58 protein-coding genes (2 of these 58 cut by a window edge) are annotated in these 55,866 nt (G+C 64.9%); 7 read left to right on the forward strand and 51 right to left on the reverse strand.

Going from position 1 to position 55,866, the window contains the following annotated elements; translation table 11 throughout:
• The 9 genes from alr to glmS all read right to left on the reverse strand — a co-directional run.
• Positions 1 to 178, reverse strand: partial view of an alanine racemase gene (alr, locus tag ArtHe_RS10270; RefSeq protein WP_248316711.1) — the start only. 1,028 nt of this gene lie to the left of the window's left edge; the window shows 178 of its 1,206 coding nt (coding positions 1–178); its start codon is at positions 176 to 178; the stop codon falls past the left edge of the window.
• 34 nt (positions 179 to 212) lie between these two features.
• The gene (locus ArtHe_RS10275; protein WP_248316712.1) at positions 213 to 770 is read right to left on the reverse strand and encodes a GNAT family N-acetyltransferase; all 558 of its coding nucleotides are present in this window, start codon (positions 768 to 770) and stop codon (positions 213 to 215) included.
• A gap of 39 nt (positions 771 to 809) precedes the next feature.
• Positions 810 to 1,856: an L-glyceraldehyde 3-phosphate reductase gene (gene mgrA, locus ArtHe_RS10280; RefSeq protein ID WP_248316713.1), complete on the reverse strand. Its 1,047-nt coding sequence runs from the start codon at positions 1,854 to 1,856 to the stop codon at positions 810 to 812.
• Between the two features lie 73 nt (positions 1,857 to 1,929).
• Positions 1,930 to 3,675, reverse strand: a complete 1,746-nt coding sequence (treZ, locus tag ArtHe_RS10285) for a malto-oligosyltrehalose trehalohydrolase (protein ID WP_282568678.1) — start codon at positions 3,673 to 3,675, stop codon at positions 1,930 to 1,932.
• On the reverse strand, positions 3,672 to 6,005 hold the full coding sequence (gene treY / locus ArtHe_RS10290) for a malto-oligosyltrehalose synthase (protein ID WP_248316714.1): 2,334 nt from the start codon (positions 6,003 to 6,005) through the stop codon (positions 3,672 to 3,674). Before treY ends, treZ begins: the two co-directional genes overlap by 4 nt.
• A complete protein-coding gene (gene glgX / locus ArtHe_RS10295) occupies positions 6,002 to 8,188 on the reverse strand; it encodes a glycogen debranching protein GlgX (RefSeq protein WP_248316715.1) in 2,187 nt (728 codons plus the stop codon). Before glgX ends, treY begins: the two co-directional genes overlap by 4 nt.
• A gap of 93 nt (positions 8,189 to 8,281) precedes the next feature.
• Positions 8,282 to 9,790 carry an NAD(P)H-hydrate dehydratase gene (locus ArtHe_RS10300; protein WP_248316716.1) on the reverse strand — a complete coding sequence of 503 codons (1,509 nt, stop codon included), beginning with the start codon at positions 9,788 to 9,790 and terminating at the stop codon, positions 8,282 to 8,284.
• 10 nt (positions 9,791 to 9,800) lie between these two features.
• On the reverse strand, positions 9,801 to 10,151 hold the full coding sequence (locus ArtHe_RS10305) for a holo-ACP synthase (protein WP_066295843.1): 351 nt from the start codon (positions 10,149 to 10,151) through the stop codon (positions 9,801 to 9,803).
• Positions 10,152 to 10,183: 32 nt separating this feature from the next.
• On the reverse strand, positions 10,184 to 12,061 hold the full coding sequence (glmS, locus tag ArtHe_RS10310) for a glutamine--fructose-6-phosphate transaminase (isomerizing) (RefSeq protein ID WP_248316717.1): 1,878 nt from the start codon (positions 12,059 to 12,061) through the stop codon (positions 10,184 to 10,186).
• 113 nt (positions 12,062 to 12,174) lie between these two features.
• Here glmS and coaA point away from each other — a divergent pair, with 113 nt between their 5' ends.
• Together coaA and mscL are read left to right on the forward strand one after the other, a co-directional pair.
• Positions 12,175 to 13,155 carry a type I pantothenate kinase gene (gene coaA / locus ArtHe_RS10315; RefSeq protein WP_248316718.1) on the forward strand — a complete coding sequence of 327 codons (981 nt, stop codon included), beginning with the start codon at positions 12,175 to 12,177 and terminating at the stop codon, positions 13,153 to 13,155.
• Between the two features lie 77 nt (positions 13,156 to 13,232).
• Positions 13,233 to 13,658 carry a large conductance mechanosensitive channel protein MscL gene (gene mscL, locus ArtHe_RS10320; RefSeq protein WP_248316719.1) on the forward strand — a complete coding sequence of 142 codons (426 nt, stop codon included), beginning with the start codon at positions 13,233 to 13,235 and terminating at the stop codon, positions 13,656 to 13,658.
• Between the two features lie 90 nt (positions 13,659 to 13,748).
• On the opposite strand, the gene glmM is transcribed toward mscL, so the two are convergent.
• From glmM to ArtHe_RS10390, 14 genes are all read right to left on the reverse strand, one after another.
• Entirely contained in the window at positions 13,749 to 15,119 is a 1,371-nt protein-coding gene (gene glmM / locus ArtHe_RS10325; RefSeq protein WP_066295857.1) for a phosphoglucosamine mutase, read from the reverse strand.
• Positions 15,120 to 15,516: 397 nt separating this feature from the next.
• Complete coding sequence (gene rpsI / locus ArtHe_RS10330) at positions 15,517 to 16,014, reverse strand: 30S ribosomal protein S9 (protein ID WP_066295858.1); 498 nt, start codon at positions 16,012 to 16,014, stop codon at positions 15,517 to 15,519.
• A gap of 39 nt (positions 16,015 to 16,053) precedes the next feature.
• Positions 16,054 to 16,497, reverse strand: coding sequence for a 50S ribosomal protein L13 (gene rplM / locus ArtHe_RS10335; RefSeq protein WP_066295859.1), 444 nt, complete (start codon positions 16,495 to 16,497; stop codon positions 16,054 to 16,056).
• 273 nt (positions 16,498 to 16,770) lie between these two features.
• Positions 16,771 to 17,700 (reverse strand): tRNA pseudouridine synthase A, encoded by a 930-nt coding sequence (locus ArtHe_RS10340; RefSeq protein ID WP_248316720.1) that lies wholly within the window; start codon positions 17,698 to 17,700, stop codon positions 16,771 to 16,773.
• Between the two features lie 38 nt (positions 17,701 to 17,738).
• Entirely contained in the window at positions 17,739 to 18,305 is a 567-nt protein-coding gene (rplQ, locus tag ArtHe_RS10345) for a 50S ribosomal protein L17 (protein ID WP_248316721.1), read from the reverse strand.
• Between the two features lie 61 nt (positions 18,306 to 18,366).
• Positions 18,367 to 19,377 (reverse strand): DNA-directed RNA polymerase subunit alpha, encoded by a 1,011-nt coding sequence (locus ArtHe_RS10350; protein ID WP_066295871.1) that lies wholly within the window; start codon positions 19,375 to 19,377, stop codon positions 18,367 to 18,369.
• Positions 19,378 to 19,567: 190 nt separating this feature from the next.
• The gene (rpsK, locus tag ArtHe_RS10355; protein ID WP_066295874.1) at positions 19,568 to 19,969 is read right to left on the reverse strand and encodes a 30S ribosomal protein S11; all 402 of its coding nucleotides are present in this window, start codon (positions 19,967 to 19,969) and stop codon (positions 19,568 to 19,570) included.
• A 67-nt stretch (positions 19,970 to 20,036) separates the two neighbouring features.
• Positions 20,037 to 20,414: a 30S ribosomal protein S13 gene (rpsM, locus tag ArtHe_RS10360; protein WP_066295877.1), complete on the reverse strand. Its 378-nt coding sequence runs from the start codon at positions 20,412 to 20,414 to the stop codon at positions 20,037 to 20,039.
• Positions 20,415 to 20,601: 187 nt separating this feature from the next.
• On the reverse strand, positions 20,602 to 20,715 hold the full coding sequence (gene rpmJ, locus ArtHe_RS10365; protein WP_012397712.1) for a 50S ribosomal protein L36: 114 nt from the start codon (positions 20,713 to 20,715) through the stop codon (positions 20,602 to 20,604).
• A 66-nt stretch (positions 20,716 to 20,781) separates the two neighbouring features.
• The gene (gene infA, locus ArtHe_RS10370) at positions 20,782 to 21,003 is read right to left on the reverse strand and encodes a translation initiation factor IF-1 (RefSeq protein ID WP_055239372.1); all 222 of its coding nucleotides are present in this window, start codon (positions 21,001 to 21,003) and stop codon (positions 20,782 to 20,784) included.
• A gap of 158 nt (positions 21,004 to 21,161) precedes the next feature.
• On the reverse strand, positions 21,162 to 21,959 hold the full coding sequence (locus ArtHe_RS10375; RefSeq protein ID WP_248316722.1) for a glycerophosphodiester phosphodiesterase family protein: 798 nt from the start codon (positions 21,957 to 21,959) through the stop codon (positions 21,162 to 21,164).
• Positions 21,956 to 23,326, reverse strand: a complete 1,371-nt coding sequence (locus ArtHe_RS10380; protein WP_248316723.1) for an ABC transporter substrate-binding protein — start codon at positions 23,324 to 23,326, stop codon at positions 21,956 to 21,958. Before ArtHe_RS10380 ends, ArtHe_RS10375 begins: the two co-directional genes overlap by 4 nt.
• A gap of 77 nt (positions 23,327 to 23,403) precedes the next feature.
• The gene (locus ArtHe_RS10385) at positions 23,404 to 24,222 is read right to left on the reverse strand and encodes a carbohydrate ABC transporter permease (RefSeq protein ID WP_248316724.1); all 819 of its coding nucleotides are present in this window, start codon (positions 24,220 to 24,222) and stop codon (positions 23,404 to 23,406) included.
• Complete coding sequence (locus ArtHe_RS10390; protein WP_248316725.1) at positions 24,219 to 25,214, reverse strand: sugar ABC transporter permease; 996 nt, start codon at positions 25,212 to 25,214, stop codon at positions 24,219 to 24,221. Before ArtHe_RS10390 ends, ArtHe_RS10385 begins: the two co-directional genes overlap by 4 nt.
• A gap of 295 nt (positions 25,215 to 25,509) precedes the next feature.
• Between ArtHe_RS10390 and ArtHe_RS10395 the strand changes: the two genes are divergently transcribed.
• Both ArtHe_RS10395 and ArtHe_RS10400 read left to right on the forward strand, forming a co-directional pair.
• Positions 25,510 to 25,929, forward strand: a complete 420-nt coding sequence (locus tag ArtHe_RS10395; RefSeq protein ID WP_248316726.1) for a DUF2243 domain-containing protein — start codon at positions 25,510 to 25,512, stop codon at positions 25,927 to 25,929.
• Positions 25,929 to 26,765, forward strand: coding sequence for a cytochrome c oxidase assembly protein (locus ArtHe_RS10400; protein ID WP_248316727.1), 837 nt, complete (start codon positions 25,929 to 25,931; stop codon positions 26,763 to 26,765). Before ArtHe_RS10395 ends, ArtHe_RS10400 begins: the two co-directional genes overlap by 1 nt.
• Here ArtHe_RS10400 and map read toward each other — a convergent pair.
• The 25 genes from map to ArtHe_RS10520 all read right to left on the reverse strand — a co-directional run bounded on the left by map (position 26,743) and on the right by ArtHe_RS10520 (position 45,398).
• A complete protein-coding gene (gene map, locus ArtHe_RS10405) occupies positions 26,743 to 27,564 on the reverse strand; it encodes a type I methionyl aminopeptidase (protein WP_282568679.1) in 822 nt (273 codons plus the stop codon). The genes ArtHe_RS10400 and map overlap by 23 nt on opposite strands.
• Before the next feature lie 18 nt (positions 27,565 to 27,582).
• Entirely contained in the window at positions 27,583 to 28,155 is a 573-nt protein-coding gene (locus ArtHe_RS10410) for an adenylate kinase (protein WP_066295889.1), read from the reverse strand.
• Positions 28,152 to 29,465 carry a preprotein translocase subunit SecY gene (gene secY, locus ArtHe_RS10415; protein ID WP_066295891.1) on the reverse strand — a complete coding sequence of 438 codons (1,314 nt, stop codon included), beginning with the start codon at positions 29,463 to 29,465 and terminating at the stop codon, positions 28,152 to 28,154. Before secY ends, ArtHe_RS10410 begins: the two co-directional genes overlap by 4 nt.
• Before the next feature lie 269 nt (positions 29,466 to 29,734).
• Positions 29,735 to 30,193 (reverse strand): 50S ribosomal protein L15, encoded by a 459-nt coding sequence (gene rplO / locus ArtHe_RS10420; protein WP_066295893.1) that lies wholly within the window; start codon positions 30,191 to 30,193, stop codon positions 29,735 to 29,737.
• A 1-nt stretch (position 30,194) separates the two neighbouring features.
• Positions 30,195 to 30,407 (reverse strand): 50S ribosomal protein L30, encoded by a 213-nt coding sequence (gene rpmD / locus ArtHe_RS10425; RefSeq protein ID WP_248316728.1) that lies wholly within the window; start codon positions 30,405 to 30,407, stop codon positions 30,195 to 30,197.
• Positions 30,407 to 31,081 carry a 30S ribosomal protein S5 gene (gene rpsE / locus ArtHe_RS10430; protein ID WP_191746925.1) on the reverse strand — a complete coding sequence of 225 codons (675 nt, stop codon included), beginning with the start codon at positions 31,079 to 31,081 and terminating at the stop codon, positions 30,407 to 30,409. The genes rpmD and rpsE overlap by 1 nt, the downstream gene beginning before the upstream one ends.
• 29 nt (positions 31,082 to 31,110) lie before the next feature.
• Positions 31,111 to 31,494, reverse strand: a complete 384-nt coding sequence (gene rplR / locus ArtHe_RS10435; protein WP_248316729.1) for a 50S ribosomal protein L18 — start codon at positions 31,492 to 31,494, stop codon at positions 31,111 to 31,113.
• A gap of 2 nt (positions 31,495 to 31,496) precedes the next feature.
• A complete protein-coding gene (gene rplF, locus ArtHe_RS10440; RefSeq protein ID WP_248316730.1) occupies positions 31,497 to 32,033 on the reverse strand; it encodes a 50S ribosomal protein L6 in 537 nt (178 codons plus the stop codon).
• An 18-nt stretch (positions 32,034 to 32,051) separates the two neighbouring features.
• A complete protein-coding gene (gene rpsH / locus ArtHe_RS10445; RefSeq protein WP_066295906.1) occupies positions 32,052 to 32,450 on the reverse strand; it encodes a 30S ribosomal protein S8 in 399 nt (132 codons plus the stop codon).
• Between the two features lie 83 nt (positions 32,451 to 32,533).
• Positions 32,534 to 33,103: a 50S ribosomal protein L5 gene (gene rplE / locus ArtHe_RS10450; RefSeq protein ID WP_055239358.1), complete on the reverse strand. Its 570-nt coding sequence runs from the start codon at positions 33,101 to 33,103 to the stop codon at positions 32,534 to 32,536.
• Positions 33,103 to 33,462 (reverse strand): 50S ribosomal protein L24, encoded by a 360-nt coding sequence (rplX, locus tag ArtHe_RS10455; RefSeq protein WP_066295915.1) that lies wholly within the window; start codon positions 33,460 to 33,462, stop codon positions 33,103 to 33,105. The genes rplE and rplX overlap by 1 nt, the downstream gene beginning before the upstream one ends.
• 3 nt (positions 33,463 to 33,465) lie before the next feature.
• Positions 33,466 to 33,834, reverse strand: a complete 369-nt coding sequence (rplN, locus tag ArtHe_RS10460; RefSeq protein WP_055239356.1) for a 50S ribosomal protein L14 — start codon at positions 33,832 to 33,834, stop codon at positions 33,466 to 33,468.
• Between the two features lie 373 nt (positions 33,835 to 34,207).
• Complete coding sequence (rpsQ, locus tag ArtHe_RS10465; RefSeq protein WP_191746921.1) at positions 34,208 to 34,513, reverse strand: 30S ribosomal protein S17; 306 nt, start codon at positions 34,511 to 34,513, stop codon at positions 34,208 to 34,210.
• Positions 34,510 to 34,836 (reverse strand): 50S ribosomal protein L29, encoded by a 327-nt coding sequence (gene rpmC, locus ArtHe_RS17870; RefSeq protein WP_282568680.1) that lies wholly within the window; start codon positions 34,834 to 34,836, stop codon positions 34,510 to 34,512. Before rpmC ends, rpsQ begins: the two co-directional genes overlap by 4 nt.
• A 2-nt stretch (positions 34,837 to 34,838) precedes the next feature.
• Entirely contained in the window at positions 34,839 to 35,255 is a 417-nt protein-coding gene (rplP, locus tag ArtHe_RS10475) for a 50S ribosomal protein L16 (protein WP_055239353.1), read from the reverse strand.
• The gene (gene rpsC / locus ArtHe_RS10480; RefSeq protein WP_248316731.1) at positions 35,256 to 36,095 is read right to left on the reverse strand and encodes a 30S ribosomal protein S3; all 840 of its coding nucleotides are present in this window, start codon (positions 36,093 to 36,095) and stop codon (positions 35,256 to 35,258) included.
• Positions 36,096 to 36,461 (reverse strand): 50S ribosomal protein L22, encoded by a 366-nt coding sequence (rplV, locus tag ArtHe_RS10485; protein ID WP_066295929.1) that lies wholly within the window; start codon positions 36,459 to 36,461, stop codon positions 36,096 to 36,098.
• A gap of 38 nt (positions 36,462 to 36,499) precedes the next feature.
• On the reverse strand, positions 36,500 to 36,781 hold the full coding sequence (gene rpsS / locus ArtHe_RS10490) for a 30S ribosomal protein S19 (protein WP_066295933.1): 282 nt from the start codon (positions 36,779 to 36,781) through the stop codon (positions 36,500 to 36,502).
• A 12-nt stretch (positions 36,782 to 36,793) separates the two neighbouring features.
• Positions 36,794 to 37,633 carry a 50S ribosomal protein L2 gene (gene rplB / locus ArtHe_RS10495; RefSeq protein ID WP_066295936.1) on the reverse strand — a complete coding sequence of 280 codons (840 nt, stop codon included), beginning with the start codon at positions 37,631 to 37,633 and terminating at the stop codon, positions 36,794 to 36,796.
• Positions 37,634 to 37,663: 30 nt separating this feature from the next.
• Complete coding sequence (gene rplW, locus ArtHe_RS10500) at positions 37,664 to 37,969, reverse strand: 50S ribosomal protein L23 (protein WP_066295939.1); 306 nt, start codon at positions 37,967 to 37,969, stop codon at positions 37,664 to 37,666.
• A complete protein-coding gene (gene rplD, locus ArtHe_RS10505) occupies positions 37,966 to 38,580 on the reverse strand; it encodes a 50S ribosomal protein L4 (RefSeq protein WP_248316732.1) in 615 nt (204 codons plus the stop codon). Before rplD ends, rplW begins: the two co-directional genes overlap by 4 nt.
• 4 nt (positions 38,581 to 38,584) lie before the next feature.
• Positions 38,585 to 39,241 (reverse strand): 50S ribosomal protein L3, encoded by a 657-nt coding sequence (gene rplC / locus ArtHe_RS10510; protein WP_066295948.1) that lies wholly within the window; start codon positions 39,239 to 39,241, stop codon positions 38,585 to 38,587.
• A 16-nt stretch (positions 39,242 to 39,257) separates the two neighbouring features.
• The gene (rpsJ, locus tag ArtHe_RS10515) at positions 39,258 to 39,566 is read right to left on the reverse strand and encodes a 30S ribosomal protein S10 (protein WP_003803825.1); all 309 of its coding nucleotides are present in this window, start codon (positions 39,564 to 39,566) and stop codon (positions 39,258 to 39,260) included.
• A 553-nt stretch (positions 39,567 to 40,119) separates the two neighbouring features.
• Positions 40,120 to 40,251: a hypothetical protein gene (locus ArtHe_RS17875; protein ID WP_255220882.1), complete on the reverse strand. Its 132-nt coding sequence runs from the start codon at positions 40,249 to 40,251 to the stop codon at positions 40,120 to 40,122.
• 32 nt (positions 40,252 to 40,283) lie between these two features.
• Complete coding sequence (locus ArtHe_RS10520; protein WP_248316733.1) at positions 40,284 to 45,398, reverse strand: hypothetical protein; 5,115 nt, start codon at positions 45,396 to 45,398, stop codon at positions 40,284 to 40,286.
• Between the two features lie 242 nt (positions 45,399 to 45,640).
• Here ArtHe_RS10520 and aroA point away from each other — a divergent pair, with 242 nt between their 5' ends.
• The 3 genes from aroA to ArtHe_RS10535 are packed head-to-tail and all read left to right on the forward strand — an operon-like array spanning position 45,641 to position 52,051.
• Positions 45,641 to 48,673 (forward strand): 3-phosphoshikimate 1-carboxyvinyltransferase, encoded by a 3,033-nt coding sequence (gene aroA / locus ArtHe_RS10525; protein ID WP_282568681.1) that lies wholly within the window; start codon positions 45,641 to 45,643, stop codon positions 48,671 to 48,673.
• Positions 48,670 to 49,860, forward strand: a complete 1,191-nt coding sequence (locus ArtHe_RS10530; RefSeq protein ID WP_248316735.1) for an acyl-CoA dehydrogenase family protein — start codon at positions 48,670 to 48,672, stop codon at positions 49,858 to 49,860. The genes aroA and ArtHe_RS10530 overlap by 4 nt, the downstream gene beginning before the upstream one ends.
• Before the next feature lie 4 nt (positions 49,861 to 49,864).
• Positions 49,865 to 52,051, forward strand: coding sequence for an FAD-dependent oxidoreductase (locus ArtHe_RS10535; protein ID WP_248316736.1), 2,187 nt, complete (start codon positions 49,865 to 49,867; stop codon positions 52,049 to 52,051).
• Between the two features lie 53 nt (positions 52,052 to 52,104).
• Here ArtHe_RS10535 and tuf read toward each other — a convergent pair whose 3' ends face one another.
• From tuf to rpsG, 3 genes are all read right to left on the reverse strand, one after another.
• Positions 52,105 to 53,295: an elongation factor Tu gene (gene tuf / locus ArtHe_RS10540; RefSeq protein ID WP_066295960.1), complete on the reverse strand. Its 1,191-nt coding sequence runs from the start codon at positions 53,293 to 53,295 to the stop codon at positions 52,105 to 52,107.
• Positions 53,296 to 53,522: 227 nt separating this feature from the next.
• Positions 53,523 to 55,637 (reverse strand): elongation factor G, encoded by a 2,115-nt coding sequence (fusA, locus tag ArtHe_RS10545; protein ID WP_066295961.1) that lies wholly within the window; start codon positions 55,635 to 55,637, stop codon positions 53,523 to 53,525.
• A 115-nt stretch (positions 55,638 to 55,752) separates the two neighbouring features.
• Positions 55,753 to 55,866, reverse strand: partial view of a 30S ribosomal protein S7 gene (gene rpsG, locus ArtHe_RS10550; RefSeq protein WP_055239342.1) — the 3' portion only. It continues 357 nt past the right edge of the window; the window shows 114 of its 471 coding nt (coding positions 358–471); its start codon lies beyond the right edge, outside the window; its stop codon occupies positions 55,753 to 55,755.

Genomic DNA, 55,866 nt, shown 5'->3' on the forward strand with positions numbered 1-55,866 from the left:
CTTCCAGAACCGTTCGCGCCACTTCAAGGGCGCCGTGCCCGTAGGCATCGGCCTTGACGACTGCCATCATGCGGGCAGGTTTGACGACTTCAGCGAGATGGCGGACGTTGTGGCGGATGGCAGCGAGGTCGACGACGGCTCTACGCTCCGCCGGGGGAACAGCTTCGAGGTAATTCACGGGTCCATTCTTCCATTGTCGGCACCGGCGCGGGTCATCGCCCGCCCTGCGGAAGGTCCTTGTACATAATATGGAGTCCGGTCAGCCCGGCGGCAGGGTGCCGGAAGGCTCGCGGAGCGGTGGCCAGTATCCGGAATCCCAGCGACGTCCACAGTGCAACGGCACGGGTGTTTGTCTCCACCACGGCATTAAACTGCATGGCAAGATACCCCTCGGCTGCGGCCTCCGCCAGGATGTGTGCAGCCAGGGTCCGTGCGATGCCCTGCCCGGACGCCGCAGGGTCCGTCATGAAGGAGGCGTTGGCGACGTGGCTGCCACCGCCTCCCCGGTTCGGATGCAGCTGGGCGGTGCCGCGGACCTTCCCCTCAACTTCGGCGACGAAGACGCGGGCCGGAGCCGGTTCCAGCCACAACCGGCGGCCGGCACCGGCGTCCAGGTCCCGGTCCCAGCAATAGGTCTCTCCTGCCCGGACGATGGGTTCCATCAGTGCCCAGATCTGCGGCCAGTCCTTGCCCGTGGCTTCCCTGATGGCAATCGGCCTGCGGGGAGGCACGGGTTCGGACGGATGGTCAGCGGACGCAGCCGGCGGCATTCGAGGTCCTTTCGGGGTCATCGGTCATTCCCTTGGGAACTATGCGTCCAGTGCGGCGGCCCACAGGTTGATGTCCGCATCTTTGGCAAACGTGTCGATGTCCGCCAGCTCCCGGCTGGAGAAGTCCAGGTTTTGCACGGCGGCCAGGCTGTCTTCGAGCTGTCCCACGCTTGAAGCTCCGACAAGGGCGGAAGTCACGGCGCTGCCGCCGGCCTGCGGACGCAGCACCCAGGCGATGGCCATCTGGGCAAGGGTCTGGTTCCGTGCTTCGGCGATCCGGTTCAATCCACGCACCCGTTCCAGGTTTTCCTCGGAGAGCTGTGCCGGGTCCAGGGATTTGCCGGCCGCGGCCCGCGATCCCTCAGGGACGCCGCCCAGGTACTTGCTGGTCAGCAGGCCCTGTGCCAGCGGCGAGAAGGCTATCGCGCCGGCTCCGGCTTCCTCCAGCGCCTGGAACAGGTTCGGCTCCCCCTGTTCCACCCAGCGGTTGAGCATGGAGTAGGAAGGCTGGTGGATCAGCAGCGGAGTGCCCAGCTCAGCCAGGATGCGGGCAGCTTCCAGGGTCTTCTCCGGCGAGTAGGACGAGATGCCCGCGTACAGTGCACGGCCGGAACGGACAGCGGTGTCCAGGGCACCCATGGTCTCCTCCAGCGGGGTGTCGGGATCGGGGCGGTGGCTGTAGAAGATGTCGACGTAGTCCAGGCCCATCCGTTCCAGCGACTGATCCAGGCTGGAGAGCAGGTATTTGCGTGAACCCCAGTTGCCGTACGGGCCGGGCCACATGTCGTAACCGGCTTTGGTGGAGATCACCAGCTCGTCCCGGAATGGGCGGAAATCGTCGCGGAGATGGCGGCCGAAGTTCGTTTCCGCCGAACCGGCCGGGGGCCCGTAGTTATTGGCCAGGTCGAAATGGGTCACGCCCAGGTCGAAGGCGCGGCGGAGGATGGCGCGCTGCGCTCCGAAGTCCCGGTCATCGCCAAAGTTATGCCAAAGGCCCAGGGAAACCGCTGGCAGCAGCAGGCCGCTGTGGCCAACGCGGCGGTAGGGCATGGAATCGTAGCGGCCGTCGGCCGGAGTGTAGGTCATGGGACCCATCCTGCCACCGCTTCACGCCGGAATCGAGGACGCCGGACGGCACCGTGAGGCAGCCGTCTCCGCATCACGTGCCGGAAATGATCACCGCCCCATAGGCCGGCAGCTGAATGGCACCGTCGGAGAAAACCGACGGGCCGGTTTCCAGGAGCACCTGCGCCGGCTCCCGGACGGGCAGCGGCACCTCCCGCGGCGAGTCCGCGAAGCTCACGGCGACGACCACGTTGCCGCGGAGGACAGTGAGCCAGCGCGACACCTCATCAAAATTCACGAAGATCTTCCGGAAGTCTGGCTCACTGAGTTCAGGAACCGTCCGCCTCAGCCGGAGGAGATCCTTGTAAAGCTGGTGAAGCCGCGCATGCCCGCCGGCTTCGGCTTCCTCCCACGCGAGCTTGGAGTTCTGGAACGTCTGCGGGTCCTGCGGATCCGGAACCTGCGAAGGGTCCCAGCCCATCCGCGAGAATTCCCTCAGCCGGCCCTCCGCGGTTGCCCTGCCGAGATCCTCCTCCGGGTGGGAGGTGAAGAACTGCCAGGGCGTGGAAGCGCCGAACTCCTCGCCCATAAAAATCATGGGGGTGGCCGAGGACGCCAGATTCAGGACGGCTGCGAGCGCAAGCTGCTCGTAACCCAGGGTTTCCGTCAGCCGGTCCCCCGCTGCCCTGTTCCCCACCTGATCGTGGTTCTGGACTGCGACGACGAGCTGGCGGGCCGTGACAACGTCCTTGTCCAGGGGCCGGCCATGGCTGCGGAGTCTGAAGGACGAGTACGACCCGTCGTGGAAAAAGCCGTCCTGAAGGACCTTGGCCAAAGCGCCCAGGGTGTCGAAGTCTGCGTAGTAGCCGCCGGCTTCGCCGGTGAGGTTGCTGTGCGCCGCATGATGGAAGTCGTCGGACCACTGTCCGTCGAGGCCATAGCCGTTCAGCCGCTGCGGCGTGATGAGCCGCGGATTGTTCAGATCCGATTCCGCAACGAGGAACAGGGCACCGCCCAGATCCGCGGCCAGGTCCTTAACGTGGCCGGACATTTCTTCGAGGATGTGCAGTGCCCGTTCATCCCGGAGCGCGTGGACGGCGTCCAGCCGGAGACCGTCCACGTGGTAATCCCGAAACCACATTTCGACGTTGTCAAGGATGTACTGGCGCACGGGGTCTGACAACGGCCCGTCCAGGTTCACCGAATCGCCCCATGCATTGCCGCTGGCCTGCTGCAGGTACGGTCCGAACCTGGGGAGGTAATTGCCGCTGGGTCCCAGATGGTTGTAGACGACGTCCTGGATCACGCCCAGCCCGCGCTCGTGGGCTGCATCCACGAAGCGCTGATAGGCTCGGGGGCCGCCGTACCCTTCGTGGACCGCGTACCAGAGCACCCCGTCGTAGCCCCAGTTGTGCGTGCCGTTGAACGCGTTCACCGGCATCAGCTCGACGTACTGCACACCCAGGTCCGCCAGATAGTCCATTTTTCCGGCGGCCGCATCCAGTGTCCCCTCGGGAGTGAAGGTGCCAACGTGCAGCTCGTAGATGGCGCCGCCGTTCAGCCCGGGCGAGGTCCAGCCGGCGTCGTGCCAATCGTAGGCTCCGGGATCGAAGGTGCGGGAGAGTCCGTGGACGCCGGCCGGCTGCCGGCGGGAACGCGGGTCGGGAACCGGGACGGTGGCGTCGTCGATCAGGTAGCCGTAATCAATATCGCCGTCCAGCGCCGCATGCTGGACGTGCCACCACCCGCCCTGCCCGCGGCTCATCTGGAGTTCGCGGCCATCGGCCAGCAGCCTCATGGTGTCCGCGTTGGGTGCCCATACATCGAAATCGGTGCTCACAGTTCCTCCTCCAGTGCCAGAAGCGCCACCGGGTAGGTACCGAAGACGGTTCCGGCATCCGTCTCTCCCCCGCGGTATGTTGCTCCGGTGAGCCCGTCCCGGTAGGTGCCGGCGGGCAGCTGAACCGTTGTCCCGTCCCACCCTCCGGCCGCCTCCAGCCCCAGCGGCAGCCGGGTAACCAGGGTCAGGGCCCCGCCCCGGTCGAACCCGAACACGTGCTTCGCGGCGGGTCCCGCGACGCCCAGCGCCGAGTAGCCGGAAAACAGCTCCGGACGGCCCCGGCGCAGCCGCAGTGCCTCCCGGGTCAGATGGAGCTTGACGGCACCGGTCTCATCGACGGGCGGCACCGGGCCGTTTCCGCCTGGGCGGCCTAGGCCGGCTGCCAGGCGGGACCGCAGGGCGAAGTCGACCGGCCGGCGGTTATCCGGGTCAACGAGCGAGTGGTCCCACAGCTCGGTGCCCTGGTAGACGTCCGGCACACCGGGCATGGTCAGCTGGACCAGCTTGGCGCCGAGGGCGTTGGAGCGGCCCGCGGGCGTGATCCGTTCAGCGAAGGATGCCACCACCGAATGCGCCTCCGGGTGGTCGTAGGCGGCGTCCACCAGGGCATGGAGCTGCTTTTCGAAAGCTTCGTCCGGTGAGGTCCAGCTGGTGCCCTGGCCGGCTTCGCGGGCCGCCTTTTCGGCGTAGGCATGAGCCCGTTCCCTCTCCAGCGGCCAGGCCCCCACGAGGGCTTGCCACAGGAGGTCCGCCAGCGCCCGGTCGCCCAGGGGGACCAGCGCTTCGAGCCCGGTGACGGTCTCGGCCCACTCCTGGGGCAGTTCAGACAGGACGCTGATCCGCGCGCGGGTGTCTTCGCTTCTTTTGGTGTCGTGGGTGCTAAGCGCCGTCATCGAGGCTGGGAGCTCCTGCTGCCGCCGGAGCATCCGCAGGTGTAGGTCGTAGGGCTCAAGCGCGAAGATCGACGGATCCGCACCAACCTCGTTAAGCGAGGTCAGGCGGGTGTAGCGGTAGAAGGCTGTGTCTTCGACGCCCTTGGCCATTACCATTCCGGAAGTCTGCTGGAAACGGAGAGCCAGCTCGCCCAGGCCTGCCTCGCCCTGTGTCCCCGCGTCGCCGCCGGCCAGCAGCGGAAGCAGCTTATCCAGCGCTGCGTCCAGATCCGGGCGGCGGATCCGGGCGGCACGGCCGGCCTCTTCCAGATTCGCCACCCCGTCGGGCAGATAGCTGCGGTAGACCGGGAAGCAGGCCAGCAGTTCGGCAAAGGCATCGGCCGCCGTCGCACGGTCCACCCCTGCCTCCGCCGGGACCAGCCGCGCGAGCCGCAGCACCTCCGAGTGCAGCAGCCCGTCCGCGACCGCCCGTTTGGTGTCATGGATCAGGTGGCGGTACGGTTCAGCGTCCGCAGCTGCGCTGAGCGCCGGGGCCGCCGCGGGATCGACGAAGAGCCGGTCCACGTCAGCGAGCGCGTCGTAGCCTGTGGTCCCGGCGGCTGCCCAGTCAGCGGGGAGCGCCTCGTCGTGTTCCAGGATTTTCTCCACCAGCACATACGCACCATTGGTCAGCTGCTCCAGGGACCGCAGGTAGCCAGCCGGATCGGCCAGCCCGTCCGGGTGGTCGATCCGCAGTCCGTCAGCCAGCCCCTCCCGGAACCACCGTCGGATTTCGCCATGGGTTTCCTCAAACACCCATGGCACTTCCACCCGTACCCCGGCCAGCGTGGTGATGCCGAAGAAGCGGCGGTAATTCAGCTCGTCGTCTGCCCGGCGCCAGCTGATGAGTTCATAGTGCTGCCGCGCGTGCACGTCCTGCGGGGTGTCCCCGGGGCCGAAGGTGCCCTCTGCAAGGGGAAAAGCGTGGTCGTAGTAGCGCAGCTCCCCGCCAACAATGCGCAGCTTGGAGAGTTCGTCGTCGCCCTCCCCCAGCATCGGAAGCTTCAGCTTCCCACCGCCGGCTGCCCAGTCAATGTCAAAGGCCTCGGCATAGTGCGACGCCGGGCCCTCGCTGAGCACGGACCACCACCACCGGTTGGCGCGGGGAGTCGCCACGCCCATATGGTTCGGCACGATGTCCACCAGGACGCCCATCCCCGCGGCGTGGGCGGCGTCAGCCAGCGCCTTGAAACCGCTGGCTCCTCCCCTTGCTGGATCGATGGCAGAGGGGTCGGTTACGTCATAGCCGTGGGCCGAGCCCTCCTCCGCCGTCAGCAGGGGCGAAAGATAGATCCAATCCGTCCCCAGGTCACTGAGATACGGAACCAGCCCGGCGGCGTCGTACAGGGTGAACCCTGCATGGATCTGCAGCCGGTAGGTCGACCGCGGTGTCCTCATGCAATGGCCTCCCGCGACTTGGCTTCCGCGAGGGCCGCCAGCGACGCCGCTACGGAATGGTCATGGACTTCCTCTTCCTGCGTGCGCTGCCGCAGCACCACCATGGACTTTGCCGCCACCGAGATCTTGCCGTCGGGCGTGACCGGGTCGGAGTCCGCATACTCTCCCGCGGTGTCGATGATCTGTTCCCACAGATCGCCGTATTCCCTGGGCGGCACCGTGACGGTGACGGCGTCGTCGTCTGCGTTGAAGTACAGCAGGAAGTTCAGGTCGGTGATCCGCTGACCGCGGCGGTCATTGCCGCGGATACCCTGTCCGTTCAGGAACACCCCCAGTGAACGGCCCAGCTGGGTGTCCCAGTCATCGGGCTGCATGGGGCTGCCGTCCTCGTTCAGCCAGACAATGTCAGGCAGCTCGTCGTTCTCGCCCCTGGCTACCGGACGCCCGTCAAAGAACCTGCGGCGGCGGAAGGTGGGGTGCTCGGCGCGGAGCCTGCTCAGCGCGGAGGCAAATTCCAGCAGCGGGGTGTCCATCTGCTCCCAGTCAACCCAACTGATTTCCGAGTCCTGGGCGTAGGTGTTGTTGTTGCCGTTCTGGGTCCGCCCCAGCTCGTCGCCGTGGGCAAGCATGGGGACGCCTTGGGAGAGCAGCAGGGTGGCGAGGAAGTTGCGCTGCTGGCGGGCCCGCAGGGAAAGCACCTGCGGATCATCCGTGGGCCCCTCAACGCCGCAGTTCCAGGAGCGGTTGTGCGATTCGCCGTCGTTATTGTCTTCGCCGTTGGCCTCATTGTGCTTCTCGTTGTAGGAGACCAGGTCCTGCAGGGTGAAGCCGTCGTGGGCGGTGACGAAGTTGATGGAGGCCACCGGGCGGCGGCCGGAGGTCTCGTAGAGGTCCGCCGAGCCGGTGATCCGGGAGGCGAATTCGCCCAGTGTGGAGGGCTCTCCGCGCCAGAAGTCGCGCACCGTGTCCCGGTATTTCCCGTTCCATTCCGTCCACTGCGGCGGGAAGTTCCCCACCTGGTAGCCGCCGGGTCCGATGTCCCAGGGCTCGGCAATGAGTTTGACCTGCGACACCACCGGATCCTGCTGCACAAGTTCGAAGAAACTCGACAGGCGGTCGACGTCGTAGAATTCGCGGGCAAGTGCCGAGGCCAGGTCGAAGCGGAAGCCATCCACGTGCATCTCCGTGACCCAGTAACGGAGGGAGTCCATGATCAGCTGCAGGGAGTGCGGGTTCCGGACGTTCAGCGAGTTACCGGTGCCGGTGTAGTCCATGTAGTACCGCTTGTCGTCCTCCATGAGCCGGTAGTACGCCGCGTTGTCGATTCCGCGGAAGGACAGGGTGGGTCCAAGGTGGTTACCTTCAGCGGTGTGGTTGTAGACCACGTCCAGGATCACTTCGATGCCGGCCAGGTGCAGGGCTTTGACCATCGCCTTGAACTCCTGGACCTGCTGGCCGTCTTCGCCGTTCGCGCCGTAGGTGTTCTGCGGGGCGAAGAAGCCGATGGTGTTGTAGCCCCAGTAGTTAGAGAGGCCCTTGTCCTGCAGGGTCGAGTCGTTGACGAACTGGTGCACCGGCATCAGTTCCAGCGCGGTGACACCCAGTTTCTTCAGGTGCGCGATGACTGCCGGGTGGGCGATGCCGGCGTAGGTCCCGCGCTGCTCCTCCGGGATCTCGGGGTGGAGTTGGGTCAGCCCCTTGACGTGTGCCTCGTAAATCACGGACTGGTGGTATTCGGTGCGGGGACGGCGGTCACCGTCCCAATCGAAGAAGGGGTTGATCACCACGCCCTTCATCATGTGGGCCGCGGAGTCCTCGTCATTGCGCGAGTCCTCGTCTCCGAAGTTGTAGCCGAACAGGGACTGGTCCCAGTCGACCTGTCCGGAGACCGCCTTCGCATATGGGTCCAGCAGCAGCTTGTTCGGGTTGCAGCGGTTGCCCTGCCCCGGGTCGTTGGGGCCGTCTACCCGGTAGCCATACTTCTGGCCAGGGACCGCATGCGGCAGATAGCAGTGCCAGACGTACCCGTCTACCTCCGTCAGCGGGATGCGCGTTTCGGACCCGTCGTCATCGAACAGACAGAGCGTTACCGATTCCGCTGCCTCGCTGTAAAGGGCGAAGTTGGTGCCGTTGCCGTCATACGTGGCACCCAGCGGGTATGCATCTCCGGGCCAGACTTCCATTCAGATCTCCTGACTGCTGTGTGGGCGGCAGATAAATGCTATGCCTGCTTACTTTCTACAGTATGTCAGCCGCGTCTGCGCGGCAGCGGAAGCTCACGCCGCCAGCAGCGCGGCCAGGACCTGCCGGACGTTCGATGGGAGTCCGGAGACCTCGACCGGGCCGTCCTGCGCCGCCAGGGTGCCGGCCCGGCCGTGGATGCTCGCCGCCGCTGCGGCGAGCCGGGCATAGTGGCCGGGGCTGCCGGATCCCCGGCGGTCGGTGGCGAGCAGTGCTCCGAGAATGCCGGAAAGTGTGTCGCCGCTGCCGGCGGCGGCGAGCCACGGGGTTGCTTCCGCCTGGCTGTAGACCGGCCCGCCGGGAGCGGCCACGAGGGTCGCCCACCCTTTGAGCAGCACGGTGGCGCCGGTGAGGTCCGCGGCCTGGCGGACATGGGCCAAGGGGTCCGCCTCCACGGCCTCCCGGTCACCACGTACGCCCAGGCGGTCGAGCAGGGCGGTGAGCTCGCCGGCATGCGGCGTCAGGACTATCTGTGGTCCCAGGCCAGGTTCGACGGCGGAAAGGGCATCGGCGTCGATCACGGCCGGGAGCCCTGAAGCCATGGCTTCCACCGCCCTGCGGCGCTGCCCCTCATCCTCGCCCGCGCCGGGTCCCGCCACCCAGGCCTGGACGTGGGTCTGGGTCACGGAATCGTCAGAGCAGACCGCTTCGGGATGGGTCAGGTTGATCAGCCTCCGCACCGGCTCCGGTCCCAGGAAACGGACCATGCCCACCCCGGTGGCCAATGCCGCACCGGTGGCCAGGACAGCGGCACCCGGATAGGCCGTTGATCCGGCTGCTATTCCGAGCACGCCGCGGCTGTATTTGTGGTCTCCGGGTTCCGGGAGGGTGAGGAGATCCCTGATGTCCGCTGCCTCCAGCCGCTGGACCTCGGCGGTTCCCAGCTGCGGTGCAAGCCCGATGTCCACGCTTTCGATCTGCCCCGCGGCGCTGGCGCCGGGACCGGCCATCAGCCCGGTCTTCGGAGCTCCGAAGGTGACGGTCAGGTCGGCCCGAAGGTACGCCCCGCCCGCAGCACCGGTGTCGGCATTGATCCCGCTCGGAAGGTCGCAGGCAATGATGGCGGGAGCCTGGCCCCGGCGCAGGCGTGCCGGCTCCAGCACGGCCAGTTCGGCGGCCGGTGCCCGCAGCCCGCCTTTGCCGCCGGTCCCAAGAATCCCGTCGAGCACCAGGTCTGCGGTCATACAGAGCGCCAGGACAGCTCTGCTATTTTCACCGGTCAGGGACAGGACCCGCCCACCGCGGGCGCGGAAGGCAGCCAGCGCGGCCGGGTGGACTTCCGCTGCGGTGAGAACAGCGGTGGAGCTGCCCCCGCGGGACAGGAGGCGGGACGCAGCGTACAGCGCGTCCCCGCCGTTGTTGCCGGCACCAGCCAGGACCACGGTCTGCGAGCCGTAGATCCGGCCGCGCCTGCGGGACAGGAGCGCGGCGGCGGCCTGGTACAGCCCGTAGGCCGCTTTTTGCATCAGCTCTGCCCCGGCACCGGAGTCGAGGAGCGGTTGTTCTGCTGCCCGGACCGCGGTTCCGGAGTACGCACTGATCATGCGTACCAGACTAGCCCTCCGCCACCACCATGGCAGTGGCAACGCCGCCGTCGTGGCTGAGCGAAAGGTGCCAGGTGCGGACGCCCTTGGCTTCGGCAGCTGCCAGGACGGTCCCTTCGACCAGGATCCGCGGCGCGCCCGAGGAATCGAGCTCCACCTGGCAGTGCTGCCAGTTCATGCCGGCGGGGGCCCCAAGGGCCTTGGCCACCGCTTCCTTCGCGGCAAACCGTGCCGCCAGGGACCGCAGGTTCAATTCCCGTTCCGCCGGCACGAAGAGCCGCGCCCGGAGTCCGGGAGTGCGCTCAAGCTGGCGCCCGAAACGCTCTACGTCTACGACGTCCACGCCAATACCGACAATCATTGGTTCCCCCTCGGCAGGTTTTTTCCGGTCCGCTACTCGACTGTGACGGACTTGGCCAGGTTACGCGGCTGGTCGACGTCGAAGCCTTTGGCGGTGGCCAGGGCGCAGGCGAAGATCTGCAGCGGGACCGTGGTCAGCAGCGGGGCGAGCAGGGTAGGCGTCTCCGGAACGTAGAAGACGTGCTCGGCGTAGGCCTTGACGGCGTCGTCGCCCTCTTCAGCGATGACGATGGTCTTCGCGCCGCGGGCCCGGATTTCCTGGATATTGGAAACCACCTTGGCGTGCAGCGAATCCCGGCCGCGGGGCGAGGGCACAACCACGAACACCGGCTGCCCTTCTTCGATCAGCGCGATCGGTCCGTGCTTGAGTTCGCCGGCAGCAAAACCCTCGGCATGGATGTAGGCCAGTTCCTTCAGCTTCAGGGCGCCTTCCATGGCGACGGGGAAGCCCACATGGCGGCCCAGGAAGAGGACCGAAGAGGTGCCCGCCATCAGCTGTCCGAGTTCCTTGATGGAACCGGCGCTGTCCAGGACCTGCTGGATCTTGGCGGGAACCTTGGCCAGGTCAGCCAGGATGTCCTTGATTTCGCCCTGGAACTTGTTGCCGCGGACCTGCGCCAGGTAGAGGCCAAGCAGGTAGGTGGCAGTGATCTGGGCCAGGAAGGCCTTGGTGGATGCGACGGCGATTTCCGGCCCGGCGTGGGTGTACAGCACGGCATCGGCTTCACGCGGAATGGTGGAACCGTTGGTGTTGCAGATGGCCAGGATCTTGGCGCCCTGTTCCTTGGCGTACCGCACGGCCATCAGCGTGTCCATGGTCTCGCCGGACTGCGAGATCGCCACGATCAGGGTGTTGGAATCGACAATCGGATCCCGGTAGCGGAACTCATGGCTGAGCTCGACCTCCACGGGAATCCGGCACCAGTGCTCAATGGCGTACTTGGCCACCTGCCCGGCGTAGGCGGAGGTGCCGCAGGCCAGGACCATGATCTTGTTGATTGATTTCAGCGACTCGGGGCTGACCCGCAGTTCGTCCAGGGTGAGGCGCCCATCGGCGTCGAAGCGGCCCAGCAGGGTGTCCGCGACGGCCTGGGGCTGGTCGTTGATTTCCTTCTCCATGAAGGATCCGTAGCCGCCCTTTTCTGCGGCGGCAGCATCCCAGTTGACCTCAAACTCGGTGCCCTCGGCCGGACCTCCGTGGAAGTCGGTGATTTCGACGGATTCCGGCGTGATCGTGACGATCTGGTCCTGGCCCAGTTCCACGGCGCGGCGGGTGAAGTCGATGAAGCCGGAGACGTCCGAACCGAGGAAGTTCTCGCCCTCACCGAGTCCGACGACGAGCGGCGAGTTGCGGCGGGCGGCAACCACCGTGTCCGGGGAGTCGGCGTGCACGGCCAGCAGTGTGAAGGCACCTTCGAGGCGCTGGCAGGCGAGCTGCATACTGCGTGCCAGGTCCTGCCCGCCGGTGGAGGCGTAGATGCGGCCGAGCAGTGCTGCGGCAACTTCAGTATCGGTCTCCGACCGGAACTCGACGCCGGCGGCGAGGAGCTCTTCCTTCAGCTCGGCGAAGTTCTCGATGATGCCGTTGTGGATCACGGCGAGGCGGTCCCCGTCCGCCAGGTGCGGGTGGGCATTTCCGTCGGTCGGCCCGCCGTGCGTGGCCCAGCGGGTGTGGCCGATGCCTGTGGTGGCTTCCGGAAGCGGATCCGCTTCCAGCTCAGCAACCAGGTTCGCCAGCTTGCCCGACTTCTTGCGGGACTCCATGCCGGTCCCGGTCAGCACGGCAACGCCGGCGGAGTCGTAGCCGCGGTATTCCAGCCGGCGGAGACCCTCCATGACGACGTCGAGGGCGCTGTGCCCGATAGCTGCGGCAGAGCCCGGGCGGCCGGTATAACCTACGATTCCACACATGCTCCCAAGACTACCGGCAGCTGCAGGTGACGGTCTAAACGCCGGGCCCTTCCCGCCGCCGGGCACCGGAGGCTTGTTTGGATTGACCGCCGCGGCAGTGCACAATTCCTAGAGTGACCGAACCAACTCCGAAGTCCTCGCCGGGAAACGGCCATGAGACCAACGTCACTCCCTTCGTTGAACTGGACCGGCAGACCTGGTCACGCCTGTCCCACGAAATAGAGTCTCCGCTGAACCAGGATGACATTACGCGTCTGCGCGGGCTCGGCGACCAGCTGAACCTGGATGAGGTGCGGGAGGTCTACCTGCCGCTCTCCCGGCTCCTGAATCTTTACGTGGCAGCGGCAGGCAAACTGCACAATGCCACCACCACTTTCCTGGGTGAACAAACCACCCGGACACCCTTTGTCATCGGGGTCGCCGGTTCGGTGGCGGTGGGTAAATCCACCACGGCACGCGTGCTCCGGGAGATGCTGCGGCGCTGGCCGGACACCCCGAACGTCGAACTTATTACCACCGACGGTTTCCTGTACCCGAATGCGGAGCTCAAACGGCGCGGCCTCATGGAACGCAAGGGCTTCCCCGAAAGCTACGACCGCCGGCGGCTGCTGCGCTTCGTCAGCGCGGTAAAAAGCGGTGCCGAAGAGGTCCGTGCCCCGCGCTATTCACACCTCACCTATGACATTGTTCCGGATTCCGAGATTGTGGTCCGCCGCCCGGACGTCCTGATCGTCGAAGGGCTCAACGTCCTGGCTCCCGCCCGGACCCGCCCCGACGGACGTTCCGGCCTGGCCCTCAGCGATTTCTTTGACTTCTCCATCTATGTTGATGCGCGGACCGCGTACATCGAGGAGTGGTACGTCCAACGCTTCCAGTCACTGCGCAGCGGAGCTTTTGCCAACCCGGCGTCCTACTTCCACCGCTACGCCGGTCTTACCGACCAAAAAGCACGGGAAACGGCACTGGACATCTGGAAGCGCATCAACGAGCCCAACCTCGTGACAAACGTGCTGCCGACCCGCGGCCGCGCCCAGCTGGTGCTCACCAAGGACGCAGACCACTCCGTCCGCCGGATGCTGCTGCGCAAGACGTAGAGCTGTTCCTGCCGGACCGGTCCGGCTGCCGCCGATGCCACCGCGGCCGGGTGGGGCGAACCCGGTAGTCTGGGCCAATGCTTAATGGGTTCAAAAACTTCATCATGAAAGGCAACGTCCTGGACCTGGCCGTTGCCGTCATCATCGGAACCGCTTTTACCGCGGTCGTTAATGCGATGGTCTCTGCGGTGCTGATGCCGTTCATCTCAGCCCTGGCCGGATCACCGAACTTCGACAGTTTCGCCGTCCTGGAGCTGAACGGAAACATGGTGCAGTTCGGCGTGCTGCTGACCGCCGTCGTTAACTTCCTGCTGGTTGCTGCGACCGTGTACTTCGTGGTTGTGCTGCCGATGAACAAAATGATCGAACGGCGCAACCGCCGCCTTGGCATTGAACCAACAGCTGCCGTGGACCCGCAGATCGTGCTGCTGACCGAAATCCGGGACGCCCTGAAAACGCCTGCGGATGAGCCCAACCAGTTCCCGGGCAGCCCCCGCGCCTGATTCCGGCTGCTGCCGCGACTGATTCCGAGCTGCTCGGCCGGTCCGCTGTGCGAAGCGGGCCGGAACGCGTCAGGCCTCCGGCGTCGGGCCTCAGACGCCGGCGCCTTCAGAGGCCGCCAGTGAGAGGTTGGCTTCAACAGTTGCCGCCAGCTTTTCGGCCACGGTCCGTGCGGTTTCCATATCCGCCGCTTCGACCATGACCCGCACCAGCGGTTCGGTCCCCGACGGGCGCAGCAGGATGCGGCCCGTCTCGCCGAGCTTCTCCTGGGCGTCGATTACCGCCCGCCGCACGGCTTCATTGGTGGAAGCGGCGGACTTGTCAACGTTCTTGACGTTGATCAGCACCTGGGGCAGTTTTTCCATGATGCTGGCGAGCTGCTGGAGGCTGCGGCCGGTCTTGGCCACCTGGGCGGCCAGCTGGAGGCCCGTCAGGACGCCGTCACCGGTGGTTGCGTACTTGGAGAAAATCACGTGGCCGGACTGTTCTCCGCCGAGGCTGTAACCGCCTTCCCGCATGGCTTCCAGTACGTACCTGTCTCCTACTCCGGTTTCCCGGATACTGATTCCGGCTTCCCGCAGCGCAAGCTTCAAGCCGAGGTTGCTCATGACCGTGGCCACAAGGGCGTCGTCCTTCAGTTCCCCGGATGCCTTCATGGCGACGGCCATGATGGCCATGATCTGGTCGCCGTCGACGACGTTGCCTTCGGCGTCCACTGCCAGGCAGCGGTCGGCGTCGCCGTCGTGCGCGATACCGAGGTCCGCACCGTGCTGCAGGACGGCTTCCTGCAGCGGCCCGAGGTGGGTTGAGCCGTAACCGTCATTGATGTTGATGCCGTCCGGATCAGCGCCGATGACAACTACTTCGGCACCGGCGTCGGCGAAGACCTGCGGCGAGCATCCGCTCGCGGCTCCATGCGCGCAGTCCAGGACGACTTTCAGGCCGTCCAGGCGGTGCGGAAGGGTCTGCAGAAGGTGAACAATATAGCGGTCCTCAGCGTCGGCAAAGCGCTGGATCCGGCCCACGGCAGCACCGGTGGGCCGGGGGTTCGGCTCATCCATCTCTGCTTCGATCGCATCTTCCAGCGCATCGTCCAGCTTCTGTCCCCCGCGTGCCAGGAACTTGATGCCGTTATCCGGTGCGGCGTTGTGCGAGGCGGAAATCATCACGCCGAAGTCGGCGTCCAGGTCCGCCACCAGATAGGCCGCTGCGGGAGTCGGGAGGACGCCGGCATCGAAAACGTCAATGCCGGAGCTCGCCAGCCCAGCCTCAACCGCAGCGGAAATGAACTCACCGCTGATCCGCGGATCCCGTGCCACGACAGCTACCGGACGCTTGCCTGCGGGAACCTGCCGGTGCCCCAGGACGACGGCGGCAGCCTGTGCCAGCCCCAGTGCCACTTCGGCGGTGATCAGGCCATTGGCCAGCCCCCGGACGCCGTCGGTACCAAACAGTCGTGTCATGTTCAAAGAATCCTTAACAGCATGTAGTAACCAAGCATGCAGTTGCCCAGCGGGGCTCCCGCTTGCAGCCCCCGCGCCTATTCTGCCATCCCGGTAAGGCCAGCGCCCAAACGCTGCCCTGACCACGGAGCCCGATTGACCGGATCGTTCCGTGCAGGTCCTCAGCCATTCCGTCTGCCCCCTACGCGGCTGACCAGTGATTTAAGCAAAAAACCCCCGGCCGAAGCCGGGGGCATTTTGCAGGGGGATGAGCGTTTGGTAACACCCAACCCCTACGCGTCGAATTAGCGCTTGAGCTCCGGAGCGCTGAATCAGCGCTTGTGGAGCCAAGCGCCAAAAAGCGCCGCGGGCCCCTCCTTGCTGACGCGCCAGCGGCAGCAAGGAGGGCAGGCGCTTTTTAGCGCTTGGAGTACTGAGGTGCCTTGCGGGCCTTCTTGAGACCAGCCTTCTTACGCTCGATGACGCGGGCGTCACGGGTCAGGAAGCCGGCCTTCTTCAGCGCAGGGCGGTTGTTTTCGCGGTCGATCTCGTTCAGCGAGCGAGCGACACCCAGACGCAGTGCGCCTGCCTGGCCGGATGCGCCGCCGCCGTGGATACGGGCGATAACGTCGTAAGCACCGTCGAGGTCAAGAAGCTTGAACGGCTCGTTGACTTCCTGCTGGTGCAGCTTGTTCGGGAAGTAGTCGGCCAGTTCGCGGCCATTGACGATCCACTTGCCGGTGCCCGGGACAACCCGGACGCGTGCAATGGCTTCCTTGCGGCGGCCAACAGCGGAGCCGGCAACGGTCAGGGCCGGACGCTCCTTGACCTCCGCCTGGGCTGCGTCGGTGCTTTCCGAGGTGTAGCTGGTGAGCTCCTCGGTGTTGTCATTCAGCTCTTCAGTGTTCTGAGCCACGATTCTCCTTGAATTAATTTCTTAGTTGGCGGGCCAGAACTACTGGGCGACCTGGGTGATTTCGAAGGTCTTGGGCTGCTGGGCGGCGTGCGGGTGCTCAGCACCGGCGTATACCTTCAGCTTGCCCATCTGCTGTGCAGCGAGGGAGTTCTTGGGCAGCATGCCGCGGATGGCCTTCTCAACTGCGCGCACCGGGTTCTTTTCCAGCAGTTCGGCATAGTTGACGGAGGACAGACCGCCCGGGTAACCCGAGTGGCGGTAGGCACGCTTCTGTTCGAGCTTGGCGCCGGTCAGGGCAACCTTCTCAGCGTTGATGATGATGACGAAATCGCCCATGTCCATGTGGGGGGCAAAGGTCGGCTTGTGCTTTCCGCGCAGCAGTGTTGCGGTCTGGCTGGCAAGACGGCCTAGGACAACGTCGGTGGCGTCAATGACGTGCCACTGGCGGTTGATGTCGCCGGGCTTCGGGGTGTACGTACGCACGTTTTTGCCTTCGTTTCTTCTTCTTAGGTGGCGCGCCGCGTATGGATGCCATACGCCGCGCAGCTTCTCTATGCGTTACCGGACGGTCAGGTGAGGACTGATGTAACCAGTGGTCCTGAGTTCTCGGCTATCTCCCCGGGGCCAGGTGGCTCTGCAACTGAGCCGCTCCCGTGGGCATAGACCTATCGAGGTAGGACACGCACAACGACTATAAACAATAGCTTGCTTGCCGGGCCAGGTCAAAGTCCGGCGCACGCGACTGTCCTGACTATTCTATGCCCTCCTGGCCCGTGTCATTTCCGCCCGTGCCAGCAGCTGCTCCGCATCGGGGTACCGGACTTCTTCCAGGACCAGCGGATGCGGCGCGGCCAGGATGGATTTGGAGTCCCGGATGCGGGCAAACATCCGTTCCGCCAGCCACTGCGGCCGCCGCTCCCCCGCGCCAACCAGCAGTGCCCCGCCAATCAGGGAGCGAACCATGTTGTGGCAGAAGGCGTCAGCCTGCAGGTGCGCAGTCAGGACCCCGTCGGGACCGCGGACAAAGCTGAATTCCTGCAGCTCCCGGATGGTGGTGGCTCCCACCCGGGGTTTACAGAAGGACAGGAAATCCTGGATTCCCAGCACACCTGCGGCGGCCTCATTCATGGCCCGTTCGTCGACCGGAACCTTGTACCAGAGGCTGATGCTGCGCAGCAGCGGATCCCAGGTCTCGTCCCGGTCCGCGATGCGGTAGCTGTACCGGCGCCACAGGGCCGAGAACCTGGCGTCGAAGCCCTCAGGCGCCAAAGAGACGGCCCGGACCTCGATTGCGCCAGCCAGCGACTCCGCCGCCCGGCGGGAGGTTCCGGCTTCCTTCAGCGGCAGGGTCAGTTCCCGGTTGATGACGCCGCGCAGCCTGCGCTGCAGCGCCGTGGACGGATCCAGGTCCTTGCCCCGGGACAGCGCCTGCCATTCCGCTGCTGTGAGGTCGAAGTGGACCACCTGGCCACGCGCATGGACGCCGGCATCCGTCCGCCCGGCCACAGTTACCCGGACAGGCCGGCGGATCAGTACGGCCAGGGCGGCTTCAAGCGTCCCCTGGACAGTGCGGAACCCAGGCTGGGTGGCCCAGCCGGAGAACGGCGCGCCGTCGTAGGCCAGGTCCAGCCGGATACGAAGAGACCCGCCGTCCTGGTTCAGAACGGCGGGTCTCTCGATACTCATACCCTCAATATTAAGGGCACGGTGAATCAATCAGAGAATTACTTCTTCTCTTCGGTTGCCTCAGCAGCTTCATCTGCGGAATCAGCCGAGTCGGCGGACTCTGCAGAGTCAGCGGAATCAGCCGAGTCGGCGGATTCGCCGGACTCAGCCGAGTCAGCGGAATCGGCAGACTCAGCAGCAACCGGAGCCGGTGCGGCAGCCGCAGCAGCGGTGGAAGCCTCGGCAACCACGGACTGCTTGGCGGACAGCGGTTCCAGCACCAGTTCGATGACTGCCATGGGAGCGTTGTCGCCCTTGCGGTTGCCGATCTTGGTGATGCGGGTGTAGCCGCCGTCGCGCTGGGCAACGGCCGGTGCGATCTCGGTGAAGAGCTCGTGAACGAGGCCCTTGTCAGAGATCAGGGCCAGGACGCGGCGGCGGGAAGACAGGTCTCCGCGCTTTGCGAACGTGATCAGGCGTTCTGCGTAGGGACGCAGGCGCTTGGCCTTGGTCACCGTGGTGGTGATCTGCTTGTGCTCGAACAGCTGGGCGGCCAGGTTCGCCAGCATCAGGCGCTGGTGTGCCGGGCTGCCTCCGAGGCGCTTACCCTTGGTGGGTGTAGGCATTACTTTTTCTCCTCAAACGGTGCCGCACTGTGCTCAGGCACGGCGGCAAGATTTTGCGTAGTTAGAGCTCGTCGTCCGAGAATTCGGACTCGTCCTCTTCAATGGCTGCGGCGCGGGCTGCAAGGTCGAACCCGGGAGGGGAATCCTTCAGGGACAGACCCAGTTCAACCAGCTTCGCCTTCACCTCATCGATGGACTTCGCACCGAAGTTACGGATGTCCATCAGGTCAGCCTCGGAGCGGGCTACGAGTTCACCCACGCTGTGGATGCCTTCGCGCTTGAGGCAGTTGTAGGAGCGCACGGTCAGCTCAAGGTCCTCGATCGGCAGGGCCATGTCGGCTGCCAGTGCGGCATCCGTGGGGCTCGGGCCGATTTCGATGCCTTCAGCTGCGGTGTTCAGTTCACGGGCCAGGCCGAAGAGCTCAACCAGGGTGGTGCCGGCAGAGGCGACGGCGTCGCGCGGTGCAATGGCATCCTTGGTTTCGACGTCGACGATCAGGCGGTCGAAGTCGGTGCGCTGCTCGACACGGGTGGCCTCCACGCGGAAGGTCACCTTCAGGACCGGCGAGTAGATGGAGTCAACCGGAATACGGCCGATCTCCTGGTCGCCGGACTTGTTCTGGCTTGCGGAAACGTAGCCACGTCCACGCTCGATGGTCAGTTCGAGTTCGAACTTGCCCTTCGAGTTCAGGGTGGCGATGTGCAGATCCGGGTTGTGGAACTCCACGCCGGCCGGCGGAGCAATGTCCGCAGCGGTGACGACGCCGGGGCCCTGCTTGCGCAGGTAAGCCACGACGGGCTCGTCGTGCTCGGAGGACACCGAGAGGTTCTTGACGTTCAGGATGATCTCAGTGACATCCTCCTTAACGCCCGGAACGGTGGTGAACTCGTGCAGCACTCCGTCGATCCGGATGCTGGTTACGGCAGCACCGGGGATGGAGGAAAGCAGCGTACGGCGAAGCGAGTTGCCGAGGGTGTAGCCAAAGCCGGGTTCCAGCGGTTCGATGATGAACCGGGACCGGTTGTCGGCTACGACTTCTTCTGTGAGGGTGGGGCGCTGTGCAATGAGCACTTGCATTTCCTTTCAGCGAGCGTCCGCTATATGACGCAGCACAAATGGTGGAAACGACGACGACGGGGACACCCCGCGCGCGTCTTGGACGGCTAGCAGCCTCGCACCCGGGCCGGACCGCCCTTCGGGCCTGCCTGCACTAAGCAGAACAGACCCGACGGGCGGTGCCGGCACCGGCAACGAATGCGAATTAGACGCGGCGGCGCTTCGGGGGACGGCAGCCGTTGTGTGCGCTCGGAGTGACATCCTGGATGGTGCCAACTTCCAGGCCGGTGGCCTGCAGCGAACGGATGGCGGTCTCGCGTCCCGAACCCGGGCCCTTCACGAAGACGTCGACCTTGCGGACGCCGTGTTCCTGGGCGCGCTTGGCAGCAGCTTCGGCAGCCATCTGCGCAGCGAACGGGGTGGACTTGCGGGAGCCCTTGAAGCCAACCTCACCGGCGGAAGCCCATGAGATCACAGCACCGGAAGGGTCCGTGATGGACACGATGGTGTTGTTGAAAGTGCTCTTGATATGCGCCTGGCCGAGCGCAATATTCTTCTTATCCTTGCGACGCGGTTTGCGTACCGCTCCACGAGTCTTGGGGGGCATTACTTCTCCTACAAAGAGTTTGGAATAGGTGACCTGACGGTGCAGGTCATGGCCTGGACCGCGTTATTTAGCGGCCGGCCTTCTTCTTACCGGCAACTGTGCGCTTCGGGCCCTTGCGGGTACGAGCGTTGGTCTTGGTGCGCTGGCCGTGGACAGGCATGCCGCGGCGGTGGCGGATGCCCTGGTAGCTGCCGATCTCAACCTTGCGGCGGATATCTGCTGCTACCTCGCGGCGGAGGTCACCCTCAACCTTGAAGTTGCCCTCGATGTAGTCACGCAGCTGAACGAGCTCAGCATCGGTGAGGTCCTTGACGCGAGTGTCCGGGCTGATGCCGGTCTCTGCCAAGGTCAGCTCTGCACGGGTCTTGCCCACGCCGTAGATGTAGGTAAGCGCAATGACAACCCGCTTTTCGCGGGGAATGTCTACGCCGGCGAGACGTGCCATATTGGCGGTTCTCCTTTTGTATTACCGGAGGTCTGAGGCAGTACGTCCCCGTTTCCAGGTCCCCGGCCTCCGTGCCGGGGGTATGCGTCACGCGTATCAGACGCTGTACTGCCATATTCAATTACTACTACGCGTGGGCTTAGCGTGCCCGAAGGCCCCCTGCGGGTCCTTGGACGATAACCGCTAATTAGCCCTGGCGCTGCTTGTGGCGCGGGTTCTCGCAGATCACCATGACTCGGCCGTTACGGCGAATCACCTTGCACTTATCGCAGATCTGCTTGACGCTCGGCTGGACCTTCATGGTTTTCCTTTGCGTGGTTGCAGGGATGAACTCCGGGTCTCCTTCGGAAACACCGGAGCCTTGTTGTTACTTGTAGCGGTAGACGATACGGCCCCGGGTGAGGTCGTACGGGCTAAGTTCCACCACAACGCGGTCTCCGGGGAGGATGCGAATGTAGTGTTGACGCATCTTTCCCGAGATGTGTGCGAGCACAATGTGGCCGTTGGCCAGCTCAACGCGGAACATCGCATTGGGCAGGGCTTCGTTGACCGAGCCCTCAATCTCTATGACGCCGTCTTTCTTGGCCATATCCTCCGCTAACGTCTGTGCCGCCCTTGTTTGCACGGGCAGCGGTTTTGGTTTTTGGCGGTCCCGCTGTGCCCCGCCCGCCCGGAAAATACCGGATGGAAAAGGGCACGAATGTAGAGACAACCAACAGATAACTCTACGGTACGATGCCCGATAAGTTAAATCCCCGCAGCACTCCCGGCCCGGGCGGACTGCCGCATCCAGCCCTGGAGTTCAGCGGGACGGTCCGTGATAATCCCGTCCACGCCGGCCGCGGCTGCTGCTGCCCAATGGGACGGTTCGTTCAGCGTCCACGTGTAGACCCGCTGCCCGTTGGCATGCAGGGTTTCCACCAGGTCCGGAGCGGCCGCCAGGACAGCGCCATGCGGATTGCAGGCGGTGGCTTCGACCCCGGCCAGGAAGTCCAGCAGCTCGGATTCCTGTCCGGCCCCAGGAGCGGCGGCGATCAGCAGCCCCCGCTCCAGGTCCGGTGCCGCGGCGAAGAGGTTCCGCACGGTCTGGCGGGAGAATCCCTGGAGCAGGCAGCGGGCGCCCAGCCCGGCGGCCCGCAGCTGTTCCGCCACGGAGGCCAGCCCACCGGCGGTCCACTCCCCCTTGAACTCCAGCAGCCAGGCCACCTCCGGATGTTCTGCCGCGAAGGCAACCAGATCAAACAGATCCGGGATCCGCTGGCCGGAAAACTCCGGTGCAAACCAGGAACCGGCGTCGGCTTCCCGCAGCCGGGCGGCCGGTGTCCGCCCCACCAGCGCACCGCTGCCGGCGGTCCGGGAGAGGCTGGCGTCATGGATAAGCATGGCGGTGCCGTCGGAGCTGAGCTGCAGGTCGGTCTCGATCATCCCGGCCCCGGCCGCCGCCGCTGAGGCGAAGGCGGCCAGGGTGTTTTCGGGGGCCTGCGAGGAGTTGCCACGGTGGGCAATGTTCAGCATCTCCCCGGGGCCGGTCAGCGGGAGGTTCACAGGTACGGCTCGACGTTCTGTTCAAAGGACTTGCCGATGGCTTCCGCTGCTGCCGCGAAGGCCTCAGCCGCCGGAGTGTCCTGCAGCATGATCTTCTCCAGGGCGGTGGTCAGTGCCTGGTCGCCGGAGGGGACGAAGGAGCGTGCCCAGTCCTGCACCCGGGTGGTGGCCAGCTGGTCGACTGCCGTCCGGAACTGCGGGGCCTTCGCGTACACGGCCTTCATGGTTTCGCCGTCGGCTGCGGAGGTGCGCACCGGCATGTACCCGGTGTTCGCCGAGAAGTAGGCGGTCTGTTCCGGTTCGCCGATGAACTTCAGGAACATTGCTGCTGCCAGCTGCTGTTCCGGAGTCTTGTCCGCTGCGATGGCGATTCCGGTGCCGCCGGTCGGGCAGGCCGCACCTTCCGGGCCTTCGGGCAGGAACCCGGTGCCGACGTCGAACTTCGCGGCTTCCAGGATGCCGGTCAGTGATCCGGTGGAAGCAATGGTGCAGGTGCTGACCCCTGCCGTGAAGTCGGCAACGTAGTCAGCGGCGGACACGGTGAGGGTTTTGTCCTGGTTCATCATGCGGCGGAGGAATTCGCCGGCCTCAATCGTCTTCGGGTCGTCAAGCGTCAGCGTCCACTCGTCGGAGTAGGAGCCGCCCAGGCCCCACATGATGTTGCAGAACCACCAGGCCGACCAGGAGGTGCCCTTCCCCAGGGACATCGGCACTGCCCCGTTGTTGGCTGCGGCCAGGGCCGGTGCCCACTCGTTGTATTCGGTCCAGGTCTTCGGGGCGCGGTCCGGCAGGCCGGCGGCTTTGAAGAGGTCCCGGTTGTAGTAGAACAGCGGCGTGGACCGGGCGTAGGGGAAGGCCCAGTGATCCTCGCCGAACTGGTAGTCGTTGTACAGTCCGGTGTTGTAGTCCTTGGTGTCGATTTCCAGGTGTGCTGCGAGGCTGTCCACCGGGATGATCTGGCCGTTGATCATGTAGCGGAACCACCAGACGTCGCTGGCACCGACCAGGTCCGGAACGTTGTCCGTTCCGGCCGAGGACTGGAAGCGCTGGGCGACTTCGTCGTAGTTGGCGCCGGCGGTGACCAGCTCCACCTCAATACCCGATTCCTGGGTGAACCGCCGGATCATTTCCTCTTCAATCGGCTTGGAGGCTCCGGGGTGGTTGGACCACCAGGTGATCTTCTTCGCCGGGGTCACCGCGGACCAGTCAGTTCCGGCGGCCTTCACAGCTCCGCCTTCACCGGCGGTGGAGGGTCCGCCGCAGGCGGCCAGGGCGGCAGCACCTCCGAGGATTCCGGCAAGGGCAAGGATGTTGCGGCGGGAGAGTCCGGCGGCGGGAAGGGAGGCAGGGGCGAGTCGCTTGTTCATGGTTACCTTCTTGGTTTTTGGGTCTTGCGGACGGATTGGTGGGAAGGGCGGGTCGGGAGGAGGTTGGCGGCGGGGCCTTAGCCCGTGACGGCGCCGGCGGTCAGGCCGGAGACAATCCGGCGCTGGAGCACAAAGAAGAGGGCAAGCACCGGCACGGTGACCAGGACCGTGCCCGCCATCAGCACGCCCCAGTTGGTGACGCCGTCGTTGTTCTGCAGCAGGGTCAGGCCGACAGGGAGCGTCATCATCTCCGCCTTGTCCACGACCAGCAGCGGCCACAGGTATTCGTTCCATTCGTTGACCACCGAGACGAGGGCGACGGCGGCGATGGTCGGCGCGGACATTGGCACCACGAACTGGAAGAGCCTCCGCAGGTGCCCGGCGCCGTCGAGCCCTGCCGCCTCCAGCACTGAGGCGGGAAGGGAAAGGAAATGCTGGCGGAACAGGAAGGTGCCGAACGCGCTGGCCAGTCCCGGAAGGATCATGCCCTGGTAGGTGTTCAGCCATCCCAGCCCTGCGACCAGGGTGTAGTTGGGGATGATCACGATCTGCTGGGGAATCAGGAGCGCGAAGATCACCACTGCGAAGAACACCTTCTTGAGCGGAACGTCCAGGAACACCAGCGCATAAGCCGTCGTCAGGCCCAGGAAGATCTTGAGCGAGGCGCCGATGAACGTCACCAGGAGCGAGTTCGCGAAGAAGCTGCCGAACGGCACGCGTTCCAGGGCGGCGGCATAGTTGGAAAGGTCCCACGCGGCCGGGAACCACTGGATGGGAACGGTGTAGATTTCGTCGGGTTCCTTGAAGCTGGCCAGCAGCATCCAGGCCAGCGGCAGGACCATCACGGCGACGGCGGCCAGCAGGGTGCCGTATCCGGCAATCCGGGTGCGGCTCATGAGTAGTGCACCTTCTTCTCTACAAATTTGAGCTGGACCAGGGTGATGGCCAGCAGCACCACAAAGAGGATGGTGGCGATCGCCGAGGAGTACCCTGCCGTTCCGTTGCTGAACCCCTCCTGGTAGATCTGGTACATCATGGTGGTGGTGCCTTCCAGCGGTCCGCCCTTGGTCATCGCCTGGATGATGTCAAAGGACTGCAGCGAGCTGAGCAGGGTGGTCACCGAGAGGAAGAACGTTGTGGGCCCGAGCAGCGGAAGGACGATCCCGAAGAGCCTGCGAATCCGTCCTGCGCCGTCCAGGGAGGCTGCTTCCAGCAGGTCCTTCGGGATGGCCTGGAGCCCGGCCAGGTAGATGAGCGCCACATAACCGACGTTTTTCCAGAGGTAGACGATGATCACCATGGCGAGTGCGTAGTCCGGATCGTTGTACCAGTCCGGGGACTGCATACCGAGTGCTTTCAGCAGCGCCGAGGTGACGCCGAAGTTCGGGTCGAAGACAAACAGCCAGAGCAGTCCCACCGCGACGCCGGACAGCACGTACGGCGCAACGATGATCGTCCTGGCCGCTCCCCGGAGCTTGAGCCTGCCGTTGAGCAGCAGGGCCAGGAGCAGCCCAATGACCATGCCGCCGCCGACTGTTGCCAGGGTAAAGATGACCGTGACGCCCACGATCTGGGGTGTGGAGGATGCGGTGAGCCAGTCCGTGTAATTCCGCAGGCCCACGGGCCTGGCGATACTGGAGCCGATGTTCCACTGGAGGGTGGAAAAGTAGAGGGACTGCAGCAGCGGCTTGTAGGTAAAAACCAGCAGCAGCGCGATGTTGGGGCCGGCAAGCAGGAGGAACAGCAGCCAGTTGCTGCGCCGCCGGGAAGTCCGGGCAGCCGGCCGGCGGGTCCGGGGTGCCGGTGGCCCTCCCCCGGTGCTGGAGCTGCCGGGCGCTGAACGCTCCGGGTGCGCTGCCAGCGCCGGGGACAAAGTGGAAGATGACATGGGGCGAAGAACCTTCGTCGGCAGTTGGTGGATGCCTTCAGCGTAGGTTCGCCAGGGGCCCGCAAAACGGGAAAAAACCGCTTTGCGGAGAGTCTTCAGCGCGCGTTGCCCAGGCTTTCAGCGTCCGTTCAGCCGGCGTTCATTTAGTGACGGACCCTGGCTTCTTTCTGCGCTGCCGGTCCTGTCCGGACACCAGGGTGCGGTGCTTCTTCCGCCCCGCCTTGCTAGTGTTCAGCCGGTGGACTCCTCCTCCAGCGCTCCCATCCGGCCAGGCCGCAGGAACCTTCTTTCGGGGGTGCTCGTGGGCGTTGGGATCGCGGCATTCCTGGACGAAGTCGTGTTCCACCAGCTCCTGCAGTGGCACCATTTCTACGACAAGTCCACGACGGCCGCCGGGTTGTTCTCGGACGGACTGTTTCATGCCTTCGGCTGGTTTGCGGTGGTAGCGGGTTTGTTTCTGTTCGCCGATCTGCGCCGGCACCGCAGTCTTATTCCGGTCCGGTGGGCCGGTGCCGTGCTGGTGGGTACCGGCGGTTTCCAGCTCTACGACGGTCTGATCCAGCACAAAGTGCTCACGCTCCACCAAATCCGGTATGAGGTTCAGCTGCTGCCCTATGACCTCACCTGGAATCTGACCGCGGCGCTGATGCTGGCAGCCGGCACGTTTCTGCTTTTCCGCACCCGCTCGTCGGCACCCGCACGCCAGGGTGCCTGATGCTGCACGCCCACCAGACCGGCGCGATACCCGTTGATCTGCTGCTGCTGATTCCGGCTGCCGCCGCTGCAGCCACCTACTGGGCGGGCGCGTTTTCCCCCCGCTCAGGTGCCTGGCCGGTACGCCGCACAGCAGCCTTCACCGCAGGGATCGCCGCGTTGCTTGCGGCGGCGGCCGGCCCTCTCCCGGCCCTGACGCACGGAAACTTCACTGCCCTGGCACTGTCCCACGTCCTGGCTGGAATGCTGGGCCCTCTCCTGCTGGTGACTTCCCGACCGGTTACCCTCGCCCTGCGCACCATGGACCCCCTGCCGTCCCGCCGTCTGGTCAGAATGCTGCGTTCGGCCCCCGCCCGCTTCCTGGCCCACCCGGTCACGGCGGCTGTCCTGTCCATGGGCGGCATGGTGCTGATGTTTCGAACCCCGCTCTTCGACGCCATGCGGACCGGCCTCCCGGTTCATTGGCTGGTGACCTTCCATCTGGCGGCTGCCGGCTATTTGTGGACGGCGTCGCTCATCGGGCGGGATCCGAACCCGCACCGCGCCTCATTTCGGCTCCGCGGGGCTGTCCTGATCCTGACGGCTGCTGCCCACAACGTCCTGGCAAAGTCTCTGTATGCCAGCCCGCCCGCGGGTATCGCCGCGGATCAGGGACAGTCCGGGGCGATGGTCCTGTACTACGCCGGAGGTGCCGTGGAACTCACTGTTATCGTGTTGTTCTGGCTCCAGTGGTACAGGAAGCCGGCGCGGCTCCCAACAACGCAAAAGGTCCGCTCCACCAATCGGCGGAACGGACCTTTCCACGGGAATCCTGCTACGGAATCGGCACCGGGGTGACGCCCAGGGGCTCCAGGCGCGACGCACCACCGTCGGGGGCGGTCAGCACCCAGATACCCTTTTCGTGGATGGCCACGGAATGTTCCCACTGGCAGGAGCGGGCACCGTCGGTGGTGACGACTGTCCAGTCGTCTTCCAATGTCCGGGTCTCGATTCCGCCGCGTACCAGCATCGGTTCGATCGCCAGGCACATTCCGGGCTTGAGCTTCGGACCGCGGTGGCTGGTCCGGTAATTGAGGACATCCGGCGCCTGGTGCATTTCCGAGCCGATGCCGTGGCCTACATAGTCCTCGAGGATGCCCAGGGGCTTGCCCGGAACGCTGCTCACGTAGTCATCCACGGCTGCACCAATGTCACCCACGAACCGGCCCTTCGCCGCGGCTGCGATGCCGTGCCACATGGCGTTCTCGGTGACGTCGGAGAGGCGCTGGTCCTCGGGATCGGCCGTTCCGACGATGACGGTCCGGGCTGAGTCCGAATGCCATCCGTTGACTACCGCACCGCCGTCGATGGAGATGATGTCGCCGTCGCCCAGCACCCGGGAACCGGGAATGCCGTGGACGACTTCCTCATTGACCGAGGTGCAGATGGTCGCCGGGAAACCGTAGTACCCGAGGAAGTTTGACGTGGCACCGGCTTCAGCCAGGACCGCAGCAAAAACCTTGTCCAGATCAGCCGTGGTCACTCCCGGGCGGGCGGCTGCCACCGCTGCGTCCAGGGCTTTGATCAGCACCAGGCCGGCTTCCCGCATGGTGCGCATCTGTACGTTGGATTTGTACTGGATCCGTGGCTGGGCCAACGTCTCGCCTTCTATCTGTTAGCTGTGGTCCTTGAGCGCCTGCATCACGCGCTCGGTGACTTCGTCGATATCGCCCAGGCCGTTGACACGGGTGACGATGCCGCGGTCCTCGTAGCGTGCGACGACGTCGGCCGTCTGCTGCTTGTAGAGGTCGAGGCGGTGGCGGATGACTTCTTCGTTATCGTCCGTGCGGCCTTCGATTTCCGCCCGCTTCAGCAGGCGGGCCACGAGCTCCTCGTCATCGGCGGTCAGCAGCAGGACAGCATCGAGCTTCTGATTGCTGGAAGCCAGGATGTCGTCGAGCTCTTCCACCTGTGCCGTGGTCCGCGGGTAACCGTCGAGCAGGAAGCCTTCGGTGACGTCGTCTTCCTTGAGGCGCGACCGGACCATGTTGTTCGTGACCTCATCGGGAACAAAGTTGCCGGCGTCGATGTACTTCTTGGCCTCGACACCCAGCGGCGTCAGGTTCTTGACGTTGGAGCGGAAGATGTCACCAGTGGAGATGGCTGCGATACCGAGGCGGTCCGAGATCCGGGAAGCCTGTGTTCCCTTGCCGGCGCCGGGAGGCCCGATAATGAGCAGTCGTGTCATCGCAATAACCCTTCGTAGTGACGTTGCTGAAGCTGTGCGTCAATTTGTTTGACCGTCTCGAGGCCCACACCAACCATGATGAGGATCGAGGTTCCGCCGAACGGGAAGTTCTGGTTTGCCCCGACCAGCACCAGGGCAATCAGCGGAATAAGGGCAACAAGGCCCAAATAGAGGGCGCCGGGCAGGGTAATGCGGGAAAGCACGTACTGCAGGTATTCGGCGGTGGGGCGGCCGGCACGGATGCCGGGAATGAAACCGCCGTATTTCTTCATGTTCTCCGAGACTTCTTCAGGGTTGAACGTGATCGACACGTAGAAGTACGTGAAGAACACGATCATCAGGAAGTAGACGGCCATGTACAGCGGGTGGTCGCCCGATGTCAGGTAGTTATTGATCCAGACCACCCATTCCGGCGGAGCGGTGCCGTCGGACGGGGTGTTGAACTGGGCCAGCAGCGAAGGCAGGTACAGCATGGAGGACGCAAAGATCACCGGGATCACGCCGGCCATGTTGACCTTGATCGGGATGTAGGTGTTGGTGCCGCCTACGGTGCGCCGTCCAACCATGCGCTTGGCGTACTGGACGGGGATCCGGCGCTGGGACTGTTCAACGAAGATGACCAGGGCCACCGTGACGATGCCGATCACGATCACGCCCAGGAACACTGTCCAGCCCTGTGCCGAGAGGATGGCGCCCAGGGCGCTGGGGAAGCTCGCGACGATAGAGGTGAAGATGAGCAGGGACATGCCGTTGCCGACGCCCTTTTCCGTTACCAGCTCGCCCATCCACATGATCAGGCCGGTGCCGGCCGTCAGGGTGATGATGAGCAGGAGGATGGTAATGATGCTGTCATCGGGGATGATCGGCACGGAGCACATGTTGTTGAACAGCGCTCCGGAGCGGGCCAGCGACACAACAGTGGTCGCGTTCAGCAGGCCCAGCGCAATGGTGAGGTAGCGCGTGTACTGGGTCAGCGTGGACTGCCCCTGCTGGCCTTCTTCATGAAGGGCCTGGAAGTGCGGGATCACGACGCGGAGCAGCTGCACGATGATGCTCGCGGTGATGTACGGCATGATGCCGAGGGCGAAGACTGAGACCTGCAGCAGGGCACCGCCGCTGAAGAGGTTCACGAACTCATAGAGGCCACCTGAGGTGGCACCGAGAGCCAAGCACTGCTGCACATTGCCGTAGTCAACACCCGGGGCCGGGATAAACGCACCCATGCGGAAGATAGTGATGATTCCCAGCGTAAACAACAGCTTGCGTCGCAGGTCTGGCGTCCGGAAAGCCCGGCCAATAGCGCTAAGCAAGCGTCCTCCTGAAGTAATCCTGAAGTGGAATGAGTCCCGGCGGGACTGGTGACAGAAACTGAGTCTATCCGTTCAAACCCGCTGTTGTGTTAACTGCACCAACAGCTGTTACCGGGGATTGCCGACGTGTTAAAAACACTTAGCTCCCGGTGGGCCGCTCGCGCGGCTCACCGGGAGCTAAGTGGTCAGCAGATGGAATGCATAACCCGCCCCGGTGCCCGGAGGAACCGGACACCGGGAACGAAGATCATGCGGTCCGTCACGGTGCTTTAGAGCGCCGTAACCGATCCGCCTGCTGCTGCGATCTTTTCTGCAGCACTGGCGGAGAAGGCATCAGCCTTCACATCAACCTTGACGGTGATGTCGCCGGTGCCCAGGACCTTGACAGGCTGGTTCTTGCGCACGGCACCCTTGGCAACGAGGGCCTCAACGGTGACCTCGCCGCCTTCGGGGAACAGTTCGGAGATCTTGTCCAGGTTAACAACCTGGAATTCGACCTTGAACGGGTTCTTGAAGCCGCGCAGCTTCGGCAGGCGCATGTGCAGCGGAAGCTGCCCGCCTGCGAAACCGGCCTTGACCTGGTAGCGGGCAGCCGTACCCTTGGTACCGCGGCCAGCAGTCTTACCCTTGGAACCTTCACCACGGCCAACACGGGTTTTAGCCGTCTTGGCACCCGGTGCGGGACGCAGGTGGTGGACCTTCAGAGCATTGTTCTTTTCTTCGGCCATGTTACTTCGCCTCCTCAACCTTCACGAGGTGCGGAACCGTGTTGATCATGCCAACGGTCACGGCATCAGCGCTGCGTACGACCGTGTGGCCGATGCGCTTGAGACCGAGTGAACGCAGCGTGTCGCGCTGATTCTGCTTACCACCGATGGTGGACTTAATCTGGGTGATTTCCAGCTGCGCCGAGCTGACGGCAACGCGCTTCGGAGTACTCATCAGGCACCTGCCTTCTGCATGTTGCGGATCATCGCTGCCGGAGCAACTTCGTCCAGCGGCAGGCCGCGGCGGGCTGCCACTGCCTGGGGCTCTTCGAGGCGCTTCAGCGCGTCAACCGTGGCGTGCACGATGTTGATCGCGTTGGAGGAACCCAGCGACTTGGAGAGAACGTCGTGGATACCGGCGCACTCGAGGATGGCTCGGACCGGACCGCCGGCGATAACGCCGGTACCCGGGGAAGCCGGACGCAGCAGGACGACGCCTGCGGCTGCCTCGCCCTGCACCAGGTGCGGGACGGTGCCGGCAATGCGGGGAACGCGGAAGAAGGACTTCTTCGCTTCCTCGACTGCCTTGGCGATAGCCGAGGGAACTTCCTTTGCCTTGCCGTAGCCAACGCCGACCATGCCGTTGCCGTCACCGACAACAACCAGAGCGGTGAAGCTGAAGCGCCGACCACCCTTGACAACCTTGGCGACGCGGTTGATGGTCACGACGCGTTCAATGAACTTGTCCTTGTCATCATTACGTCCGCCGTCGCGTCCGCCGCGTCCGCCGCGGTCACGGCCTCCACGGTCGGAGCGCTGCTCGCCCCGGCGTCCGCCGCGGCGGTCGTCGGTGCCTGCGGCAGCGGTTTCCTTGGTCTCAGTTGCCTCAGCAGATGTAGCTTCAGTCACCTGATTTTCCTTTTCCTTGTTAACCTCGGTCACAGTGCCAGCCCACCTTCGCGTGCGCCGTCTGCAACAGCCGCAATGCGGCCGTGGTAGCGGTTGCCGCCGCGGTCAAACACAACGGCTTCGACGCCGGCAGCCTTGGAGCGTTCGGCAACGAGCTCGCCGACGCGCTTGGCCTTGGCAGTCTTGTCGGCCTCCATGGAGCGCAGATCTGCTTCCATGGTCGACGCGGAGGCCACGGTCACACCGAGGTTGTCATCGACAACCTGGACGAATACGTGGCGGGCAGAGCGGTTGACGACCAGGCGCGGACGGGCCGCGGTGCCGGCAATGCGCTTGCGGATCCGCAGCTGGCGGCGGCTCCGGGAAGCGGACTTGCTCTTGGAATTGCGCTTCTTATTAATGCTGATGGCCATGATTACTTACCAGCCTTTCCGACCTTGCGGCGGACAATCTCGCCGGCGTAACGAATGCCCTTGCCCTTGTAGGGGTCAGGCTTGCGCAGCTTGCGGATGTTGGCGGAAACCTCGCCCACCTGCTGCTTGTCAATGCCGGAAACAGTGAGCTTCGTGGGGCCCGTGACGGTGAGCGTGATGCCCTCCGGAGCCTTCACAGATACCGGGTGGCTGTAGCCCAGGGCGAACTCGAGGTCCGAGCCCTTGGCCTGCACACGGTAACCGGTGCCAACGATTTCCAGGTCCTTCTTGTAACCTTCGGTCACACCGGTGATCATGTTGCTGATCAGGGTGCGGGTCAGGCCGTGGAGGGAACGGGATTCGCGCTCGTCATTGGGGCGGGCGACGGTAATGGTGTTCTCGTCCAGGGAAACCGTGATCGGGCTGGGCACAACGTGGCTCAGCTCTCCCTTGGAACCCTTGACCGTAACGTTGTTGCCATCAACGGCAACGTCGACTCCGGCGGGGACAGAGATGGGCAGACGTCCAATACGTGACATTTTTCTTTCCCTTCCCTGCTACCAGACGTAGGCGAGGACTTCCCCACCCACACCCTTCTTGGCGGCCTGGCGGTCGGTCAGGAGACCTGACGACGTCGACAGGATGGCGATGCCCAGGCCACCGAGCACGCGCGGCAGGTTGGTGGACTTTGCGTATACACGCAGGCCGGGCTTGGAGATGCGGCGGATGCCGGCGATGGAGCGCTCACGGTTCGGACCGAACTTGAGGTCCAGGGTCAGCGTCTTGCCAACCTCAGCCTCTTCTTCCTTCCAGCCGGCGATGTAGCCTTCGGCCTTCAGGATGTCGGCAACGCGTGCCTTGAGCTTGCTGTAAGGCATGGACACGGAATCGTGGTATGCCGAGTTTGCATTGCGCAGACGCGTAAGCATGTCTGCGACAGGATCTGTCATTGTCATGTGGGCTCTAGCCCTCCCTCGTAACGGTTTCTGCTGCAGCACCGGCGTGACCGGTGACGCGCAGCAGACCTTTTACGTAGTAATTAATCTTCGGATTTGAACGGGAAGCCGAGCGCCTTGAGCAGCGCGCGTCCCTCGTCATCGGTCTTGGCGGTGGTGACCACGGTGATGTCCATGCCGCGTACGCGGTCGATCTTGTCCTGATCGATTTCGTGGAACATCGACTGTTCGGTCAGACCGAACGTGTAGTTGCCGTTGCCGTCGAACTGCTTGCCGCTCAGGCCGCGGAAGTCGCGGATACGCGGAAGCGCCAGGGTGACCAGGCGATCTACGAATTCCCACATGCGGTCGCCACGCAGTGTTGCGTGCGCACCGATCGGCATGCCTTCGCGCAGCTTGAACTGTGCGATCGACTTGCGTGCCTTCGTGATCTGCGGCTTCTGGCCGGTGATCGCGGTCAGGTCGCGCACGGCACCGTCAATGAGCTTGGAGTCCTTGGCGGCATCTCCAACACCCATGTTCACAACGACCTTGACGAGGCGCGGAACCTGGTTGACGTTTGCGTAGTTGAACTCGTCCTGCAGAGTCTGCTTGATCTCCGCTGCGTAGCGGGTCTTCAGACGGGGAACGATCTTGGTGACGGTCTCAGTCATTAGAGGTCCTTCCCAGAGCCCTTGGCGACGCGGATGCGCACAGTGCGGGTCCGGCCGTCCTTCGTGACGGTTTCGGTGCGGTAGCCAACGCGGGTGGGCTTCTTCGTTTCCGGGTCAACAACTGCAACGTTGGAAACGTGGATGGGGGCCTCAACGGTCTCAATGCCACCGGTCTTGGAGCCCTTGGAGGACTGGCCGACCTTGGTGTGCTTCTTGACGGTGTTGATGCCTTCAACCAGAACGCGGTTCGTGTCGGTGTAAACCTTCAGAACCTTGCCCTGCTTGCCGCGGTCTCCGCCGCGTTCTGCCTTTGCGCCGGTGATGACCTGAACCAGGTCACCCTTCTTGATCTTTGCCATGGTCTACAGCACCTCCGGAGCAAGCGAAATGATCTTCATGAACTTCTTGTCGCGAAGCTCGCGGCCGACCGGGCCGAAGATACGGGTACCGCGGGGGTCGCCGTCGTTCTTCAAGATCACTGCAGCGTTCTCATCGAACTTGATGTAGGAACCGTCCTGGCGGCGGCGTTCCTTCTTGGTGCGGACGATGACGGCCTTAACCACATCGCCCTTCTTGACGTTGCCGCCGGGAATTGCGTCCTTGACGGTGGCAACAATGGTGTCGCCAATGCCTGCGTAGCGACGGCCGGATCCACCGAGAACGCGGATGGTCAAGATTTCCTTGGCACCCGTGTTGTCGGCGACCTTCAGTCGCGACTCCTGCTGAATCACTTAGTACTCCTGTCGTCGCGCCGGTTCTCAGTTGTTGAGCCTTGCGGAACGGATATGGGTGGACCCCGTAATACTGGTACTCAGCACCGGCCCCTGACGGGCCGCTCTGCAGCGCAAGCCGCAGCACCATGCTGAACAAGATTATCGGGCTTTTGTCTTATTCGGCGGTGAGGAAGGGTGTCCGAAAGAGGACATGCTTCCGCACCGCACAGACAAGATTTCAAGTTTATCGCGAAAGGGCCCCGGAAACGAAATCGGATGATATCGCGGCCGGGGCCCTGACGCTTTGGACGGCGCCCGCGGGCCGGCAGGGCAGCTGATGCTGTTCCTGCCGGCACACTGACCGGCCTGTTATTGCTTTGCAGCTTGGAGGCTACTTGGCCTTTTCGATGATCTCGACCAGGCGCCACCGCTTGGTAGCGGACAGCGGCCGGGTTTCGGTGATCAGAACCAGGTCGCCAATGCCGGCCGAGTTCGACTCGTCGTGGGCCTTGCGCTTGGACGTGCGGCGAAGAACCTTGCCGTACAGCGCGTGCTTCACGCGGTCTTCGACCTCGACAACGATGGTCTTATCCATCTTGTCCGAGACCACGTAGCCGCGAGCGGTCTTCCGGTACCCGCGGGCATCGGCGCCGTTTGCGTCGTTTGTCACTGCTGCCTCATTCTTGTTTTCGCTCATTTGGCATCATCCTCGGCAACCTCGGCCGGAGCTTCGGACTCGGCAGCCTTCTTCTTGGACTTCTTCTTCTCGGGAGCGGCTTCCTCGACGGGAGCTACTGCCTCGGGACGAATTCCCAGTTCGCGCTCACGCAGCACCGTGTAGATGCGGGCGATGTCGCGCTTGACGGCGCGGAGCCGGCCGTTGTTTTCCAGCTGCCCGGTGGCGGACTGGAAACGGAGGTTGAACAGCTCCTCCTTAGCCTTACGAAGTTCTTCAACGAGACGCTCGTTGTCGAACCCGTCCAGCTGATCAGTTGCAAGTTCCTTTGAACCGATAGCCATTGCTATTCACCACCCTCGCGACGCACAATGCGTGCCTTCAACGGCAGCTTATGGATCGCCAGGCGCAGTGCCTCGCGAGCTACCTCTTCGGAAACACCGGAGAGTTCGAACAGAACCCGCCCCGGCTTGACGTTTGCAACCCACCACTCCGGAGAACCCTTACCGGAACCCATGCGGGTTTCAGCAGGCTTCTTCGTCAGCGGACGGTCCGGGTAAATGTTGATCCAGACCTTTCCGCCGCGCTTGATGTGGCGCGTCATGGCGATACGGGCAGCTTCAATCTGGCGGTTGGTTACGTATGCAGGCGTAAGTGCCTGGATACCCCACTCACCAAAGCTGACGGCGGTGCCACCGGTTGCAGCGCCGGAACGACCCGGGTGGTGCTGCTTGCGGTACTTGACTCGACGTGGGATAAGCATTTAAGCCTGTCCTCCTTCTGCTGCGGGGGCAGCTGCCTCAGCGGCCGGAGCCTCTGCAGCAGGCGCGGCGGCCTTGTCGCCGCGGTCGTTACGACGACGACGGTCGCCTCCACGGTCCCCACGATCGGCCGGGCCACGGCCCGGACGGTCGCTGGAACGTCCGCGGGACGGTGCAGCAGCCTGCTGTGCAGCCAGTTCCTTGGAAGTGACGTCGCCCTTGTAGATCCATACCTTCACGCCGATGCGGCCGAAGGTGGTCTTTGCTTCGAAGAAGCCGTAGTCGATGTTCGCGCGGAGGGTGTGCAGGGGCACACGGCCTTCGCGGTAGAACTCGGAACGGCTCATTTCAGCGCCACCCAGACGGCCGGAGCACTGGATACGGATACCCTTTGCACCTGCGCGCTGTGCGGACTGGATGGCCTTCTTCATCGCACGGCGGAAAGCCACGCGGGAAGAGAGCTGCTCAGCAACACCCTGGGCAACAAGCTGTGCTTCCATCTCGGGGTTCTTGACCTCGAGGATGTTCAGCTGAACCTGCTTGCCGGTGAGCTTCTCGAGCTCGCCGCGGATGCGGTCTGCTTCGGCGCCGCGGCGGCCGATGACGATGCCCGGACGTGCAGTGTGGATATCCACACGGACACGGTCGCGGGTGCGCTCGATCTCAACCTTGGCGATGCCGGCGCGGTCCATACCGGTGGACATCAGCTGACGGATCTTGATGTCCTCGCGGACGAAGTCCTTGTAACGCTGGCCCGGCTTGTTGCTGTCAGCAAACCAGTGCGAAACGTGGTCAGTGGTGATGCCGAGTCGGAACCCGTGCGGGTTTACCTTCTGTCCCACTTAACGGTCCTCCTCGTTCTTCGGGGTTGCGACAACCACGGTGACGTGGCTGGTCCGCTTGTTGATGCGGTAGGCGCGGCCCTGGGCACGCGGCTGGAACCGCTTCATGGTGGGTCCTTCATCAACAAATGCTTCGCTGATGTAGAGGTCACCTTCGTCGAAGGCCACGCCGTCACGGTCCGCGAGGACACGTGCGTTGGCCATAGCCGACTGAACTACCTTGAATACCGGCTCCGAAGCTGCCTGGGGGGCAAACTTCAGAATTGCCAGAGCCTCATTCGCTTGCTTGCCACGAACAAGGTTGACGACGCGCCGGGCCTTCATAGGCGTTACGCGGATATGACGCGCAATTGCCTTGGCTTCCATTGCTTTCCTTCTCTCGTCTTCTGCCGAAAGAGCAGCGCCTAGCGGCGCTTGCCCTTGCGGTCGTCCTTCACATGGCCGCGGAATGTCCGCGTCAGAGCGAATTCGCCGAGCTTGTGCCCGACCATCGACTCGGTGACAAACACCGGAATGTGCTTGCGTCCGTCGTGCACGGCGATCGTGTGTCCGAGCATGTCGGGGACGATCATCGAGCGGCGGGACCACGTCTTGATGACGTTCTTGGTGCCCTTTTCGTTTTCGGCCGCCACCTTAAGGAACAGGTGCTGGTCGACGAAGGGGCCTTTCTTCAGGCTGCGTGGCATGTTTCCAGGCTCCTATCGCTTGTTCTTGCCGGAACGACGGCGACGCACAATAAGCTTGTCGCTCTCTTTATTGGGGCGGCGGGTACGGCCTTCGCGCTTACCGTTCGGGTTGACCGGGTGGCGTCCACCTGAGGTCTTGCCTTCGCCACCACCATGCGGGTGGTCAACGGGGTTCATGGCGACACCGCGGACGGTCGGGCGAACGCCCTTCCAGCGCATGCGGCCGGCCTTGCCCCAGTTGATGTTGGACTGCTCGGCGTTGCCAACCTCGCCGACGGTTGCGCGGCAGCGCACGTCAACGTTGCGGATTTCGCCGGAGGGCAGCCGCAGCTGTGCGAAGCGGCCTTCCTTGGCAACAAGCTGAACGGACGCACCGGCGGAGCGGGCCATCTTGGCACCGCCGCCCGGACGCAGTTCAACGGCGTGGATGGTGGTACCCACGGGGATGTTGCGCAGCGGCAGGTTGTTGCCGGGCTTGATGTCAGCCCCGGCGCCGGCCTCGACGAAGTCGCCCTGCTTGAGCTTGTTCGGCGCAATGATGTAACGCTTGGTGCCATCAACATAGTGCAGGAGCGCGATGCGGGCGGTGCGGTTCGGATCGTATTCGATCTCTGCAACGCGGGCGTCGACGCCGTCCTTGTCATGCCGGCGGAAGTCGATCAGGCGGTACTGGCGCTTGTGTCCGCCACCCTTGTGCCTGGTCGTGATCTTACCGGTGTTGTTACGGCCGCCCTTTTTCGGGAGCGGGCGAACCAACGACTTTTCCGGCGTTGACCGCGTGATTTCGGTGAAGTCGGCTACGCTCGAGCCGCGGCGGCCCGGGGTAGTCGGCTTGTATTTACGGATTCCCATTATTTATTCCTCGTTAAAGTGGTCTCCGCTCTAGCTGAGCGGACCGCCGAAGATGTCGATTGTGCCGTCCTTCAGGGTGACAATCGCACGCTTGGTGCTCTTGCGCTGGCCCCATCCGAACTTGGTCCGCTTGCGCTTACCGGCACGGTTGATGGTGTTGATCGAGTCGACCTTGACGGAGAAAATCTTCTCCACGGCCAGCTTGATCTCGGTCTTGTTCGAGCGGGGGTCGACCAGGAAGGTGTACTTACCTTCGTCGATCAGGCCGTAGCTCTTTTCCGAGACGACGGGTGCAAGCACAACGTCGCGCGGATCCTTAGCGGTGGTCGCGCTCACTTGGCGTCCTCCTTGACAGTGTTCTTGCCAACGAACTCGTCGTAGGCAGCCTTGGTGAAGACCACGTCATCGGCAACGAGCACGTCGTAGGTGTTCAGCTGATCTACATAGATCACGTGAACAGCAGTGAGGTTGCGCACGGAAAGTGCAGCAACATCATTGGCGCGCTCGATAACAACGAGCATGTTCTTGCGGTCGGAAAGTGAACGCAGCGATTCGCGTGCGGCCTTGGTCGACGGCGTGTCGCCGGCTACCAGGGATTCCAGCACGTGGATGCGGCCGTTGCGTGCCCGGTCAGAGAGTGCTCCGCGCAGGGCGGCGGCAATCATCTTCTTGGGGGTGCGCTGGCTGTAATCGCGGGGCGTCGGTCCGTGGACAACGCCGCCACCGGTCATGTGAGGCGCACGGATCGAGCCCTGACGGGCGCGGCCGGTACCCTTCTGCTTGAACGGCTTGCGGCCTGCACCGCTAACCTCTGCGCGGGTCTTCGTCTTGTGCGTGCCCTGGCGTGCGGCGGCAAGCTGTGCCACAACAACCTGGTGCAGCAGCGGTACGTTCGTCTGAACGTCGAAGATCGCTGCGGGGAATTCAACAGTGGTTTCGTTAGCCATGAGACTAAGCTCCCTTCACGGCGGTGCGTACGAGGACGACCTGGCCGCGGGCGCCGGGAACGGCACCCTTGATCAGCAGCAGCGACTTCTCAACATCCACGGCGTGGATGGTGAGGTTCATCGTGGTGTGACGGACGGCGCCCATGCGGCCGGCCATCCGAAGACCCTTGAAGACGCGGCCGGGGGTGGATGCGCCACCAATCGAGCCGGGCTTGCGGTGGTTCTTGTGGGCACCGTGGGAGGCACCGACGCCGTGGAAGCCGTGACGCTTCATGACACCGGCGAAGCCCTTGCCCTTGGAGGTTCCGGTGACGTCGACCTTCTGGCCGGCTTCGAACATCTCAACAGAGAGTTCCTGGCCCAGCTCGTAGGTGTCGGCGTCAGCGGTCCGCAGTTCAACAACGTGACGGCGCGGCGTAACGCCGGCCTTCTCGAAGTGTCCTGCCAGCGGCTTGGTGACCTTGCGGGGATCGATCTGGCCGTAGCCGATCTGAACGGCGGTGTAGCCGTCCTTGGCCGCGTCGCGCAGCTGGGTGATGACGTTGGAATCAGCCTGGACCACGGTGACGGGGACGAGCTTGTTGTTCTCGTCCCAGACCTGGGTCATGCCCAGCTTGGTGCCCAGGAGGCCCTTAACCTGGCGGGTAAGTGAAGAAGACATAAGTATCTGCTCCCCCCTACAGCTTGATTTCGATGTTCACGTCTGCAGGCAGGTCAAGACGCATCAGCGAGTCAACGGCCTTAGGCGTGGGGTCAATGATGTCGATCAGACGCTTGTGCGTGCGCATTTCAAAGTGCTCGCGGCTGTCCTTGTACTTGTGCGGCGAACGGATAACGCAGTACACGTTCTTTTCCGTGGGCAGCGGCACGGGGCCTACTACCGTTGCGCCTGCACGCGTGACCGTCTCAACGATCTTCCGTGCTGATACGTCAATGACCTCATGGTCATACGACTTCAGCCGGATGCGGATTTTTTGTCCCGCCATGGCGTCGTGCCTCTTTCTTCGAGTATTGCTCTCTGTACAGTTTTTGCCCCTGGCGGCCATGGTGGCCCCGGCGCTCCTCCAACAAGCTGAATCCGGAAGCTCCGGGTTCCTCAACCTGCCGAGGCTCCGACCCCCGCGCTCGGGCGTGTCGCAGATTCGAAACTGGCAACACCCGTACAAGAATGGGGGCGGGTCATATATGGGCTTTTCCCCTGAAGGACCGGACCCTGCGCCAGGCATTATCCTGGCCGGGACGCAATCTCAACACGCACACAGTGCCGTTTACCACGGCCTGCTCAGCGCGTGCGGGCACAAAAGCGCTTGAACAACTTCTCTAGTTTGCCAGATCGGTGGGCAGAACGCGAATCAGCGCACAGCTTCCCAGTCTGACGACTAGCAGATGGCCGCGCCTGCCTGCGGGATACCCGTGTGCCTGGCGCGTCATTTTCTTCAGTCTAGCCCAGACGCCCGTCCGGCCCGAAAAACCGGTGCCCAGGAGGCACGAGTGTTCCGGTTCCTCCGGTCAGAGCCTTCCGGCCTGAGGCGGCTCCGCTCAGGGGCGGTCCTCCCGGTTAGCGCGCCGGATCCGCTTCGCCCGGTCGATCTCATGGGAAAAGTGCCGGCGGCTCCACATGAAGCCACCGACGATCGCGGCAGCAATGACCAGCAGGATAAGGATTTCCATGCATCGAGCCTAGCGGAGGACCTCCGCCGGTGTCAGGACCGGCTCTCTTCCTTTTCGCTGACCTCTTCCGGTTCGCTTCGAACCTTTGTCAGCCGCCAGACGGCGAGGGCAATCAACCCGGCGGCAAGCAGGGCCAGGAGTAGGAACGTGTAGCCGCGCAGATACCAGAGGACAGCAAATGCGACTCCCGCGGCACCCCAGATGGTGAAGAGCCTGCGGCTGGCGAGCAGGCCGAAGGCAAGCAGCCCGGCGTGCGCCACCAGCGCCCACAATTGCTCGGCCGTCCCTCCGGACCCAATGGTTGTCAGGCCGCTGCCGGAGAGAATCACCGCCGATGCCCCCAGCAGGAATGTGAAGCTGGATTCCCGTTTCCGCAGATACTGCCAGGCAGCCAGGCCCGCCAGGACGAGGGCCCAGTACTGAACGGACCAGAAGGCGTCGAGAGGATCTCCGGCGAGGTACCAGCCCATCCGCTGCACAGCGAGCGCCGCCGGGAGGACAGCCGCCTGCGCGGCCTGTTCCCGCAGCGTGTCCGGCGCTTCCCGGACAGCAAGCGCCAGTGCCGCCAGCAAGGTCAGCGAACCGGCCAGCGCTGAATGGTTCCACTCCCCCATGGCAGGAACTGATCCGGCAACAAGCGCGAAGGCAGCGGCTGAACCCATAATCCGGGAGCGCAGCTGCCTCCCTGCCACCCCGTCAGCCAGCGAAATGAACATCCGCAGTGCCTGGAGCAGGAGGGCAGCGGCCCAGGCCGGCCACAGATATCCGTACCCCTGAGGAAGGGGAACCCCCAGGACGGAGTTCTGGAATTCCCCGACGGCGGCCAGCGCTGCGATGCAGAGCAGCGGCGGCACACCCACCGCCAGCCATGGACGGGTCCGGGTGTAGGAAACCGTGAGGAAGACGGCAGCGAGTGCGGTCAGTGAGAGCGCGGTCAGCATCAGGCCGTACTCCTCCGTTGCCAGGAGCAGCACTGCAGCCGGGTAAGCCGCTGCAGCAGTGAGAAGGGCAGTGCGGACCGGCAGGGCAAGCGCGGGCCGTGCTTCACCTGCGAGAGCTGCTGCGGCCAGGGCGGTCAGCACCAGGCCGGCTGCCAGCGGGCCCAGGACCGGTCCGGGCAGTACGCCTTGCCCGCTGAACCGCGTCAGGCCAGTCAGGAGCAGGGGCAGCGCTCCGAGCGCGTAAATACCCGGGTAGAGGAACGCGGCTGCACGCCAGCGGGCAAATCCGGCGGCAGCGACGGCCAGGAGCAGCAGCAGCTGGGCCACCACGACATCCCGCTGCGCTCCCGTCCCGGCTGCCCATGCATAGCCGGTATATACAACCGGGGCGGAAGCCAGCAGGGCCATGGTCGTCCATTGGGCGGGGGCTGCGAAGCCGATGCCGCCCAGCCGGGGTTCCAGACCAGCACGCACGGCCTGGGCCGCGGCCAGGACCACCGCGGCGGCAGCGAACACCCCATGCATTCCGGCTCCGGCGTCAGCGGCAAGGAGGCCTGCCTGGACGGCGGCCAGGATCTGTACGCCCAGCAGATAGTGCCCTCGGTTGGGCTGGCTGCGGCGCGTCACGAGGTATCCGCCGTACGCCACCGCCAGCAGAAGCAGCAGCTCGTAGCTCCGCAGGCCCCAGACGCCGGCTCCGGCCAGGGCTGCTGCCGCAAAGCCGCCGGCAGCAAGTCCTTCCCACCTGCCCGGGCGCAGCATCAGCGCGGTGGCGGCGTTCGCGCCCAGCGCGGCCCAGATCAGCACCTGGGTCCAGCCGGTCTGCGGGTGCTCGAGGGACCGGACAGCAAGCTCCGCTGCCAGCACGGCCACGGCAGCGGAGACTGTCAGGACCGCAGCGTTGGGCAGCGGAGCTTTCCTCCGGATTCCCGCGGCGGCGGAGCACTGCGTGAACAGGGCGGTTGCGGCGGCCGTGAGGATGAGCGCAAGGAGTACTTCCGTTTCCGCCGGACCGGGCACCGCCGCGTAGGTAAGGGGAAGCAGTGCCAGCACCGCCAGCCCGCCCCACCGGGAAGGTTCCGCGAGGCCCAGTGGTTCCACCCGCCGGTGCAGCAGAGTCCGCAGGATCTGTGCCGCAGCGGAGGAGACTGCCAGCGCGATAAAGAACCCGTTAATATGCCCCACCAGGTCTGCAGCCACCAGGGCTGCGACGAGGCTGCCAAGCACCTGCGCCGCCGCCAGATAGGCTCCGCGGAACGCGTTGCCCCGGTCACGCAGGAGCACCACGCAGTACGCCAGGGCGGCGGCGAAGAGGAGCTGGTAGCCACGCAGTCCCAGCAGGCCTGCACCAAGCAGGGCCGCTGCCAGCAGCCCTGCCGGGGCCGCCAGCGCCAGCCTGGTGCCGCGGTGCAGAACGGCAGTCAAGAGGTTCGCGCTGAACGCCGCCCACAGTCCGGCCAGGGCCGGCGCGGGTGCGGGTGCGTCCGCCAGCCGGAGGCCCAGCGTGAGCAGCAGCGCCAGGGCCGCGGCTTCGGCCGTGTCCTCGAGAATGCTCCGTCCGGGCGCAGCGGCTCGATTGGGCACCAACGCGGAGACTGCCTGGGTGGTGACGGCACTGATTGCGGCAATGAGCAGCAGCACGGTTCCGGTACCTGCCTCGGCATCCGCACGCACTGCGTAGTACGCCAGCGGAAGCACGGCCAGAGCCACGAGGGTTCCCCAGTCCAGCACCCGGCCCAGCCCGACTGCGGCGAGCCTGCGGTGCAGCACGATGCGGAGAACGTGCTGCACCGCAAGCGAAAGTGCTATGGCGGTGAAGACTCCATGGATGCTGAGTCCCAGATCGGCGCCAACGAGGCCGGTGAGCAGCGTGAAGAGGGCCTGTGCTGCTGCCAGATAGACGCCGCGGGCCGGCTGCGGCGAGAACTTCAGCATCTGCAGGGCACAGTAGCCCAAAGCCGCGGCGGTCAGCAGTTCGTATCCGGTCAGCCCCATCATCCCGGCCCCGAGCACTGCGGCGGCAGCGAAGCCTGCAGGCGCCGCGGCGGCGGCTTCCGGCCGGCGCAGCAGCGAGGACAGGACGTTGACGCCCACCAGGACCCACAGGGCGGACAGCGCCAGGACGGATGCGGGCGCTTCCACAAAGCGCAGGGCGGACGCCAGCACTATGCCGATGCAGATGGAGGACGCGAGCTCGCCGTTCGGGAACTTCTCCGCTCGGCCCGCCGCCAGGCGCACCGCGGAGACGGCCTGGTTCGCCGCCACGGCCGCAATTCCTCCGGCCAGCGTCCAGGTCCAGGCGGCATCCGGAGCCTGGGATTCGAGGACAGTGTAAACAGCGAGCGGAACCAGCAGGATCCCTGCGCACCGCGCCGCCAGCACGAACGATCCACGTTCGTCTCCACTGGCGCGGCCGGCACGCAGCACGGTGTATCCGGTGAGCATTGCCAGCGCCAGCAGCAGCGGCCAGAGCGGCGCCTGCCCTGTCAACACGCGGGGAAGCACGCCAAGCAGCAGGGCAGCACCGGCAGCGGGCTCAGCGGCGCCCCGGAATTTCCAGGCCGCTGCACAGAGCGCGGCCAAGACCAGGACCACCGAACCGGCGTAGGCGAACAGGTTGCCGTTTCCGCCGCGGACGTCGAGGCCGAAGACCAGGGCTGCCAGCACCCCTGCCAGGAACTGCAGCCCCAGGACCGCGGCAGCATCGACGTGGAAATAACGGCCGGCCCGGGCGGGCGTGGTGTGCTGGCGTGCTGCTGCGGCATACCGCGGCTCATAGACAAAGAGGGCTGCGGCCTGCACCGCCAGCAGCGCCACGGCCGTCAAGAGAGTCAGCGGCACGGAACCGAGGAAGTAGTGGGCCGCGGACACCAGCCCGGCAGTCGCTGCGGCGCGGACCCCGTAGCTGTGCACCAGGGCCTGTTCTGCGGGTCCCTGCCACACCAGGACGGCGTAGTACCCGGCGATGGCCAGGAACAGGACGGACAGCGGACCCCATCCCAGTTCGGCGGCCGTGAGCAAAGCCGCAGCGGCGGTGGCCGGGACCAGGTAGCGGTGGGAGCGCACGAAGGCGTCGAGGTAGACGTTCCTGAGCCACCCCGGCCGGCGGACCGCGGCAAGGCTCACCAGGGTTGCGAGAAGAACGGTGAAGACGAAATACCAGACGATCCCGGAGCGGACCGCTGCGCCGGAGGCCAGCGCGGTGGAGAGCAGGAAGGTCAGGGCCAGGTAGGTCACGACCCGGCTGTCCAGCCGGGCAGCAGCGTAGGCAAAAGCCGCGGTGCCCACCAGAGACGTGGCCAGCCAGGCCAGGGCCGCATCGTGCAGGAGGAAGTTGTGCAGCGCCAGCCCTACAACCGGGATCAGGGCCAGGCCGGTGCCCGTAAAGGCAACGGCTGCCGGCCGCAGGCTCTTCCGGCGTGAGTGGATCACCAGCCCGGAGGAGTAGAACAGCGCCGTGAGAAGAACGATCCCGGCAAACCTGGCTTCTTCGGGGATGGAGATACCGATGAAGAGCGCAGCCGCAGCGACCAGCAGCAGGCTCGCCGAGTACAGGGTGATGTTGATATTGCGCAGGTCCCGGCGCCGCTTGTCCGCAGCCAGCTCGGACTCGGTCCGGGGCCGGGGCGGCGCCGGAGGCCGGGGGCTGCGGGGCTGCACCGGGAGGGAGGACGGCGGGGCAGATGCGTTCGGCGGAACCGGAATATTCCGCGGGGCGGGGACGGAAGACGGGGCGGAGACGGAAGATACGGGCGCCGGTGCGGCCGGACCGTCGAAGGCCGAAGGAGCCGCCGCGCGGGAGGCGAAACCTGCGGGAGCGGGGGCTGGTGCCCAGGTTGGCGGGGGCGGAGCAGGTTGCCGGCCTGCGCTGCCCGGGGACTGGGCACGCTGCTGGTGTGTGGCGCTCTGTTGGGGAATGGCACTCTGCTGGGGCTGGCTGCGGCCCTGCTGCCGGGTCCGGGTCTGAGGCTGCGGCTTGGCGAGCCCCTGGGACATCGTGTATCCGGCCCCGGCAGCAGTATCAGCCTGGACAGAGGCGGCATCCAACAGGCCCGCCTGATAACCCTCTTCGAAAATCTGTGCGGGATGCGGAAGGCCCCGGCCATAAGCGGTGCTGTTCCTGGCGGCTGCGTCTTTCCGGGTGGAGAACCGCCCCACCGTGAACCCGGCCGCCGCGACAGCCAAAACTAAGATGAATTCCCCCATGACCAGCCGTGTTCCCCTCTACCGTCGGTGCTGCTCCCCATCCTAGGCGGGCGGACACGGACCGGGGACTGCCAGTCCCACCCTGTGGACAACACCGCCGCGGACCCTGCCTGGAACAAATTGACGGACCCTCACCGGTGCTGGATGCGCAGCCTGTTCCGGGGGTCTTCCCGAACTGATAGCCTCGGCTCCGGGGTGGCCGCCTGGACGCGTACAGCAGCCGGTGGAAGGGCTATATCGCCATGCATCTTTCGGTCCTGGGAACACAGCAGCGCATCTGTGGGGAAGCACAGGTGCCCAACTCCAAATACCATGCCCACCGGGCGCTGATCCTGGCTTCCCTCGCACCCGGGACCAGCCGTATTACCGGGCTGACCGACGCGCGGCATGTTCATTACACGGTGGCAATGCTGCGCCGGCTCGGTACCCGGATAGACGTTGACGGCGGCACCTACGTGGTCCACGGCGGTCCGTACGTCCCCGCCGGAGAGAGCATCTCCGCCGGCAGCTCCGGCACCACCCTCTACTTCATGGCCGGCCTCGCGGCCCTGGGGTCGCGGGACGTTACGGTCACCGGTCAAAAGTACTTCCAGCGCAGGCCCATCGGCCCGCTCCTGGCGGCGCTGCGGCAAATGGGAGTCGACGTCGTCTCCCCCACTGACTGCCCGCCCCTGCGGGTCCGTGCCCATGCCCCGACCGGCGGAGAAGTCCACATCGCCGGAACGCTTTCCCAGTGGATTTCCGGTCTCCTGCTGCTCGCACCGTTCGCGTCGGCACCCACCACCGTGGTGGTGGACGGAACGCTGAACGAACGTACCTATCTGGAACTGACGGTCCAGATGATGCGCCGGTTCGGGCTGCAGGTCGAAGTCCAGCAGGACTGGCACCGGTTCGACATCCCGCCGGGGCAGCAGGCCGTGCCCACAGACCTGCGGATGCCCCCGGACATCGGGTCCGCGGCCTTCGGCCTGGCCGCGGCCGCGCTCCATCCAGCCGATCTGCTGCTGCACGGGCTGACCTCCGTCACCGCTGCGGGCGCCGATCACCCGGAGGCTGATTTCCTCGACATCGCAGCGGGCATGGGACTGCCGATGGCTTACGACGCCGGTTCGGACGCGGTGCGGGTCCGGCACGACGGCCTGCGACTGGGTCCGGCTGACATCGACTGCCGCCTCGTGCCGGATATGCTGCCGATCCTGTCGGTCATGGCCGCCTGCGCGGACGGCGAGAGCGTGTTCCGCAATGTGGAGCACGTGCGGCTGAAGGAATCGGACCGGGTCGCCGCGATGCTGCAGCTGAATTCCATGGGCGCGGACGTGCGGATCACCGGCAATGAGCTGCGTGTCCGGGGCCCGGCCCGCCTGGCCGGTGCGGATCTTTCCTCCTTCAACGACCACCGGGTGCTCATGTCCCTGGCCATCGCGGCATCGGCGGCGGAGGGCCGGTCAACCCTTACCTATCCGAACGCCTACCGCATCTCCTATCCCGAGTTCCTGGAAGCCATGAACTCCTTCGGGTTGTCCATGCAGGTCGAGGAGGGCCGGGTCCTTCGCCGGAAGAACCCGCGTTCCCGCCAAGGACCCCGTCCGGCGCAGCTCACGGTTCGCGGTATCGAGGAAAGTTCCACCGTGACCGGACCTGATTGGGTCCGCCGGTGGGCGAAGGAACGTCCGGCGGACACCGCCGTCGTGGACGGACGCCCGGCCGGCACCGGGCACCTGACCTGGGCCGGCCTGGATGCCGGAGCGGACCGGATCGCGGCGATGCTGCTTAGCCTGGGCGTCCGGCCCGGGGACCGGGTGGCGTTCCAGTTGCCGAACTGGAGCGAATTCGTCCTCCTCACGGTTGCAGTCCTTCGGATCGGGGCGGTGGCCGCACCCCTGATGCCGATCTTCCGCGAGCGGGAGGTCGCCTTTGCCCTGCACCGCTCGCGGGCCGCCGTCGTTGTTGTTCCCGAAGAGTTCCGCGGCAGGCACTACGCTGCCGAGCTCTCCGGGATCCTGGCCGCCGGCACAGGCGCCGATCCTGACTACGATCTGGCGGTCCGGCATGTGGTGGTCGTCGGCGGCGCTGCTCCGCCGCTGCCGGTCCGCGAGCGGGGCGTCGTCTGGCACGGGTGGGAACAGGAGCTGGCCGAGACGGAGGTGGACCGGGAGCTGATTGACGCTGCAGCCCCGGCTCCTGATGCGCCGGCGCAGCTGCTGTTCACCTCCGGGACCACCGGTGAGCCCAAGGGAGTGCTCCATCGGCACAGCACACTCAGCCGGGCTGCGGCTATGGAGGCACACCAGCTGGAGCTGGACAGCTCGGACGCCGTCTTCATTCCCTCTCCACTGGCGCATCAGACAGGTTTCCTCTACGGAATGTGGCTGTCCTTCGTGCTGGGAGCGCCGCAGATCCTGCAGGCGGTGTGGGAGCCCGAGCGGGCGCTGACCATGCTCCGGGGCTGGAAAGGCACCTTCGTCCAGGCCGCTACCCCCTTCCTCTCCGACCTGGTCAAGGCGGTCGAGGCCGGCGCCGCAGCTCCCCCGAGCCTGCGGATCTTCGTTAATACCGGTGCAGCCGTTCCGCGCCACCTGGCCGAACGTGCAACCCGTGTGCTGGACACCGCCGTCTGCGGAGCCTTCGGGACCACCGAAACCTGCCTGGGCTCGGTCTCCTCCCCCGGCGGCGAGCCGGCGCTGGTCTGGGGAACGGACGGACGTCTGCTCCCCGGTGTGCGGGCCCGGATCGTCAGTGACGAGGGGCAGCTGCTGCCGGCGGGCACCGAAGGCAACTTCGAGCTCCTGAGCCCCACCCTGTTCGAGGGTTATCTGGACCGCCCGGACCTGACCAAGGAAGCCTTCACAGAGGACGGCTGGTACCGCACCGGGGACCTGGCCACGCTCGACGACGCCGGGTACCTGCGCATCACCGGACGGGTGCGGGATGTCATCAACCGCGGGGGAGAGAAGATCCCGGTGGCGGAGATTGAACAGCTGCTCTACCGCCACCCGGGGGTGGAGGACGTAGCGCTGGCCGCGATGCCCGATCCGCGGCTGGGCGAACGGGCCTGCGCGTTTGTGGTCCCCGCCGGCGGGGCGGACCTGACGCTCGCGGACCTCACCGGATACCTGGACAGTTTCCAGGTATCGAAGCACTATTGGCCCGAGCATCTGGAAGTGGTTCAGGCCATTCCCCGCAACCCCGTCGGCAAAGTACAGAAATACCTGCTGCGTGAACGGGCGCGCGAACTCGCAGGTGACCAGGCGGGCGAGGATAGGAGCCAGGCGTGAAGACCAGCGGCATTACTGCGGATGGGCGGGGCAGCTCCGTTCCCGAACCCGAGTACCAAAGCCTGCTCAAAAGGGTTAAAGACTGGGTTGAGGGGCCTGGCGAAGCCTGGGCGGAGGAGATCGAGGCGGCGGGCAGCACACCGGACGCGCTGTGGAAACAGCTGCGGACCGAAGGTTTCCTGTCCCTGGCCGCACCGCGGGATCTGGGCGGGACCGGACTGAGCTTTGTGCAGTGGATGGGACTGATGGAGGTCTTCTCCCGCTCGCACGCTTCGATCCGCATGATCGTGCACGTACTGAACGGAACCTGGCGGGCCATGAACCCGTTCGCGGACGAACGGCAGCGCCGGGACGTCATCCGCCCGGCGGTGGCCGGGGATCTCACGGTCGCGTTCACCCTCACCGAGCCGGGCAACGGAACCGGTGTGGATATCACCTCCACTGTCCGACGCGACGGGGACACCTACTACCTCACGGGCCGCAAGCACCTCATCACCTTCGGAGTGCGCTGCGACTACTGGCTGCTGTTCGCCCGGCTGGCGGGCAGCACCGGCCGGGACGGAACCGTGGCCCTGCTGGTCGACCGCAATGTTCCGGGAGCACTGGTCGAAGATACCTCGGAGACCATGGGGGTGCGCGGCACCGACCATGCGTCGCTGACGTTCACGGACTCACCGGTTCCGGTGGCGAACCGGCTGGGCGCCGAGGGGGACGGTCTGCTGGTGGCGCTGGGCGGGTTCCTCACCCCCAGCCGGATTTCCGTGGCCATGAGCTGTGTGGGGCTGGCCCAGCGTGCTCAGCAGCTGGCAGTGGCCTATGCCCTGGAACGCACGACCTTCGGCAAACCGCTGGCTTCCCGGCAGGCCATCGCCTTTATGCTGGCTGAAAACGCAGCCGATATTGCCGCCGCCCGGGCCCTCACCCTGACGGCGGCGGCCGCCTGGCAGGCTTCCGAGCCGGAGGCAGCAGCGCTCTCCTCAATGGCGAAGCTGACCGCCGTCGACATGCTGACCCGGGTCACCGACAAAGCGCTGCAGGTGCACGGAGGCATCGGTTACTGGCGGACCCAGCCGATCGAACGGGTTTACCGCGATGCCCGGGCGCAGCGGTTCGAAGAAGGCACGAACGAGATCCAAAAGGCCGTGATCGCCAGGGATCTCCTGGGCCGCGCGGGCGGCCGGCGGTAAGCCGGTGCCTACGGACCCCCGCCCCGGAGCCCGGATGTTTCCAGCTGCCTTCGCGCCCGGTTCGATCGGCACGATGGACCTGCCGCACCGGATCCTCATGGGCTCCATGCACCTGAACTTCGAAGCCGATCCCCGTGCGCTGGGCGCGTTCTACGCCGAACGGGCGGCCGGGGGCGCAGCCCTGATCACCACCGGCGGCGCCGCGGTCAACCGGGAAGGCTCCGGCGGCAGGACCTATCTGGTGACAACCGGCGGTGCCTTCCAGGACGCTGCCGGTGCGGCGCTGGAGGCGGTGCACGACGCCGGCGGGCGGCTGGCGCTCCAGCTGTTCCACGCCGGGCGGTACGCCTTTGAAGACACCTTCGGCCTGCAGCCCCTGGCACCCTCCGCTGTCTGGTCCGACTACTCCCGAAGCATGCCTGCTGCCATGAACCAGGAGCAGATAGCGCAGACTCTGGCCGATTTTGCCAGCGCTGCCCGGCTGGCGCAGGCGCTTGGCTTCGACGCCGTGGAGATTATGGGTTCCGAGGGTTATCTGGTGAATCAGTTTGCGTCGGCAGCGACCAACCTCCGCGACGATGCCTGGGGCGGAGATCCGGTGCGGCGGCAGGCCTTTCCGCTGGCAGTACTCGCCGCCGTGCGGGACGCCGCCGGGCCGGGCTACCCGGTAGTCTTCCGGCTGTCCGGCGACGACCTGCTGCCGGGATCCAGTTCACCGGCGGAATACCGCCGCCTGGCTGCCGCCCTCGCAGCGGCGGGTGCGGACGCCCTGAACATCGGCATCGGCTGGCATGAGTCACGGGTTCCCACAGTCCAGGCCCTGGTGCCGCACGGTCACTGGCTGCCGGTTGCCGCCCGGATCAGGACCGCCCTGGCCCTGCAGGAGCGCCCGGTCCCGGTGATTGGTTCCAACCGCATCAACTCCCTGGCCCAGGCAGACGCCGCGCTGGCCGCTGGACAGGTGGATTTTGTGTCCATGGCCCGGCCCTTCCTGGCCGACCCGCGGATCGTGGCTAAAAGTGCCGCCGGTCGGCCGGAGCTGGTCAATACCTGCATTGCCTGCAACGAAGCCTGCATCGACCGGTCCTTTGGCACGGAACCGGTTTCCTGTCTGGTCAACCCGCGGGCCGGACGCGAATCGGCTTACCCCGTGGAGGTGCAGTTCCCCGTTGGGAGGTCCGCTCCGGGAGAGGAACCGATCCGCTCCCGGAGCGCCGGCCGGTTCCCGGATCACGCCCGGCTTCCTGCCCGCGCTGCCGTAGCGGTTGTGGGTGCGGGCCCGGCGGGGCTCCAGGCAGCCGCAACCCTCGCCGGGCACGGTGTTCAGGTGGTCCTGTTTGAGGCTGGGCCGGGTATCGGCGGACAGTTCCTGATGGCGGGAAAGGTGCCGGGGAAGGCGGACTTCCTCGAGACGGTCAGGTATTTCAGCCGGGAACTGCCCCGGCTCGGCGTCCGGATCCGCACTGGCGTGCAGGTCCAGGCGGCAGATCTGGCCGGGTTCAGCCATGTGGTGGACGCCACCGGGGTACTCCCCCGCTCCGTGCCCCTGCCCGGTCAGGGCCGGATTCCGGTCCTGGACTACCGGGAGGCGTTTGCCGATCCGGCAGCCCTACGTGCCGCACACCGCATCGCCGTCGTGGGCGCGGGAGGTATCGCTGTGGACCTGGCCCACCTGCTTATATCTCCGGACGCGGGCTGGCCGGAGACGGAAGAGCAGTCGGTTGAACGTTTTGCGCGGGAGCTGCCGGGTGCCACGGCCGCCGGCCGCGGATCAGCGCAGATCACCCTGCTGCGCCGAAGCGGACGCATCGGCGCGGGAATCGGGTCCTCCACCCGCTGGGCTGCGCTCCAGGCGCTGCGCAGCGCAGGTGTGCACATGCTGACTGGAATTTCCTACCGGCAAGTGAGCGACCGGGGACTGCTGGTGACCCGTCCGGACGGTGGGGACCTTCTGATCCCCGCCGACGCCGTCGTCGTCGCCGCCGGCCAGGTGGAGAACACCGAATTGGCCCGCGGGCTGGAGGCGGAAGGAATTCCGTTCACGGTCATTGGCGGGGCGGCCTCCGCCGCCGGCCTGAATGCCGTACGCGCTTTCGCAGACGGCCTGGAGTGCGGCACCGCGCTGGCCACCGCCCTGGGAACCCGGCCAGGACCGCCCCTCGCGGAACGCAAGAAGGCCCCGCTGCCGTAGCAGCGGGGCCTCCTCAATGCTGAACCGAACGGTCCGAGCGTCAGAACATCAAATTACTTGATGATCTTGGTGACGCGGCCGGATCCAACGGTGCGGCCGCCTTCGCGGATAGCGAAGCCGAGACCCTCTTCCATTGCGATCGGCTGGATCAGTTCAACGGTCATTTCGGTGTTGTCACCGGGCATAACCATTTCCGTACCCTCGGGCAGGGTGATAACACCCGTGACGTCGGTGGTGCGGAAGTAGAACTGCGGGCGGTAGTTCGAGTAGAACGGGTTGTGGCGGCCGCCTTCATCCTTGGACAGGATGTAGACGTTGGCCTCGAAGTCGGTGTGCGGGGTGATGGACCCCGGCTTGACGACAACCTGGCCACGCTCTACGTCTTCGCGCTTGATACCGCGGAGCAGCAGGCCACAGTTCTCGCCGGCCCATGCTTCGTCAAGCTGCTTGTGGAACATCTCGATACCGGTAACCGTGGTCTTCTGGACCGGACGGATGCCGACGATCTCGACCTCGGAGTTGATGGCGAGAGTACCGCGCTCGGCGCGGCCCGTCACAACGGTGCCACGGCCGGTGATGGTGAAGACGTCCTCGATAGGCATGAGGAACGGCTTGTCCTTGTCACGGACGGGGTCAGGAACGTTGTTGTCAACGGCTTCCATCAGCTCTTCGACGGAGGCAACCCACTTGGGGTCGCCTTCCAGTGCCTTCAGGCCGGAAACGCGCACGACGGGAGCGTTGTCGCCGTCGAACTCCTGGGAGCTCAGCAGTTCGCGAACTTCCATTTCCACAAGGTCGAGAAGTTCCTCGTCCTCAACCATGTCGGACTTGTTCAGTGCGACCAGCAGGTAGGGAACACCAACCTGGCGGGCGAGCAGAACGTGCTCGCGGGTCTGAGCCATCGGGCCGTCAGTAGCGGCAACCACGAGGATTGCGCCGTCCATCTGAGCTGCACCAGTGATCATGTTCTTGATGTAGTCAGCGTGGCCGGGGGCGTCAACGTGTGCGTAGTGACGCTTCTCGGTCTGGTACTCGATGTGCGAGATGTTGATGGTGATACCGCGCTGGCGCTCTTCGGGCGCGGAGTCGATAGCAGCGAAGTCGCGCTGCTCGTTCAGGTCAGGGTACTTGTCAGCAAGCACCTTTGAAATGGCAGCGGTCAACGTCGTCTTTCCATGGTCAACGTGACCAATGGTGCCGATGTTGACGTGCGGCTTAGTCCGCTCGAACTTTGCCTTCGCCACGGGTTCCTCCTAGAAAGGTTAGAAGACTGAATCACCAGCCGCGCTTCTCGCAACTGATCCGATACAAGTCTACTGGGGGGCTGTTATTTTGATGAAATTGCCTTGTGCTGCGGATCCTTGCAGGTTCCGCTCAGTCTGGCCGCGCACCCTGTGTCTTCGGGATTTTGGTCCGTGGAACAGGCTGCGCACGGCCGGTGTCCGAATTGCTCCGGACACCGGCCAGGGTCTTACTCGCCGCGCGTCTTCTGGATGATCTCGTCGGCTACTGCCTTCGGGACCTCTGCGTAGCTGTTGAACGACATCGAGTAAACGGCGCGTCCCTGGGTCTTGGACCGCAGGTCACCGATGTACCCAAACATGCCGGACAGCGGAACAAGGGCACGAATGACCTTTACGCCGCTGGCATCTTCCATCGACTGCATCTGCCCGCGGCGCGAGTTGATGTCACCGATGACCTCACCCATGTATTCCTCAGGGGTGCGGACTTCAACATCCATGATCGGTTCAAGCAGAACCGGGCTGGCCATCCGTGCGGCTTCCTTGAAAGCCTGGCGGCCGGCGATCTTGAACGCCATTTCCGAAGAGTCAACGTCGTGGTAAGCGCCGTCGATCAGCGTTGCCTTGATGCCGACAACCGGGTAGCCGGCAAGGATGCCGTCGGTGAGGGCGCTCTGGATACCCTGGTCGACGCTGGGGATGTATTCGCGCGGAACACGGCCACCAGTGACCTTGTTCTCGAACTCGTACATAGCGCCTTCGGCGGTATCCAGCGGTGCGATCGCGATCTGGATCTTTGCGAACTGACCCGAACCACCGGTCTGCTTCTTGTGCGTGTAATCGTAGCGCTCGACCGTTTTGCGGATCGTCTCGCGGTAAGCAACCTGGGGCTTGCCCACGTTGGCTTCGACGCGGAACTCGCGGCGCATGCGGTCCACCAAGATATCCAGGTGGAGCTCGCCCATGCCGGCGATGATGGTCTGGCCGGTGTCTTCGTCGAGGGAGACCTGGAAGGTCGGATCCTCTTCGGAGAGCTTCTGGATGGCCGTGGAGAGCTTCTCCTGGTCACCCTTGGTCTTCGGCTCGATGGCCACGGAAATCACGGGCTCCGGGAAGCTCATGGATTCCAGCACGATCGGGTTCTGAAGGTCGCACAGGGTGTCGCCCGTGGTGGTGTCCTTCAGGCCGATAGCAGCGTAGATGTGACCCGTCGTGATCTCGTCGACCGGGTTTTCCTTGTTGGCGTGCATCTGGAAGAGCTTCCCGATGCGCTCCTTCTTCTGCTTGGTCGAGTTCATGACCTGGGTGCCGGAAGCAGCGTGACCGGAGTACACGCGGATGTAGGTCAGACGGCCGAAGAACGGGTGCGTCACAACCTTGAACGCCAGCGCCGCGAACGGAGCATTGGCATCAGCGGCGCGCTCGAGGGTGACCTCTTCGTCGCGGATGTCGTGGCCCGTGATGTTCGGGACGTCGAGCGGGCTCGGCAGGTAGGCGACGACGGCGTCAAGCATCGGCTGTACGCCGCGGTTCTTGAACGCAGAGCCGCACAGCACCGGGTAGACCTCGGAGTTGACGGTCAGCTTACGGATGCCGGCCTTCAGTTCCTCAACGGTGAGTTCTTCACCTTCGAGGTACTTGTTCATCAGCTCGTCGCTGGCTTCAGCGACGGTCTCAACCAGCATTGCGCGGTACTCTTCGGCCTTTTCCTGCAGGTCTGCGGGGATCGGCTCAACTTCGTACTTGGCGCCCATGGTCACGTCACCCTTGGCGTCGCCGCGCCAGGTGAGTGCACGCATTTCGAGGAGGTCAACAACGCCCTCGAATTCGCTTTCGGAGCCGATCGGCAGCTGGAGGACCAGCGGCTTGGCGCCGAGGCGGTTGATGATGGTGTCGACGGTGAAGTAGAAGTCAGCGCCGAGCTTGTCCATCTTGTTGACGAAGCAGATACGCGGAACGTTGTACTTATCAGCCTGGCGCCAGACAGTCTCGGACTGCGGCTCCACGCCTTCCTTGCCGTCGAATACGGCTACGGCGCCGTCGAGCACGCGCAGGGACCGCTCAACCTCGACAGTGAAGTCAACGTGACCCGGCGTGTCGATGATGTTGATCTGGTTGTTGTCCCAGTAGCACGTGGTAGCTGCGGAGGTAATGGTGATACCCCGCTCCTGCTCCTGTGCCATCCAGTCCATGGTCGAGGCGCCGTCGTGCGTCTCACCAATCTTGTGGTTGACACCGGTGTAGAACAGGATGCGCTCGGTGGTGGTGGTCTTGCCGGCATCAATGTGGGCCATGATGCCAATGTTGCGGACCTTGTTGAGGTCGGTAAGCACGTCGAGTGCCACGGTTTCTCCCTAGTTTTGGTTCTGGGCCCCGCCGGTCATCTATTCGGCCTTCGGCCCCGAGGCCCGCCGAAGCGGGCCGCAGGGCCTGGGCTGAAGAGAATCTTGGAAAGGCTTATTACCAGCGGTAGTGGGCGAAGGCCTTGTTGGACTCGGCCATCTTGTGGGTGTCTTCGCGACGCTTGACAGCAGCACCAAGACCGTTCGAGGCATCCAGGATTTCGTTGCGGAG

The sequence above is a fragment of the Arthrobacter sp. Helios genome, from assembly GCF_023167125.1.
Taxonomy (GTDB): Bacteria; Actinomycetota; Actinomycetes; order Actinomycetales; family Micrococcaceae; genus Arthrobacter_B; species Arthrobacter_B luteolus.

Excerpts from the sequence above, each read along its gene's own strand:
- ArtHe_RS10275 (WP_248316712.1), bottom strand. The coding sequence starts at position 770 with ATGCCGCCGGCTGCGTCCGCTGACCATCCGTCCGAACCCGTGCCTCCC.
- mgrA (WP_248316713.1), bottom strand. The coding sequence starts at position 1,856 with ATGACCTACACTCCGGCCGACGGCCGCTACGATTCCATGCCCTACCGC.
- treY (WP_248316714.1), bottom strand. The coding sequence starts at position 6,005 with ATGAGGACACCGCGGTCGACCTACCGGCTGCAGATCCATGCAGGGTTC.
- glgX (WP_248316715.1), bottom strand. The coding sequence starts at position 8,188 with ATGGAAGTCTGGCCCGGAGATGCATACCCGCTGGGTGCCACGTATGAC.
- ArtHe_RS10300 (WP_248316716.1), bottom strand. The coding sequence starts at position 9,790 with ATGATCAGTGCGTACTCCGGAACCGCGGTCCGGGCAGCAGAACAACCG.
- ArtHe_RS10305 (WP_066295843.1), bottom strand. The coding sequence starts at position 10,151 with ATGATTGTCGGTATTGGCGTGGACGTCGTAGACGTAGAGCGTTTCGGG.
- glmS (WP_248316717.1), bottom strand. The coding sequence starts at position 12,061 with ATGTGTGGAATCGTAGGTTATACCGGCCGCCCGGGCTCTGCCGCAGCT.
- mscL (WP_248316719.1), top strand. The coding sequence starts at position 13,233 with ATGCTTAATGGGTTCAAAAACTTCATCATGAAAGGCAACGTCCTGGAC.
- glmM (WP_066295857.1), bottom strand. The coding sequence starts at position 15,119 with ATGACACGACTGTTTGGTACCGACGGCGTCCGGGGGCTGGCCAATGGC.
- ArtHe_RS10340 (WP_248316720.1), bottom strand. The coding sequence starts at position 17,700 with ATGAGTATCGAGAGACCCGCCGTTCTGAACCAGGACGGCGGGTCTCTT.
- rplQ (WP_248316721.1), bottom strand. The coding sequence starts at position 18,305 with ATGCCTACACCCACCAAGGGTAAGCGCCTCGGAGGCAGCCCGGCACAC.
- rpsK (WP_066295874.1), bottom strand. The coding sequence starts at position 19,969 with ATGCCCCCCAAGACTCGTGGAGCGGTACGCAAACCGCGTCGCAAGGAT.
- rpsM (WP_066295877.1), bottom strand. The coding sequence starts at position 20,414 with ATGGCACGTCTCGCCGGCGTAGACATTCCCCGCGAAAAGCGGGTTGTC.
- rpmJ (WP_012397712.1), bottom strand. The coding sequence starts at position 20,715 with ATGAAGGTCCAGCCGAGCGTCAAGCAGATCTGCGATAAGTGCAAGGTG.
- infA (WP_055239372.1), bottom strand. The coding sequence starts at position 21,003 with ATGGCCAAGAAAGACGGCGTCATAGAGATTGAGGGCTCGGTCAACGAA.
- ArtHe_RS10380 (WP_248316723.1), bottom strand. The coding sequence starts at position 23,326 with ATGAACAAGCGACTCGCCCCTGCCTCCCTTCCCGCCGCCGGACTCTCC.
- ArtHe_RS10385 (WP_248316724.1), bottom strand. The coding sequence starts at position 24,222 with ATGAGCCGCACCCGGATTGCCGGATACGGCACCCTGCTGGCCGCCGTC.
- ArtHe_RS10390 (WP_248316725.1), bottom strand. The coding sequence starts at position 25,214 with ATGTCATCTTCCACTTTGTCCCCGGCGCTGGCAGCGCACCCGGAGCGT.
- ArtHe_RS10400 (WP_248316727.1), top strand. The coding sequence starts at position 25,929 with ATGCTGCACGCCCACCAGACCGGCGCGATACCCGTTGATCTGCTGCTG.
- ArtHe_RS10410 (WP_066295889.1), bottom strand. The coding sequence starts at position 28,155 with ATGACACGACTGCTCATTATCGGGCCTCCCGGCGCCGGCAAGGGAACA.
- rplO (WP_066295893.1), bottom strand. The coding sequence starts at position 30,193 with ATGGCCGAAGAAAAGAACAATGCTCTGAAGGTCCACCACCTGCGTCCC.
- rpmD (WP_248316728.1), bottom strand. The coding sequence starts at position 30,407 with ATGAGTACTCCGAAGCGCGTTGCCGTCAGCTCGGCGCAGCTGGAAATC.
- rplR (WP_248316729.1), bottom strand. The coding sequence starts at position 31,494 with ATGGCCATCAGCATTAATAAGAAGCGCAATTCCAAGAGCAAGTCCGCT.
- rplF (WP_248316730.1), bottom strand. The coding sequence starts at position 32,033 with ATGTCACGTATTGGACGTCTGCCCATCTCTGTCCCCGCCGGAGTCGAC.
- rpsH (WP_066295906.1), bottom strand. The coding sequence starts at position 32,450 with ATGACAATGACAGATCCTGTCGCAGACATGCTTACGCGTCTGCGCAAT.
- rplE (WP_055239358.1), bottom strand. The coding sequence starts at position 33,103 with ATGACTGAGACCGTCACCAAGATCGTTCCCCGTCTGAAGACCCGCTAC.
- rplX (WP_066295915.1), bottom strand. The coding sequence starts at position 33,462 with ATGGCAAAGATCAAGAAGGGTGACCTGGTTCAGGTCATCACCGGCGCA.
- rpsQ (WP_191746921.1), bottom strand. The coding sequence starts at position 34,513 with ATGAGCGAAAACAAGAATGAGGCAGCAGTGACAAACGACGCAAACGGC.
- rpmC (WP_282568680.1), bottom strand. The coding sequence starts at position 34,836 with ATGGCTATCGGTTCAAAGGAACTTGCAACTGATCAGCTGGACGGGTTC.
- rplP (WP_055239353.1), bottom strand. The coding sequence starts at position 35,255 with ATGCTTATCCCACGTCGAGTCAAGTACCGCAAGCAGCACCACCCGGGT.
- rplV (WP_066295929.1), bottom strand. The coding sequence starts at position 36,461 with ATGGAAGCCAAGGCAATTGCGCGTCATATCCGCGTAACGCCTATGAAG.
- rpsS (WP_066295933.1), bottom strand. The coding sequence starts at position 36,781 with ATGCCACGCAGCCTGAAGAAAGGCCCCTTCGTCGACCAGCACCTGTTC.
- rplB (WP_066295936.1), bottom strand. The coding sequence starts at position 37,633 with ATGGGAATCCGTAAATACAAGCCGACTACCCCGGGCCGCCGCGGCTCG.
- rplD (WP_248316732.1), bottom strand. The coding sequence starts at position 38,580 with ATGGCTAACGAAACCACTGTTGAATTCCCCGCAGCGATCTTCGACGTT.
- rplC (WP_066295948.1), bottom strand. The coding sequence starts at position 39,241 with ATGTCTTCTTCACTTACCCGCCAGGTTAAGGGCCTCCTGGGCACCAAG.
- rpsJ (WP_003803825.1), bottom strand. The coding sequence starts at position 39,566 with ATGGCGGGACAAAAAATCCGCATCCGGCTGAAGTCGTATGACCATGAG.
- ArtHe_RS17875 (WP_255220882.1), bottom strand. The coding sequence starts at position 40,251 with ATGGAAATCCTTATCCTGCTGGTCATTGCTGCCGCGATCGTCGGTGGC.
- ArtHe_RS10520 (WP_248316733.1), bottom strand. The coding sequence starts at position 45,398 with ATGGGGGAATTCATCTTAGTTTTGGCTGTCGCGGCGGCCGGGTTCACG.
- aroA (WP_282568681.1), top strand. The coding sequence starts at position 45,641 with ATGCATCTTTCGGTCCTGGGAACACAGCAGCGCATCTGTGGGGAAGCA.